Source organism: Pseudooceanicola aquaeponti, from assembly GCF_050897975.1.
Lineage (GTDB): Bacteria > Pseudomonadota > Alphaproteobacteria > Rhodobacterales > Rhodobacteraceae > Pseudooceanicola.
Genome location: NZ_JBPAXY010000002.1, coordinates 613,061 through 658,541, shown reverse-complemented (window position 1 = coordinate 658,541; position 45,481 = coordinate 613,061). Strand labels below are relative to the sequence as shown.

The following is a 45,481-nucleotide window of genomic DNA, read 5'->3' as shown; positions in this document are numbered from 1 at the left end:
CCTAAGAGCGCGATATACAGACGTTCATTCGTCGAATGATCCAAACCGCCCGCATATCTCTTCAGATACTCGCGATGTCAAAGAGCGTAGAGACAAAAACCAGACCAGTGCGCCCTAACTTACGGCGCGCCCGCCCGACAGTACCTCTGAATTTCTTTCAACCCGTCCGCCTCGAACCTCCCTCAGCAGCGCCGCCGCTTCGTTCCGTTCGACCCGTCCGGGCCGCCCCGCTGCGCCTCAGCGCCGCCGGTGAAGGGGTATTTACGGATCAGGGCCGACCCTCGCAAGGGGAAAATCGCGGAAACCGTCATAATTTTTGCAAGAACATGATTTACCGAACAAATACATACACTTGCATGGCCAACTTTTTGCGGTTTTCCGCCCTCTCGACGCACCCTGACCAGTGAAAATCCCGTGCCGGGCAAGTTTTCCACAGACTCGCCGTCGAAATCGAGTAGTCTCGGCCGCTTTTCAGGGGTGATTTGCCCCCGAATTGCGAAAAACGACGCTTTTCAGCGTCGTTTTTGGGCCATCCCGGGGAGTCGCAGCGCCAGGAGCGCCAGAATCGCCGCCATGTAGAGGAGCGGTTCGATCTGGAACCCCTTCACCAGGATGATGAAGTGCAGCCCGCCCAGGATCGCCACCGCATAGGCCAGCTTGTGCAGCTTGCGCCAGCGCTTGCCCAGCCACCGGATCGAGGCGTTGTTCGAGGTCAGCGCCAGGGGCAGCATCAGGGCCAGCCCCGCCATGCCGATGGTGATATAGGGGCGTTTGACGATGTCGGCCCAAACCCGGCCCCAGGTCTGGACGTCATAATAGGCCCAGACCGCCAGATGGCAGAGGATATAGAAGAAGGTCAGCAGCCCAAGGGCGCGACGATACTTCAAGAGCGAGATGCCGGTGATCTGGCGCAGCGGGGTCACCGCCAGGGTCGCAATGATCAGCCACAGGCCCCAGAGGCCCAGCTGATGTTCCATCTCGCGCACCGGATCGACCCCCAGCCGGTCGTTGAGCGCCGCCCAGTACAGCCAGGCGGGCGGCAGCGCCCCCAGGATATAGAGGGGCCAGGTCGGCAGGTGGCGCAGCGCCCGGTTCACCGGATCCGCCAGGCGCCGCTGCACGGGTTTGGGAAGAGCCAGCACCGACATCAATAGTTCTTCGACAGATCCATGCCGGAATAGAGGTGCGCCACCTCTTCCCCGTAGCCGTTGAACAGATCGGTGTCGCGGCGCGAGCGCAGGCCGCCGCCGATCACCCGCTCGCTGGCCTGGGACCAGCGCGGATGGCTGACCTCGGGGTTCACGTTGGAATAGAAGCCGTACTCGCGATAGTTGGCATCCTTCCAGCTGGTGAAGGGCTGCTCTTCCTGCAGGGTGATCCGCACGATCGACTTGATCGACTTGAAGCCATATTTCCACGGCACCACTAGGCGCAGGGGGGCGCCGTTCTGGTTCGGCAGGTCGCGGCCATAGACGCCGGTGGCCAGCAGGGTCAGCGGGTGCATCGCCTCATCCAGGCGCAGGCCCTCGCGATAGGGCCAGTCCAGCACCCGGCGCGACACGCCGCGCATTTCGTCGGGGCGCAGGGCGGTCTCGAAGGCCACGTATTTGGCCCCCGACTGCACGCCCACCTGATCCAGCAGCGCGCGCAGCTCGAAGCCGTTCCAGGGGATCACCATCGACCAGGCCTCGACGCAGCGCAGGCGATAGATCCGCTCTTCGATCTCCTTGCCCTTCAGGATGTCTTCCAGCCCGTAGGTGCCGGGGCGGTCGACCATACCGTTGATCTCGACCGACCAGGGGGCGACGGTCAGGTTATGGGCATAGCGCGCCGGGTCTTCCTTGCCGGTGCCGAACTCGTAGTAGTTGTTGTACTGGGTGATGTCCTCGAAGTCGTTGGGGCGCAGCCCCTCGGGCGCGGCCAGCGCAGGCCCGGCGATCGAGCCCAGGCCCATCCCCGCCATCCCCGCCAGGATCGTCCGCCGGTTCAGGTAGACGGATTCGGGGGTCACGTCGTTTTCGGTCAGGGGGGTGGTCCAGCTGCGTCGCATCGCGGGTCTCCTCATGTCTCTCCCTAAGATACGAGGTAGCAGCCCATCCGGTTTCCTCAAAATGACCCTTGCTCACAGCTGCGGCAATGGCCTGAAACAAAACGCCCGCGCAGGGGGCTGCGCGGGCGGGGGCCTCTGGGGGACCGGAGGTCAGGCGTCGGGGGCCTCCACCGGGGCCTCGGCGGTCTTGCTGGCCTCGGGGATGGCGGCGGCATCCTCGACCGAGGGGCGCAGCTTGCGCAGCACGACCGAGTTGCCGTCGGCCAGCACCAGGCGCACATGGCGGCGGCGCATCTGGCGCGGTTCGCCCACGCCGACCGAATGGGCGATCATCTCGACCTCGCCGACGATGCCGCGGGCGTAATTGGCCACGCCCTTGTACTTCTTCTGCACCACCAGGCCGCGTTGCAGATGCGGGTCATGGGTGGTGATCCCCGTGGGGCAGGTGTTCTTGTTGCACTTCAGCGCCTGGATACAGCCCATCGAGAACATGAAGCCGCGCGCCGAGGTGACGAAATCGGCCCCCGCGCAGATGGCAAAGGCCACATCGGCGGGGTTCACCAGCTTGCCGCTGGCGATGATGCGGATACGGTCGTGCAGGCCGAAGCGGTCGCGCATGTCGACGATGCGCAGCAGCGCCTCGCGCAGGGGCATCCCCACCAGATCCATCAGCGGCATGGGCGCGGCGCCAGTGCCGCCCTCGCCGCCGTCGATGGTGATGAAGTCGGGCGCCGATTCGGGGCCGCGCGCCACGATCATCTCGAACAGCTCTTCATAGGCGTCGGAGGACCCGATGACGGTCTTGAAGCCGACGGGCCGGCCGGTGACCTCGCGGATATGGGCGATCATGTCCAGCAGGTCGCCGAAATCGTCGATCTCCTTGTGGCGGTTCGGGCTGATGGCGGGCTTGCCCATGGGCACGCCGCGAATCTGCGACACCTCTTCGTCCACCTTCGCGGCGGGCAGGATGCCGCCCTTGCCGGGCTTGGCGCCCTGGGCCAGCTTCAGCTCGAACATCTTCACCTGCGGCTTGGCGGCCATCTCGCGCAGCTTCTCGTCGCTGAGGTTGCCGTCATGGTCGCGCACCCCGAACTTCGCCGTGCCGATCTGATAGACCAGGTCGCAGCCCCCTTCGAGGTGATAGGGCGACAGCCCCCCTTCCCCGGTGTTCAGCCAGATCCCCGCCTCTTTCGCGCCCTTCGACAGGGCCTCGATCGCCGGGCGCGACATGGCGCCATAGGACATTCCCGAGATGTTGAAGATCGACGGCGCATTGTAGGGATGGCGGGCATAGGGGCCGATCACCATCGGCTTGGTCACCGCGAACTGGTCGTCCAGCGGCGGAAAGACCGCGTTGACGAAAATCGGCGTGCCGGGAATCGACAGGTTCCGGGTCGAGCCGAAGGCCAGGGTGTTACTCAGCCCCTTGGCCGAGTGGTAGACCCACTCGCGCTGCGCCCGGTTGAAGGGCATTTCCTCGCGGTCCATGGCAAAGAAATACTGGCGGAAGAATTCGCCCAGCTTGGTGAACATGCCCCGGAAGCGGCCGATGACGGGATAGTTCCGACGGATGGCATCCTCGCGCTGGCCCAGGTCCAGCAGGAACATGACCACCACGGCCAGCATCGCCAGGCCGATGGCCATGACGAAGATAAAGACCAGCCATTCGACGATTGGCGCGATGAAATCCATTGGGTCCAGCTCCTCAGCCCGTGCCTCGCTTTGGCCGCAGCTTGGCGAAGCCCGCGCCGCGCCGCAACCTTCCGTGCCTCTTTAGACCCGCCGGATCACGGCATTGCGACGGATCAGCCCTGCGCGGCCTCGCGGGCGCCGAAGATGGCAGAGCCGACACGCACATGGGTGGCACCAAAGGAAATCGCCTTCTCGAAATCGCCCGACATGCCCATCGACAGGCCGGTCAGCCCGTTGCGTTCGGCGATCTTCGCCAGAAGGGCGAAATGCAGGCTGGCCTCTTCCTCGACCGGGGGGATGCACATCAGCCCCTCGACCGGCAGCGACAGGGCGCGGCATTCGGCCACGAAGGCGTCGGCCTCGCCCGGCAGGATGCCCGCCTTCTGCGGCTCTTCGCCGGTGTTCACCTGAAGGAACAGGCGCGGGCAGGCGCCGGTTTCATCGGCGATGCGGGCGATGGCATGGGCGATCTTGGGGCGGTCCACCGAATGGATGTACTGCGCCAGCTCCATGGCCTGGCGCACCTTGTTGGATTGCAGCGGCCCGATGATATGCAGCTCGATCCCCTCGTACTGCTGGCGGAAGTCGGGCCATTTGCCCGCCGCCTCCTGCACCCGGTTTTCGCCGAAGACGCGCTGGCCCTCGTCCAGCACGGCGCGCACCCGCTCGTTCGGCTGCACCTTCGAGACGGCGATCAGGGTCACCTCGGAGGCGTCGCGCCCGGCCTCGTCGCAGGCCTTGGCGATACGGGTGCGGATCTCTGACAGCGACATGGGGGCCTCCTGGCGGGTCGTCGGGTGGGGATTTGGCGGCATAGGAACACCAGCGCGCGGAAAAAGAAAAGGCCCCCGCCGTGGCGAGGACCCGAAAAGCAAGAAGGGCGAGCCGAAGCTCGCCCTTCCCCATCTGATAGACCGTAGGGTCTATTAGAAGGACATGATCACGCCGAGGTCGGCGTTGGTTGCGTCGTTGACCGAAGCCACGCCGCCTTTGAGGACCAGGCCGGAGCCCAGGTCGTAGGCTGCGTCGATGCCGTAGGCAGCGTCGTCTGCGGTCGAGCTGTCAGCCCAGACACCGGTCACGGTCAGGTCGCCGGCGGTGTAGGAAGCGGCCAGGCCGTAGCCTTCTTCGGTCGAGGAGGTCACGACGTCCGGGTTGCCGAAGAAGCCAACGTCGGTGTGGTCGATGTCCATGTTGACATAGAACGCGGTCACCGAGAAGGCGTCGAATTCGTAGCCCAGGTTCAGCCAGGTCGACTGAACGTCGAGGTATTCGGTCACGATGGTGTTGCCGAAGAAGGTGAACGTATCGAAGGTGATGTCGTTGTTTTCTTCGTAGGCGATGCCGAACGAGAAGCCGTTCACGGCGCCGCTGAACGCGATACCCCAGTTGTCGTCGCCGTCATGGGCAGCCATGAAGGAGTAGTCGCCGAAGGTGTAGGAGACGTTCACGTTGGCGCCGGATTTCACACCCAGTGCGCCGCCCATCAGGTCTTCTGCAACGTCGTCAACGCCAACGCCGTCAAAGCCGATGTCGGGCAGGCCGAAGGGGTCGGAAGCGCCGTCCAGGGTACCGATGGTCAGGGTCAGGCCGCCGGAGGAGACGTAAGCTTCGGGGTCGAAGGAACCCGGGTCTTGCGAAGCCGACTCGTCGGTCAGCGATGCGTCCAGGTCGATCGACGCGCCGAACTCGATGCCCGAGTCGGTGGTGCCGGAACCGGCGATGCCGAAGTCCAGTTCGTTGTACAGGAAGGTTTCGCCAGCGGCGCGGCCTTCTTGGTACTTCACACCCATGTTGGCGCCACCGGAAACGGTGATGTCAGCGGAGGCGAAGCCTGCGGAAGCGACCAGGGCGGTCGTCGCAAAGAGAATCTTTTTCATAGTGTTTCCCTCGGTTTCTCAGTCTGCCCCAAAACGGAGAATCCGCATTGGGTATGCCAAGGTCTTTCGCTCTTTTTGCCGTTCCTTGGCAAGAACACCGAAAGGCGCGCCGACAACCACGCCACGGATTGGTGCAACTCTGCCACAGTGCCCCCCGGCCACCGGGCCGATCCCGCCGGTTTTCTGCGCGTGCGGGCCTGTGCCCGGCGCAGGCGCGCCCCGCGCCCGCCGATCTGCGCGGCGGCGGCACCTACATTGCTTATGGCAGGAAATCCCGCGCCTTAAAGGTTCTTGCTCCTGAGGGGCGGCTTCGGTAGATCGGAGAGGACCAATTAGAACGGGGCCGAAGCATGATCTCTTCTCGCGCAATCCGAACCGTGGCCCGCGCCACGGCCGTGACCGGCCTGCTGGCACTGGCCGCCTGTGGCAACAACCCCGACCCGGGTCCGACGCCGCAGCAACAGCTGGACCAGCGCGAAACGATCTGGGACCTGTTCAACCAGCGCGATGACGGCAGCAAGGTGGCGGTGAACCGTTACCTGTGGAACGCCTCGCTGGAGGTGCTGAACTTCCTGCCCGTGGAAACCGTCGATCCCTTTACCGGCGTCATCTCCTTCGGCTACGGCACCCCGCCCGGCGGCGGCCGCGCCTATCGCGCCACCGTCTATATCTCGGATCCGGCGCTGGAAGCGCGTTCGCTGAACGTGGCGATCCAGACCCGCGGCGGCGCCCCGGTGGCTGAAGGCACCCAGCGGGCGGTCGAGGATGCGATCCTGACCCGCGCCCGCCAGCTGCGCGTCGGCGACCGCCGGTTCTAAGACGCCGGCCCCCTCCCCTGCGGAGGCGTCAGTTATATAGAGTGAGATAAAGGGGCGGGCCCATCGGGCGCCGCCCTTCTTCTTTCTGCCCGCCTCCCCCTGCCGCGCCCCCTGGCGCCTATTCCGGCAGCGGCGGCGCGTGCATCTGGCCCAGACGCTCGACCCAGTCGATCTGCCGGGGCAGGCAGATTCGCGTCAGCTCGTAATGCTCCAGGATATGGGCCCGCGCCGCCCGGCCCAGCCTTTCGCGCGCCGCGCCATCCTCCAGCAGGGTGCAGACCTCGGCGGTCAGCGCGGCGGGGTCGAAGAAGTCCACCAGCCGCCCGGTCCTGTCATGCGTGATCACCTCGCGCACCGGGGCGGTATCGCTGGCCACGATCGCCGCCTCGGTCGCCATCGCCTCCAGCAGGGACCAGGACAGGACGAAGGGATAGGTCAGATAGACATGCACCCGCGACAGCCGCAGCATGTCGAGGAATCGCGGATAGGGAATGCGCCCCAGGAAATGCACCCGCGCCCAGTCTTCCTCCGGGATCTGGTCGCGCACCTCGTCGATGAAGATCTGTTTCCAGCTTTGCCCGGCGGGCGGTTTCGCCCCGTAAGAGGTGCCATCGCCCCCGGTGATCAGCACCTGGGCCTTGGGCCGTGCCCGCAGCAACTCGGGCAGCGCACGCATGAAGATATGGTAACCGCGATAGGGTTCGAGGTTGCGATTGACGAAGGTGATCACCTCGTCGTCCCGGGTCAGGACGCGCCCGCCCTCTTCCAGCGCGAAACGCACCTGCGGGTCGGGTTTCACCTGGCCGGTGTCGATCCCGTCGTGAATAACCGAGATCTCGTCGCGGAAGGTGGCCGGGAAGGTGTCGGCCTGGAACCGCGTGGGCGAGATCCCCGCCTGGGCAATGTCGAAATGCAGGTGGTTGTTGAGGTTCTTCATCCGGATGCGCAGCGGCTCGACCCCGTCGTCCTGACCGCGGAACTCGGGGTCGAAGTTCAGATGCGGATAGCCCGCCAGGTGATAAAGCTCGCAATAGATACCCAGGCGCGCCTTGGGCCAGACGTCGCGCAGAAACAGCGACTCGCCCCAGCCGTGATGGGCGATGATGACATCGGGGGTATAGCCCTGATCGCGCAGGCGCCGGGCGGCGCGGAAACAGGCCTCGGCCCGGGTCACCTTGCTGTCCATGTCGAGGATCCACGGATGCAGCTGCTGCCCCCCCTTGCGGTGGATCTGATAGGGCAGCACCCGCACCCCGCGCCAGGTGGCCGGTTCCTTCACCCGCAGGGTCAGCGCGGTCACCGAATGGCCGCGCGCCGCCAGGGCCACCGCCAGATGCTTGAACTGGCCGGGAAAGTTCTGATGGATGAAGAGGATGTTCAAAGGCGCCACTCCGCAGGTGGTGCCAGTGAACCACGCGCCGCCCGCCTTGGAAACCCGTGGCCGCCGCCCCTTTGCGCAAAGGGCTGGACCCTGCGCGCCCCGCGCAATATCAACCGCGCCAACAGCTATCCGCAGACCGATTACCGCCAGACACCCGAGGGCCAGACATGTCGCGCTATTCCGCCGCCGAGATCGAACCGAAATGGCAGAAGGCCTGGGACGACGCCCAGGTGTTCCGCGCCACCCGCGAGGGCGACAAGCCGAAGTACTACGTGCTCGAGATGTTCCCCTACCCCTCGGGGCGGATCCACATCGGCCACGTCCGCAACTACACCATGGGCGATGTGATCGCCCGCTACAAGATGTCCACCGGGCACAACGTGCTGCACCCCATGGGCTTTGACGCCTTCGGGATGCCCGCCGAAAACGCCGCCATGGCCAATGGCGGCCACCCCAAGGACTGGACCTATTCCAACATCGACACGATGGTCGCCCAGATGAAGCCCCTGGGCTTCGGCCTGGACTGGACCCGGATGTTCGCCACCTGCGACCCGGAATACTATGGCCAGCAACAGGCCATGTTCCTGGATTTCCTGGAAAAGGGCCTGGTCTACCGCAAGAATGCCGTGGTCAACTGGGATCCGGTCGACATGACCGTTCTGGCCAACGAACAGGTCGAGGACGGCCGCGGCTGGCGTTCCGGCGCGCTGGTGGAACGGCGCGAGCTGACCCAGTGGTTCTTCAAGATCTCCGATTTCTCGGATGAGCTGCTGACGGCGCTGGACGGTCTCGGCGACTGGCCCGCCAAGGTGAAGACGATGCAGGCCAACTGGATCGGCAAGTCGCGCGGGCTGCAATTCTCCTGGGATCTGACGGCGCCCGCCGAAGGGTTCGAGCAGATCGAGGTCTACACCACCCGCCCCGACACCCTGATGGGGGCCAGCTTTGTCGGCATCTCGCCCGACCACCCGCTGGCCAAGGCGCTGGAAGCCAAGGATCCCAAGGTCGCGGCGTTCTGCGCCGAGGCGCGCAAGGGCGGCACCACCGAAGAGGCCATCGAGACCGGCGAGAAGCTGGGCTTCGACACCGGGCTGACCGTGACCCACCCCCTTGATCCCGAATGGAAACTGCCGGTCTGGATCGCCAACTTCATCCTCATGGACTACGGCACCGGCGCCATCTTCGGCGTGCCCGCCCATGACGAGCGCGACCATGAGTTCGCCAGCAAATACGACCTGCCGATCACCCCGGTGTTCGAGCCTGTCGAGGGCGACTATCCGGCCAAGGGCGCCTATGTGCCGCCCAAGCCCGACAAGGTGCGTTTCATCCGCAAGGTCGCGGGCGAGGACATCATGACCGGCAACGAGGCCATCGACGCCACGGTCGAGTTCTGCGAGGCCAAGGGCATCGGCCAGGGCGTGACCAAGTTCCGCCTGCGGGACTGGGGCCTGTCGCGGCAGCGCTACTGGGGCTGCCCGATTCCGGTCGTCCATTGCCCCGACTGCGGCGTGGTCCCCGAGAAGAAAGAGAACCTGCCGGTCGAACTGCCCTATGACGAGGGCGGCAAGCCGATCGACTTTGCCGTGCCCGGCAACCCACTGGACCGGCACCCGACCTGGCGTGACTGCGCCTGCCCGGCCTGTGGCAAGCCCGCGCAGCGCGAGACGGACACGATGGACACTTTCGTCGATTCGTCCTGGTACTATGCCCGCTTCACCGCGCCCCGCGCCACCACGCCCACCGACCTGGCCGAGGCCGAATACTGGATGAACGTCGACCAGTATATCGGCGGCATCGAACACGCGATCCTGCACCTGCTCTATTCGCGCTTCTTCGCCCGGGCGATGAACATCTGCGGCCACCTGCCCGAGAAGTCGAAAGAGCCGTTCAACGCGCTCTTCACCCAAGGGATGGTGACCCACGCGATCTACCAAAGCCGCAACGCTGAAGGCCGCCCGGTCTACCACTACCCCGAGGACGTCATCGAGTTTAACGACGCCGACGGGCGTAAAGCAGCTGTGTTGAAGCAGGATGCAGCAGCCAGCAACATCGACCCCTCCGACAATTTCGCGCTGTCTCAGCTCCATTCGATTGAGAAGATGAAGGACCGTGGGATCGAGATCATCCCCTCGGCCAAGATGTCGAAGTCGAAGAACAACGTGGTCGACCCGGTGGCGATCATCGAACAGTACGGCGCCGATACCGCGCGCTGGTTCGTGCTGTCCGACAGCCCGCCGGAACGCGACGTGGAATGGACCGCCGCGGGCGCCGAGGCGGCCAGCAAGCACCTGGCCCGCGTCTGGCGCCTGGCGGCAGAGCTGGACGAGGGCGCCGCAGGCACCGAGGCCGATGACACCGCGCTTCTGCGCGAGATGCACAAGGCCATCCGCGACGTGACCCTGGGCGTCGAAAGCTTCGGCTTCAACGCCTCCATCGCGAAACTCTACGGCTTCACCAACACCATCCAGAAGTCCAAGGCCTCGGGCGCGGCGAAGAAACAGGCGGTGCTGACCCTGGCGCAGCTGATGTCGCCGATGACCCCCCACCTGGCCGAGGAAATCTGGGCCCTGCTGGGCGGCGAAGGCCTGATCGCCAAGGCCCCCTGGCCGGTGGCGGACGAGGCCATGCTGGTCGAGGACACCGTCACCCTGCCCATCCAGGTCAACGGCAAGCGCCGGGGCGAGATCACCGTGCCCAAGGACATGGACAAGGCAGAGGTTGAAAAGCTGGCCCTGGCCAGCGATGGTGTCGTCAGGTCGCTGGACGGGGCCCAGCCCAAGAAGGTCATCGTCGTCCCCGGGCGGATCGTGAATGTCGTTGTCTAAAAGCAGCCCTGCGCGGCGCAACGTGCTGAAAGCCCTCGCCGGTCTCGGGCTGGCGGGGTTGGCGGGCTGCGGCTTCTCTCCGGCCTATGCGCCGGGCGGCGCGGCCTCGCGCCTCTATGGCCGGACCCTGCTGCCCGATCCCAACTCGGAAGAAAGCTATCTGCTGATCCGTGAGCTGGAACAGCGCCTGGGCCGGGCCGGATCGGCGGACTACGCGCTGGAACTGTCGCTGCGCATTTCCGAAAGCCGCCTCGCGGTCAATGCCGCCAATGACACCACGCGGTTCCGCGTCTCGGGCGATCTGGATTACAAGCTGCGCGATGCCACCGGCGCGGTGCTGACGTCGGGCCAGGTGACCAACTTCACCGGCTATTCCGCCACCGGCTCGACCGTCGCCACCCAGGCCGCGGGCCGCGCGGCGCGCGCCCGCATCGTCACCATGCTGGCCGATCTGCTGATGACCCGCCTGATCGCCGAGCTGCCCGCCCCCGCCACCGCCGAGACATGAAGCTCGCCGCGCGCGACATCGCCCGCTATGCCGCCAAGCCCGAGGCGGACCGCACCGGTGTGCTGCTCTATGGCCCCGATGCGATGCGCATCGCCCTGCGGCGGCAAGAGATGATCGCCGCCCTCGTCGGCCCCCAGGGCGACGAGGAAATGCGCCTGACCCGGATGCAGGGGGGCGAGCTGCGCCGCGACACCGCCCAGCTGGTGGATGCGATGAAGGCGCAAAGCTTCTTTCCCGGCCCGCGCGTGGTCTTCGTCGAAGGGGTGAACGACACCGCCGCCCCGGCCCTTCTGGCCGCGCTGGAGGAATGGCAGCCGGGCGACGCCCAGCTGATCGTCACCGCAGGCCAGCTGAAGGCCACTTCGAAGATCCGCAAGGCCTTCGAGGGGCACCGCAACGCCTATGCCTGCGGCATCTACGACGACCCGCCCTCGCGCGAGGAAATCGAGGCGACGCTGCAAAAGGCAGGCCTGCGCAACGTCCCCCAGGACGCCCTGCGCGATCTGACCAACCTGGCCCTGGCCCTGGATCCCGGCGATTTCCGCCAGACCGTGGAAAAGATCGCGCTTTACAAATTCGGCGACGACAGCCCCCTGACCGGCGCGGATATCGCCGCCTGCGCCCCCGCCTCGGTCGAGGCCGAGCTGGACGACGTCTTGCACGCCGTGGCCGAAAGCCGCGCGGGCGAGATCGGCCCGGTGATGCGCCAGCTGAAGGCCCAGGGCACCCAGCCCACGGGGCTGTGCATCGCCGCCCTGCGCCACTTCCGCACCCTCTACGCCGTTGCCGCCCATCCGGGCGGGCCGGGCGAGGGCATCGGCAAGCTGCGCCCGCCGGTCTTCGGCCCCCGCCGCGACCGGATCATGCGCCAGGCCGGTTCTTGGGGCGCACCGCGCCTGGAACAGGCCCTGTCGCTGATCGTCGAGACGGATCTGACCCTGCGCTCTGCCGGGGCCACGGCGCCGGACATGGCGCTGGTGGAACGGATGCTGATCCGCCTGGCCATGCTGGGTCGCGCGCGCTAGGCCGCGTCACGTCATACTGGATTTCCGCCCGCCCCTGTGCCTCTTTGGCGGCAGGAGGAGATCACCCATGTATACCCTTATCGGCGGTCCGCAGAACCGCACCTTCCGCGTCGTCTGGATGCTCGAAGAGCTGGGTCTGCCCTACCAGCGCCAATACGCCAAACCCCATGAACCACAGGTGACCGAGCATTCGCCCCTGGGCAAGCTGCCGGTGCTGGTCACCGAGGACGGCACCGCCCTGACCGATTCCGTCGCCATCCTGACCTGGCTCGCGGACAGCACCGGCCGCATGACCGCCCCCGCAGGCAGCCTGGACCGCGCCCGCCAGGACGGGCTGACCCAGCAGATCGTCGATGACATCGAGGGGGTCCTGTGGATGTCCACCCGGCACAGTTTCGTCCTGCCCGAAGAGCAGCGTCTGCCCGCGATCAAGGACAGCCTGCGATGGGAATTTGCCCGCAATTGCGAAGCCTTGGCCGAGCGCATGGTGGGCCCCTTCGTCATGGGCGAAGAGATGACGGTGCCCGACATCCTGGCCGCCCATTGCCTTGACTGGGCCCATGCGGCGCGTTTCGAGGTCACCAACGAGGCCTTGCTGGCCTATCACGCCCGGATGCGCGCCCGCGAGGCCTACCGCCGCGCCGTGGCCTCGGAGAAATCCCTGGCCGCGCCCGCCACCGCCTGACGCCCCCGGCGCAAGGTTAGCGGCGCGCGTACTCCGCCGCCGCCTGCCCCGCCGCCAGGCCGGTGGCCAGGCAGGCGGTCAGCAGATAGCCCCCGGTCGGCGCGTCCCAGCCCAGCATCTCGCCCGCGGCAAAGACCCCCGGCCGGTCGCGCAGCATCAGATGATCATCCAGCGCGTCCAGCCGCAGGCCCCCGGCGCTGGAAATCGCCCGCTCCATCCCCTGCGGCCCCGCCAGCGGCAGCGGCAGCGCCTTCAGCAGCCCGGCCAGGGCGGCGGGGTCCTTCGGCAGGGGCCGTGCCAGTTCCATCACCAGGGCGCGCTTGGCCTCGTCCAGCTTCATCCGCCGCAGCGCCTTGGCCCCGCTCTCGCCCTTGCGCCCCCTGGCCAGCCGGGCGGCCAGGGTCGCGGCGTCCAGATCGGGGAACAAATCCAGCGTCAGCGCCGCCCCCTCGCGCAGGGGCGCCGACAGGGCATAGATCGCGCCGCCCTCGACACCGGCGCGGGAAATCACGAACTCGCCCCGGCTGACCTGCCCGCCCGCGTGCAGGGCCACGGCCTTCACCGGCGCGCCGAACTGCGGCGCCATGTGATCCGACCAGGTAACGCGGAAACCGCAGTTCGAGGGCAGGAAGGGATCGATCGGTCCCAGCCACGCGGACCAGGCGCCATCGGATCCCAGGCGGGGCCAGCTGGCCCCGCCAAGCGCCAGCACCGTGACCCCGGCCCTGATCCGCCGCGCGCCCTCGGGGGTGTCGAACAGCGCCGCCCCCTCCGCATCCCAGCCGCGCCAGGCCCAGCGGGTGCGAAACTGCACCCCCGCCGCATCCAGCCGCCCCAGCCAGGCCCGCAGCAGCGGCGAGGCCTTCATCACCCTCGGAAAGACCCGCCCCGTCGAGCCGGTAAACAGGTCCTGCCCCAGCCCCCGCGCCCAGGCGGCGACCTCATCGGGGCCGAAGTCCCGCAGCATCGGGCGCAGCCGCTCGGCGCCTTCGCCATAGGCCGCGACGAACCGCTCGAACGGCTCGTCCTTGGTCAGGTTCAACCCCGATTTCCCCGCCATCAGCAGCTTGCGCGCCAAGCTGGGCATCCGGTCGACCACGACGACCGACAGCCCGGCCCCCGCCAGCGCCTCTGCCGCCATCAGCCCCGCCGGACCCGCGCCGATCACCAAGGCCTCTACCGTCTCGCTTTCCGCGCGCATCACCCTATCCTTCGGGCATGACGGATGATCCCCTCTGCCCTCTCTGCCTGCGCCCCATTCCGCCCCATGCGAAACAAAGCCTGCATCACCTGATCCCCCGCCTCAAAGGCGGCAAGGGCGGCCCGACCGTGCTGTTGCACCAGATCTGCCACAATGAGATCCACGCCACCCTGACCGAGGCCGAACTGGCCCGCGACTACCACACACCGGAGGCCCTGCGCCGCCACCCCCGACTGGCGAAATTCGCCGCCTGGGTCGCCAAACGCCCGCCCGACTTCCACTCGAAGACGCCGGGCGCCAGGCGCAAACGCAAATAGTCCCATTCGATGGCCAGAAATACTCCGGGGGGAATTGAGCCGGAACGGCTCAAGGGGGGCAGAGCCCCCCAACCCGGCCTAGCCCTCGCACATCCGCTTGATCGCCTCGGCATGGGCAGGCGTGGCGCCCAGGGTATCGGCGGCCAGCGCCTCGGCCTCGGCCACCGGATCGTCGCAGATGCGGTCGATCAGACCCCAGGCCAGGGCCTCGGGGGCCAGGATCTTCTGCCCGCCCATCAGGATCATCTTGGCCCGCGCCGGACCAATGAGCGCGGCCATGCGCCCCGGGTCCGAGGGCTGCGGCAGGAAGCCCAGCTTCATCACCGGATAGAAGAACTTCGCCCCCGGCACCGCCAGGCGGATGTCGCAGGCCAGGGCCATGCCCATGGCGCCCCCCGCCAGGGTGCCGTTCAGCGCCGCCACGGTCAGCCCGGGCTGCGCCGCGATGGCACGCGACAGCCTCTCCCACAGGGGCGAGACGCCCAGGCCCGCGCGCGCCGCCTCCAGATCCGCCCCGGCAGAGAACACCCGGCCCTCGCCGGTCAGGATCGTGGCGCGCGGGCGCACCGTCTCGAAGACCTCGATCAGGCTTTCCAGCATCGCCTCGGTCAGGGCATTGGCCTTGTCGGGCCGCGCCAGGGTGACCTTGTAAAGGCCCCCCTCCAGCTCTTCGGTGCGGATCATGACGTCAGGCCCAGCTTGGCGCGCAGGCCCTCGTCGCGCAGCGACAGCTCTTCGCCCAGATGGGCGTCGGCCTCGGGGCCGCACATCCACAGCAGCGCCTTGGCGGGCCATTCGGGGGGCACGTGATCTTCCCAGTTCAGTTGGCTGACCGCATTGACCCCCGAGGCCTTGATGTCGCGCTGCATCTGGGTGGCCACGGTGCCCGGCGACAGGCCCAGGACGCGGATGCCGTGCTCGGCATTCTCCAGATGCGCGGCCTCGGTCAGCATGGCGGCGCCCGCCTTCGAGGTGCAATAGGCGCTCCAGCCCTCCAGGGCGCGATGCGCGGCGCCGGAGGAAACGGTGATGATGGTCCCGCCGCCTGCGGCGATCATCATCGGCAGCACGGCGCGCATCCCGTTGAAGACGCCGCCGATGTTGATGTCGATGACCTTCATCCAGGCCTCGGGCTCGGCCTCGGCCAGGGTGGTGACGGGTTTCAGCACGCCCGCGTTGTTGATCAGGATGTCGACGCCGCCGAAGGTCTCGGCGACGGCCTTCACCGCCTGCTCGACCTCCCAGTAGCGCGACACGTCGCAGGGAATCGCCACGGCCTTGGGGCCGATCTCGCCCGCCAGGGCCGCGATCTCGTCGTTGCTGCGCGCCAGCAGCGCCACATTGGCGCCCCGGGCGGCGAATTCCCGCGCAGCCGCGGCGCCGATGCCCCGGCTGGCCCCGGTGATGATCGCCGTCTTGCCCGTCAGATCCGTCATGTCCGTTGTCCTTTCCCGGGGCGGCTTCGGCCCCGTCCCTGCTGGTTCTTCGGCCCAGAGCTACCCTTCCGACCGCGCCCCGTCCAGCGGCCCGGCGTCCCGCCCGGCCCGAGGCGGCCCCCCGCCGTCGCCCGGGACCGGCCCTTGCGCGCCCCCGCGCCCCCTGCCAAGACGCCGCAGACAGGCGCGAAACGCTTGACCGGTGACAGGGCGCGCGCCACCCTGTGCGCCATAATCCGGAGGACCTTTTCCATGACCCTTACCCTTTTCACCCCCCGCCTGCCCCGTCCGGCGCGCCCCCTTCTGGCCGCGCTGGTCACCGGCACCTGCCTGACCGCCCCCGCCTTCGCCCTGACCCCGGACGAGTTGTGGGAACAAAACCTCGGCTACCTGCGCGCCAGCGGCTACGAGGTGTCCGCCGACATCAGCCGCGCGGGCGACGACCTGACCGTGGATACGCTGCGCCTGACCATGACGACCGAGGTCGAGGACGACGAAGACGTGACCATGGTCCTGACCCTGCACGATCTGACCTATGCCGCGCGCGGCGACGAGGTTGAGCTGGTGCTGCCCGCCGCCATGGCCATGACCATGGAAGGCGACAGCGACGAAGGCCCGTTCAGCGCCCAGATGACCCTGACCCAGCAGGCCCTGCGCCAGATCTTCGGCGGCACCCCCGAGGACCTGACGGCCACCTACGAGGCGGACCAGATCGGCCTGACCGTGGACCAGGTGACCGGCCCCGACGATGTCACCCTGACCGATCTGCTGGCCCTGACCCTGGACGCGGTGACCGGCAGCGCCCGGATGACCAGCGGCGATCTGTACAACGTCGAGCAATCCATCCTGGCCGAAACCCTCAGCTATCGTTTCGACGTGGTCGCCCCGGTCGAAAGCGGCGAAGAGGGCGAGGCCCACGCCACCGGCGAGCTGACCGGCCTGACGATGCAAAGCACCGCCGCCCTGCCCGCCCGGACCGAGGGCGAGGAGGTCGATCCCGCCAAGCTGTTTGCCAACGGGCTGAGCGTCGACACCCAGATGCTGCACCAGGGCGGCAAGATGGAACTGCAAGGCAGCTCGGACGGCGACAGCTTCAGCATGTCGCACACCAGCACCGGCGGCCAGTTCCAGATGCAGCTGAGCGAGCAGGGAGTGCATTACGACGCCTCCGCCACCGACCTGGCGGTCCAGGTGGTCACCGACCAGCTGCCCTTCCCGGTGGATGTCACCCTGGCCGAGACCGGCTTCGGCCTGACCATGCCGCTGACCGCCGGCGACGAACCCGCGCCGATCGGTCTGCGCATCACCCTGCGCGAGGCCGACCTGCCCGAAGGCCTGTGGGGGATGGTCGACCCGACCGGCGCCCTGCCCCATGACCCGATCACCCTCGACGCCCGCCTGTCCGGCGCTGCCCGCCTGTTCCAGGATCTGACCGATCCCGAGGCGATGCAGGAGATGGGCCCGGGCGAGACCCCGGGCGAGCTGACCGCGCTGACCCTCGACATGCTCGAGCTGAAGGCCGGGGGCGCCGCGGTGCAGGCCGAGGGGCATTTCGACATCGACAACTCTGTCCCCTCGAAGCTGAACCCCGACATGCCCAAGGCCACCGGCTCGCTGGAGGTGACGGCACAGGGCCTGCTGAAACTGGTCGAGACCCTGGGCCAGATGGGCCTGATCCCGCCGCAGCAGGCCATGTCGGTGCCGATGATGGCCGGGATGTTCGCCCGCCAGGTGTCGGGGCCGGATGATCTGGCAACCACGATCGAGATCACCGACGAGCAAAGCCTGCTGGTCAACGGCACCCCGATGATGCCCTGAGGCCCGGCGCCGGGCGCCGCCCTCGGGCCGCGCCCCCTGACCCGACCCTCTGCCGCCCGGGCCGCCACTGGCGCCCGGGCGGTTTGCGTTTCGCCCCCGGCCGGGCCCCCGCGCCTTGATCCGCGCCCCCCCAGGGTCTAGGTCAGTTGGAACCGCAACCCGGCCCAAATTCGGGGACTTCCATGCACGACCTCACCGATCTTTCCCACGCCCTTCTCGACGCCGCCCGCAAGGCCGGGGCCGAGGCCGCCGACGTGATGGCCCGCCAGGGCACCTCCGTGTCGATCGACATGCGCGGCGGCCAGCTTGAACAGGCCGAGCGCGCCGAAGGGTTCGAGATCGGCCTGCGGGTGCTTCTGGGCCAGCGCCAGGCCTGCGTCTCTGGCTCGGATGCACGGCCCGAGGGGCTGGCGATGATGGCCGAACGCGCCGTCGCCATGGCCCGCGAGGCCCCCGAGGATCCCTGGATCGGCCTGGCCACGCCCGACCAGCTGTCGGCGCGCCGCGATGCCGAGGGGCTGGAGATGTACGACCCCAAGGGTGAGCCCGACCCCGAGGCCCTGAAGGACGCCGCCCTGCGCGCCGAGGCCGCGGCGCTGTCGGTGTCGGGCATCAGCCAGGTCTCGACCGCCTCGGCGGCCTATGGCGAAAGCGACATCCGCCTGGTGGCCAGCAACGGCTTCGAGGGCGGCTATCGCCGCTCGTCCCACTCGCTGGCCTGTGTGGCCATCGCGGGCACCGGCGAGGCGATGGAGCGCGACCACGACAGCGACGGGCGCATCTTCGCGGCCGATCTGCGCGACGCCGCCGAAATCGGCCAGCGCGCCGCCGAGCGGGCCCTGGCCCGTCAGGGCGCCCGGGCGCCCAAGACCGGCGCCTATCCGGTGCTTTACGATGAACGGGTCGCCTCCAGCCTGATCGGCCATCTGATCGGCGCGGTGAACGGCCAGGCGGTGGCGCGCGGCTCGTCCTTCCTGCGCGACGCCCTGGGCGAGGGGGTGCTGCCCGAAGCCCTCACCCTGACCGAAGACCCGCTGCGCCCGCGCGGCGGCCAGTCGCGCCCCTTCGATGCCGAAGGCCTGGCCGTGGCGCCCCGCGACATCATCCGAAACGGCGTGCTGACCGGCTTCACCGTCGATCTGGCCACGGCGCGCAAGCTGGGCGTGGCGCCCACGGGCAATGCCGCGCGCGGCCTCTCGGCCCCGCCCGCCCCCACCACCTGGAACCTGGAACTGACCCCCGGCACGCAGACCCGCGACGAGATGCTGGCCGAGATGGGCACCGGCCTGCTGGTCACCTCGCTGATCGGCTCGACCATCAACCCCAATACCGGCGACTACTCGCGCGGCGCGGCGGGCTTCTGGGTGGAAAACGGCGAGATCACCCACCCGGTCCATGAATGCACCATCGCGGGCAACCTGCGCGACATGCTGGCCCGGCTGCGCCCCGCCAATGACGCCCGCCCCTGGGCCTCGCTGCGGGTGCCGTCGCTGCTGGTCGAAGGGATGACCCTTGCCGGACGCTGAGGCCCGCGCCCGCGCTGCCGCCGATCTGGCGCTGTTGATCGACGCCGCCCGCGAGGTGGGCGAGATCGCCCTGCGCTATGCGGCGCGCGGCGCGCAAAGCTGGGAAAAACCCGATGGCCAGGGCCCGGTGACCGAGGCCGACCTGGCGGTCGATGCGGCGCTCCACGCCACGCTTGGCGCGGCCCGGCCCGATTACGGCTGGCTGTCCGAGGAACGCCCCGACGATCCGGTGCGCCTGCAACACGACCGCGTCTTCATCGTCGATCCGATCGACGGCACCCGCGCCTTCATGAAGGGCGACAGCGCCTGGGCCCATTCCCTGGCGGTGGCCGAGGGGGGCCGGGTCACGGCCGCAGTGGTCTTTCTGCCCGCCATGGGCAAGCTCTATGCCGCCGCCCGGGGCGCGGGCGCGACCCTGGACGGCGCGCCGATCCGCGCCAGTGGCGCCACGGCGCTCAGCGGGGCGCATTTCCTGGCGGCCAAGCCCAACTACGCCCCCGAGAACTGGACCGGCCCGGTGCCCGATGTGGTGCGCCACTACCGCCCCTCGCTGGCCTACCGGCTGTCGCTGGTGGCCGAGGGCCGGTTCGACGCGATGATGACCCTGCGCCCGTCCTGGGAATGGGACATCGCGGCGGGCAGCCTGATCGTGGAAGAGGCCGGCGCCACCACCTGCGACCGGCAGGGCGGGCCGCTGCTCTTCAACCGGCCTCAGCCGCTGCTCGACGGGGTGATCGCCACCTCACCCGCCTTGCAAACCGAAATCCTCTCCCGCCTGGCCCCCGACGCCCCCCGCGCCCCCCTGCCGCCACAGCGCGACTAGGGCCAAGGGCGCTCCCCGCTCCTTGCCGGGTGCGGGTCGCTGGGCACCCCGCCTGCCCCGGCGCGCCCAGCCCCTCTCTTTTCATTGCCAAAAATATCTCGGGGGCTGAGCGGCGTCTCGGAAATCGTCCGGGGGACGATTTCAACCGCGAAGGAGCCCACGAAGGCTCAAGGGGGGCAGAGCCCCCTTTTCCCTTCTATTTGTCGCCATCCGGCGACCGGGGGGGGCAGAGCCCCCACCCGTCCCTACCCCGCCAGCACCCGATCCAGCGCCGCCTCCAGCGGGTCCGCATCCTGCAAGGCCAGCCGCACCGGCAGGGTCAGCACCTTCTGACGGTATTCGGCGGGCAGGCGCACCGCGTCCTTCTCGGTGGTGACCAGCTGCGCCCCATGAGCCGCCGCGTCCCGTTCCAGCCGGGCCAGCAGGGCGGGCGTCAGGGGCTGGTGATCCGACAGGCCCTCGCCATGGATTACCCGGGCGCCAAGGCCGCGCAGGGTGGCAAAGAACTTCTCGGGGTGGCCGATGCCCGCGAAGGCAAAGACCGGCATGTCCTGCCAGTCCATCCCCGTGGGCAAGGGCGCCAACTCGCCGCGCAGATGCGCCAGATGCCCGGGCAGCGGGCCGGGATCGAACTGCGCCTGGGCCTCGGCGGGGCCGATGGACAGTAGCAGGTCGGCGCGCGCCAACCCGGCGGCCACCGGCTCGCGCAGCGGCCCGGCGGGCAGGCAGAGCCCGTTGCCAAAGCCCTTCCAGGCATCCACCACCACCAGCGACAGGGCCTTGGCCAGCGACGGATCCTGGAACCCGTCGTCCATGACGATCACATCGGCCCCGGCGGCCACGGCGGCGCGCGCGCCCGCCACCCGGTCGCGGGCGATCCAGCCCGGCGCGAAGGCGGCCAGAAGCAGCGGCTCATCCCCGGTCTCGGCGGCGGCATGGCGGCGCGGATCGACCTGCACCGGCCCTTCCAGCGTCCCGCCATAACCGCGCGACAGGAAATGCGGGGTCCGGCCCCGGGCCGACAGCCGCATCAGCAGGTCAATGGCGGTCGGCGTCTTGCCGGTGCCCCCGGCGTTCAGGTTGCCGACGCAGATCACCGGCACCCCGGGATCCACCGGCACCCGCCCCGCCAGCCGCCGCGCGGTGGCCGCGCCATAGGCCGCGCCCAGGGGCCGCAGCAGCGTGGCGGCCAGGCCCGGGGGCCGGAACCAGAAGGGGGGAGCCTGCATCAGCCCTGCCTTTCGTCCAGTTGCGTGGTCACCCAGGCGCAGACCCGGTCGGTCATCTCGGCGCCCGCCGTGGCCACATCCCAGGCCGCCGCCGCCATGGTCGCCGCCTGATCCGGCGCCAGCATCCGCGACAGGCCCTGCGCCAGGCTGTCCGCATCGCGAATGAGCCGCGCTGCCCCCGCCTGGGCCAGCTTGGTATAGGCAGGCAGATGATGCGCCACGAAGGGCCCATAGAGCACGGCAGAGCCGAGCGCCGCAGGCTCGAACGGATCATGCCCCTTCATCCCCCGGCGCAGCGACCCGGCCATCAGGGTGACCGGCGACAGCCGATACCACAGCCCCATCTCGCCGCGCGTATCGGCCAGCAGCACCTGGGTATCCTCGCGCGGCATGTCGCCCTCGGACCAGCTGAGGTAGCGCCAGCCCTCGGTCCGCAGCACCTCGGTGAACCCCTCGGCCTCTTCGGGGTCGTCGGGCACCAGCACCAGCAGCAACCGGTGCGCCAGGCGCGAGGCGCGGCGGTGCGCCTCCAGCACCGTGGCCAGTTCCTCGCGGTGCACCATGGCGGCCAGCCAGATGGGCCGCCCGGCCAGTTCGGCGGCCAGTTCATCGCGCGCCTCGTCATTGCAGGGCAGGGCCATGCCCGCCTCCTGCAAGGCGCCGGTGATCTCGATCCGGGCCGGATCGACGCCCAGGCGCTGCAACCGGCGGGCGGCATTGGCGGAACTGGCGCAAAGGGTAGAAAACCGCTCCAGCATCCGCCGCGTCTGGCTGGGGCGCAGGCTGAAGCGCGGCTCGTTGAACCCGTCCTCCTCGGCCTCGGCCAGCATCATGGGCAGACCGGCGCGCCGCGCCTGGGCCAGGAGGGGCGGCCGCAGATCCCCGGTCAGCCAGACCAGCAGATCGGGCTGCCAATGGGTGAAGAAGGCCTGAAGCGAGGGGCTGTCTTCCTCGGGCGCGGGCAGGGTGATCAGGGCCGGATCGTCGATCGGCGGCAGCCGGTCCGCCTCGCCCAGGGTCAGCAGGACCGACAGCCCCTCTTCCTGGGAAATCAGCCGCCGGGCCAGTTCCTCGGCGGACTTGCGCCGCGCCGCGCGCGGGCAATGGATCCACAGCAGCACACCTGCGGGCCGCGGCGGCAGATCCGCCCCGGCCGGGGCGCCCCGACGGGTCAGCGCCCGATAGGCAGCCAGTCCGACCGGGGGCACCATCAGGGATTAATGACCCAGTTCCTCGGTCGGCGAGGCTTCCAGCTCTTCGTCGCGCAGCCGGTGAATATGCGCGATGTAATAGCGCATATGGGCGTTATCGACGGTCTTCTGGGCCTCGGCCTTCCAGGCGTCATAGGCTTCGGCATAAGAGGGGTACATGCCGACGATATGCAGGTCGTTGATGTCCTTGAAGACGTTCTTCGACGGATCGACAAGTTCGCCGCCGAAGACGAGGTGAAGGCGCTGCGCCATGGGCCATTCCTTTCCAGATGCGTCGTAACGTGGTTTGCGCTGATTGTCCGGACGGGTCAAGCCCGCCCGGTACACGAATGCATACAGTTTACCGTGAGCGCCTCTGCGCCCGGGCGGCGCGGCTCAGACCAGCCCTTCGGCCTTGAACAGCGCGGCCAGGTCGGCCTCGGGGCGGGCGCCGTAATGCGAGATCACCTCGGCGGCGGCGACACAGCCCATGCGCCCTGCCGTCGCCAGATCGGCGCCGGTGGCCAGGCCGTACAGGAACCCGGCGGCGAAAAGATCGCCCGCACCGGTGGCATCCACCGGGGTCACCTCCTGCACCGGCACGATGGCCTCTTCCTCGCCGCGCACGATGACCACGTCGTGGCCCGAGCGAGTGCAGACGATCAGCCCCGATTCGGCCGCCGCCGTTTCCAGCGCCGCGCCCAGGTCGTCGGTTTCGTAGAGGGATTTCCACTCGTGCTCATTGCCGATGACATAGTCGAGATCCTTCACCAGGCGCCGGAAATCGGCGCGGTGACGGTCGACGCAGAAGGGATCGGACAGGGCGATCCCCGCCATGCCCCCCGCCGCGCGGGTCAGCCGGGCCGCCGTCTCGAAGGCCTCCTTGCCCTTGGGCTTGTCGTAGAGATAGCCCTCCAGGAACAGGATCGCGGCGTTCTGGCAGACTGCGTCGGGCACATCGTCGGGGCCCACGTCAGAGGAAATGCCCAGATAGGTGTTCATCGAGCGCTCGCCATCGGGCGAGACGAAGATCATCGAGCGCGAGCTGGGCAGCTCGGCCCCGACGAAGGGATCATTGGGAAAATCGGTGCCGCCGTCGCGGGTCTTGGCAGCATATTCGCGGCCCACCTCGTCGTCGCGCACCTTGCCGATAAAGGCGGTCTTCAGGCCCATGTTGGCCACGCCTGCCACGGTATTGGCGACCGATCCGCCGGGGATCTGGCGGCGGTTTTCCATCTCGGCATAAAGCAGTTCGGCCCGGTCCTGCTCGATCAGCTGCATGATGCCCTTCTCGATCCCCATGCGGGACAGGAAGGCATCGTCGCTTTGGCTGATCACATCCATCACGGCATTGCCGATGCCGATCACGTCATACTTGGTCATAGAACCTTTTCCTCGAATTCGCAGAGATCCCGGATGAGGCAGTTACCGCATTTGGGTTTACGGGCCGTGCAGATATAGCGGCCATGCAGGATCATCCAGTGATGCGCGTGCAGCTGGAAATCCACCGGGATGTTGTCCTCGATCGCGCGTTCCACGGCGACGACATCCTTGCCGGGCGCGATGCCCGCGCGGTTGCCCAGCCGGAAGATATGGGTGTCGACCGCCTGCGCCGGAAAGCCCCACCACATGTTCAGCACCACATTGGCGGTCTTGCGGCCCACCCCAGGCAGGGATTGCAGCGCGGCGCGGGAATTGGGCACCTCGCCGCCATAGTCGTCCACCAGGATCTTCGCCATCTTGATGACGTTCTTCGCCTTGTTGCGATACAGGCCGATGGTCTTGATATGCTCGATCAGCCCCTCTTCGCCCAGCTCCAGCATCTTTTGCGGCGTATCGGCGATGGGAAACAGATTGCGGGTGGCCTTGTTCACGCCGGCATCGGTGGCCTGGGCCGACAGGGCGACCGCCACCAGCAGCGTATAGGCGTTGGTGTGATCCAGCTCGCCCTTGGGATGGGGCTCGGCCGCCTGAAAGCGGGCAAAGATCTCGCGCAGGATCGGATAGGGCAATTGGCGGGCCATGGGGCGTTTCTGCCCTGAAATCCCGCCTGCAACAAGCCGTTTAACCCCGGCGAAAGGGGTTCGCGCCAATGTCGGGCGCGGAGGCACGACAATGACCGATTCTCAACACCGCCCGGCCGAGGTCGAGACCGGCACGGCGCCGCTGTCGGGGCTGGGGCCCGGCTGCATGGTCCTGACCCTCGACGGCGAGATGCCGATCGAATGGCTGGCCCCGGGCGACAAGGTGATCACCCGCGACCACGGCGCCCAGCCGGTGCTGCATATCGCACGGCTGCGCCAGGCGCCGGGGGGCGGGCCGCTGCCCGCGCCGCTGACCTTCCACCCCGGCGAACGCGGGCCCCAGGGCGAATTGCTGGAGACCCTGCGCGTCGCGCCGGGCCACCGCGCCCTGCTGCGCCGCCCCGAGATCCGCGCCCAGTTCGGCACCCGAGAGGCGCTGGCCCGGTTCTGCGACATCTCGCGCCGCAACCGCGCCCGCCCCGATCCCAACATGGGCGGGCTCAGCTATCACCAGGTGATCCTGGAACGGCACGAGATCATCTCGGCCGGCTCGCTCTGGGTCGAAAGCGCCGGACCAGAGGTCGCGGCCCAACTGGACCTGCCCCCGGCGGTACGCCGCGCCACCCGGCTGCTGGACCCGGACCATGCCACCGCGCGCCCCTGCCTGTCACGCGACGAGGCGCTGCAACTGCGCCAGCTCTGCCCCGCCGACCTCTCCCTGCTCGACCTGCTGGCCGCCTGATCGCCAGAGGCCGGGACGGGGGCGCAGGCCTCGCCCGGCGCCGCACCGGGCGGAAAAGCCCGCCCGCAGCGACGCCCTGCCGCCTTCGCAAGACGCCGCAGAAAATGCCGCCGCCCCACGTCCGACGCGCCCGGACACCCGGCAAAAGCGGCGCCCGCCCTCACAGGCCCCGCAGGAGCCACCCGCCCCGTGCCGGTGCGCCCGGGCGCCCCCATCCCAGCCCGAGCCGCTCCATGCCCCTACGCCCCAGGCTTCGCGACCCACAGCCCCCGCGAAACACGGCGCAGAATGGCCAAACAGGCCGCGCGCCGCCGCACCGCACATCCCCGCCCGCCCCGCCATCCCGCGCCCCCTTGGCCCCTCTCGCGCCCCGCCCCACCTTTCTCATTGCCAAAAATATCCCGGGGGGAATTGTGCCCGTCAGGGCTCAAGGGGGGCAGAGCCCCCACCCCTTTCTTCGCGTCGCCCCTGGCGACCAACGCAGGCGTCGCCCCTGCCCCGCAATCCGCAGCTTCCGGGTCGCCAGCGCCCCGCGCCGCGCCTATCCTTGCCGCCATGACCCAGCCCGCGCCCCTCTCTGCCGCCCCGCAGCCCCCGGCCTCGCCCCCCGAGGACCGCTATCACTACGCCCTGATCCGCCGTGCGATCGAAGAGATCGGCGCCGCCGAGACGCCGCTTTCGCTGGAGGAGCTGGCCACCCGGATGCGGATGAGCCCGGCGCATTTCCAGCGGGTCTTCTCGACCTGGGCCGGGATCTCGCCCAAGCGCTATCAGCAGTTCCTGGCCCTGGCCCGCGCCCGCCCCCTGCTGGCGGCCCGCGCCACGATGGAGGACAGCGCGGCGGCGGCAGGCCTGTCAGGCACCGGGCGGCTGCATGACCTGGTCCTGCGATGGGAGGCGATGCGCCCCGGCGACCTGGCGCGCGGCGCCGCCGGGATCGACATCGCCTGGGATCTGGTCGCCTCGCCCTTCGGCCCGGCCCTGGTGATGGCAACAGAGCGCGGCATCTGCGGCCTGGCCTTCACCACCGAAACCGGCACCCAGGCGGCCCTGGCCGACCTTTGCGCCCGCTGGCCCGCCGCGCGCTACAGCCGCGACCCGGCTCGGATCGCGCCCCTGGCCCAGGCCGCCTTCGAGGGGGGCGCGGCGCGGCTGCATGTCATGGGCGGCCCCTTCCAGATCAAGGTCTGGGAGGCGCTGCTGGCCATCCCCGAGGGGCGCACCACCAGCTATTCCGCCCTGGCGCAAACCATCGGATCGCCCGGCGCCAGCCGCGCCGTGGGCACCGCCGTGGGCCGCAACCCGATCTCCTGGCTGATTCCCTGCCACCGGGTGCTGCGCAAAGACGGGGCCCTGGGGGGCTATCACTGGGGCGCCGGGGTGAAACAGGCCCTGCTGACCCGCGAGGCCCTGCGCCAGCCCGCCGAGGCAGGTTGACCGCCCCCGCCCCGGTGTGCGGCAATTCCGCAACAGGGAAACTATCCTCTTCGACAGCGGAAACCCGCCTGTCCGCACCGGGTTGTGCATTGGGAGCTTCCGCAAGATCCGCTATGGCGGAAGCATAACGATGGCCCCCGTATGGCCCACCGGAGGAAAGAGACAGACATGACCCTGACCAAGAAATCCATTCTCGCCCTGTCGGGCGCTTCGCTGCTGGCCCTGACCGCCTGCGTCAATCCCGATGACGGCCAGCGCAACACCCGCACCGGCGTGGGCCTGGGCGCCCTGGCCGGTGCCACCGTCGGGGCCATCGTCTCGGAGGACGAAGGCAAGGGCGCGGTGATCGGTGCGGCCCTGGGTGGCCTGGCCGGTGGCGCCTATGGCAACTACCTGGACCGCCAGGAAGCGCAGCTGCGCCAGTCCATGGGCAGCCGCGTCGAGATCGTGAACACCGGCGACCGCCTGATCGTCACCATGCCGCAGGACATCCTGTTCGCCACCGACAGCGCCGCGCTGCGTCCCGACCTGACCGGCGACCTGGCCGACCTGGCCCGTTCGCTGAACGACTACCCGCAGACCTCTGTCCAGGTTCTGGGCCACACCGACAACACCGGTGCCGCCGCCTATAACCAGGACCTGTCGCAGCGCCGCGCCGCCAGCGTCGCCTCGACCCTGATCGGCTACGGCGTGTCCTCGGGCCGCATCCAGGCCATCGGCCGTGGCGAGGATCAGCCCCGCGCCTCGAACCTGACCCCCGAGGGTCGCGCGCAGAACCGCCGCGTCGAGATCATCATCCTGCCGAACGCCCGCTAAGTCAGCGGTCCGGCACGACACCGGCAAAGGCCGCGCCCCCGGGTGCGGCCTTTCGCTTGGTCCGGCCCCCGGGGCACGCTACGGCCCGGTCCTAACGCTTTGATGAGAAATCGCCTCTAAGCTGGGCGCATGTATTGCGTCTTGCTGTCCGTCGGCCCGCCGGGCGAGGATTTTCGCCCCCTGGAAGCCTATGAAGCCGCCGTGCTGCCGGTTCTGGCCGCGCATGGGGGCGAGCGGATGTTCTGCCTGCGCCATCTCGACACCGGGGCAGAGACGCATCTTTACGCCTTCCCCGATGAAGACAGCTACGACCGTTACCTGGCCGACCCGCGCCGCGCGGCCGCCCGCGCGGCCTTCGACCGCGCAGGCATCTCGGCCGTCTTTCACCCGGTGGTCATGCTGTAGCCCCGCCAGGGCGCGCGCTTAGCTGCCGCGATAGGTGCTCATCCCGAAGGGCGAGATCAGCAGCGGCACGTGATAATGCGCCGCCGGATCCGAGATGCCGAAACGGATCGGCACCACGTCCAGGAACCGCGGCTCTTCCGGCGCCGCGCCGCTGGCGTCCAGATAGGCGCCGGCGTGAAACTCCAGCTCGTAGGTGCCGCAGGCGAAATGCGCGGCGGGCAGGATCGGGCTGTCGGTGCGCCCGTCGGCATTGGTCACCATCCGCGCCAGCTCGTCCCGTGTGCCCTCTGCCAGGCGGTACAGAACCACCTCCATCCCCGCCGCCGGAACGCCTCTTGCCGTATCAAGAACATGCGTCGTCAGGTAACCCTCGGCCATTCCGGCCCCCTTTTGCCAAATTCCCCTTGAGCGCCCCAGGGCCCGGCGTCAAAGATGCCCGCGCCCCAGATGCAGACGGAGACAACCACATGAACCGCTATCCGCGCAACATGATCGGCTACGGCCCCACCCCGCCCGATGCCCGCTGGCCGGGCGGTGCCAAGGTCGCGGTCTCTTTCGTGCTGAACTACGAGGAAGGGGGCGAGAACAACATCCTGCACGGTGATCCGGCGTCGGAGGCCTTCCTGTCCGAGGTGATCGGCGCCACGCCGTGGGAGGGCAAGCGCCATTGGAACATGGAATCGGTCTATGAATACGGCGCCCGCGCCGGTTTCTGGCGGATCCATCGGCTGTTCACCGAAAAGGGGATCCCGCTGACCGTCTACGGCGTGACCGATGCCTTGGCGCGCAGCCCGGAACAGGTCTGGGCCATGCAAGAGGCCGGATGGGAGATCGCCAGCCACGGCAAGAAATGGATCGAACACAAGGACATGCCCGAGGCCGAGGAACGCGCGGCCATGCTCGACGCCATCGCCCTGCATGAAGAGGTGACCGGCGAGAAGCCCGAGGGTTGGTACACCGGGCGCTGTTCCATGAACACGGTGAAACTGGCCGCCGAACTGGGGATGAAATGGGTCAGCGACACGATTGACGACGACCTGCCCTATTGGGGCGATTTCGACGGCCACCGCACCCTGGTCATCCCCTACACGATGGACACCAACGACATGCGCTTTGCCGGGCCCGCCACCTTTGGCGGCCAGGAAGAGTTCTTTGAGTACCTCAAGGCCGCCTTTGACGAGCTTTACGCCGAGGGCGAGGCCGGGTCGGCCAAGATGGTCTCGATCGGGATGCACTGCCGCCTGCTGGGCCGTCCGGGCCGCATCGCCGCGCTGCGCAAGTTCATCGACTATGCCCAGTCGAAGGGCGATGTCTGGTTCCCGCGCCGCATCGACATTCACGACCACTGGGCCGCCGAACACCCCCATGTGACCCCCGCCCTGGTGCCCAGCCAGATGGGCAAGGAAGAGTTCCTGCGCCTGTTCGGCAGCATCTACGAGCATTCCCCCTGGGTCGCGGAACGCGCCTGGGAGGGCGAGCTGGGCCCGGTCCACGACCGCGCCAAGGGGCTGTGGAGCGCGCTGGTGCGTGTCTTCCGCACCGCCTCGGACGAGGAACGCCTACAGGTGCTGACCGCCCACCCCGACCTGGCGGGCAAGCTGGCCGATGCCAAGCGGCTGACGGCGGAAAGCGAGGATGAACAGTCCGGCGCGGGCCTGCTGGCGCTGACCGATGAAGAGCGCGCCTTCTTCACCGAGCACAACACGCTCTATACGGAAAAGTTTGGCTTCCCCTTTATTATCTCCGCAAAGGAGAATACCAAGGCCACGATCATGGAGGCGATGACGCGCCGTCTCGCCCATGACCGTACCACCGAATTCAACGCCGCCTGTCGCCAGGTCGAACGCATCGCGTATCACCGTCTGGCGGCCCTGCTACCGGATAGCTGATGACGACAATCGACCGTATCGACCCCAATGTGCCGCTGTTCGTGCGGACCGGAATCAACCTGGCCTCCGAAGGGCTGGGCGCCAAGGCCATCTGGGCCAGCGACGAATTCTTCGCCCCGCTCGAGCGGATGCTGAAGGACGCCCCGGCCGAGTTCTTTCCGGATCTCTACGATGACAACGGCAAGTGGATGGACGGCTGGGAAACCCGCCGCCGCCGCGGGGCCGGTCACGACAGCGCGGTCATCAAGCTGGCCGCCGCCGGGCGCATCCTGGGCTTCGACATCGACACCAGCCACTTTACCGGCAACTACGCCCCCGCCGCGCGGATCGAGGCCTGCACCTGCCTCAACGGCGACCCGACCGATGCCACCCGCTGGGTCGAGATCCTGCCGAACAAGCCGCTGTCGGCCTCGGATCACCACTATTTCCGCTGCGAAAGCTATGAAAGCTGGACCCACCTGCGCCTGCATATCTACCCCGACGGCGGCGTCGCCCGCCTGCGGGTCTATGGCGTGCCGGAACTGGATCCCTCGAACGAGGGCACCGAACAGATCGACCTGGCCTCGGCGCTGAACGGCGGCCGGGTGCTGGCCTTCTCGGATGCCCACTATGGCGATTACAACCGTATCCTGGCCCCGGGCCGGGGCCGCGACATGGGCGACGGCTGGGAAACCCGGCGGCGCCGTGAACCCGGCTACGACTGGATGATCATCGCCCTGGGTGCCCGTGGCACCGTCTCGGGGATCGAGGTGGACACCAAGCACTACAAGGGCAACTACCCCGACGCCTGCCGTATCCAGGCCGCCGACATGTCGAACTTCGGCGACGGGCTGACCGATGCGCTGGTCACCTCCTCGATGTTCTGGGAAGAGCTGCTGCCGCGGCTGAAACTGGGCCCCGACGCGATCCACAACTTCACCGACGAGGTGAAGGACATCGGCCCGGTGACCCATATCCGGCTGAACATCCACCCCGATGGCGGCATCTCGCGCCTGCGCATGTGGGGCAAGCCGGTCTGGCAGGGCAAATGAGCGCCCCGGTGACCTCGATCCGCGCCGTGCCGCTGACGGCGGAGGCCTTCGCGCCCTTCGGCGACGTGCTGGAGGTCACCGACAGCTATGACAAGCTGATCAATGCCGGGATGTGCGAGCGTTACCACGACCGCGCCACCCTGGATTTCGGCCCCGAGGGGCGCGCAGGCATCTCGATCTTCCGCGCCCGGGCCCGCGCCCTGCCCTATGCCTGCGACCTGCTGGAGCGGCACCCCGAGGGCAGCCAGGCCTTCGTGCCGATGACCGCCGCGCCCTGGCTGGTGATCGTCGCCCCCGACGCGGGCGGCGTACCCGGCGCGCCCCAGGCCTTTCTGCCCGAACCGGGCCAGGCGGTGAATTTCCACCGCGGCACCTGGCACGGGGTGCTTACGCCTTTGGCAGAACCGGGCCTTTTCGCGGTGATCGACCGCATCGGCGCCACCCCCAACCTGCAAGAACACTTCCTCGACCGGCCCTTTACTGTCACCTTGTGACATACGCCCCCGTCAAGAGGGGCCCGTGATCACAACAGGGGAAGTGACAATGACCAAGAGTTCCTTGGGCACCGCGGAACAGCTTCGCGACCCGAATTACATGCCGCCGCTTGGCGATGCGGTTCCGCTGGGCATCCAGCACGTCCTGGCGATGTTCGCCTCGAACGTGACGCCCTCGATCATCATCGCAGGCGCGGCGGGCTTCGGCTTCGGCTCGGATCAGGGGGCGCTTGGCTTCCCCGACATGACCTACATGATCCAGATGGCGATGCTGTTCGCGGGCATTGCCACGCTGTTCCAGACCATCGGCGCGGGCCCCATCGGGGCGCGGCTGCCGATCGTGCAGGGCACCTCCTTTGCCTTCCTGCCGGTGATGATCCCGGCGGTCGCCGGGCGCGGCGTCGATGGCATGGCGGCGCTGATGACCGGGGTGGTGATCGGCGGCATGTTCCACTTCTGCATCGGCTTCTTCATCGGGCGGCTGCGCTTTGCCCTGCCGCCGCTGGTCACCGGGCTGATCGTGCTGATGATCGGCCTGGCCCTGCTGAAGACCGGGATCCAGTATGCCGCAGGCGGCGTGCCCCTGGTCGGCAAGCCCGAGTTCGGCACCGCCGCCATGTGGATCCCGGCGCTGGTGGTGATCGTGGTTGCCCTGTCGCTGTCCTTCTTCACCAAGGGCCTTCTGTCCGTGGCCTCGGTGCTGATCGGCATCCTGGCGGGCTATGGCGTGGCGGCCCTGATGGGCCAGGTCAGCTTTGGCAACGTGGGCCGGGCGGCGATCTTCGACCTGCCGATGCCGTTTTCCTGGGGCATGTCCTTTGACCCGGCCATCGTCGTTGGCATGTGCTTTATGGCGATCATCTCGGCCATCGAGACGGTGGGCGACACCTCGGGCATCACCAAGGGCGGCGCGGGCCGCGAGGCGACCGACAAGGAGATCCAGGGCGCGACCTTCGCCGATGGCTTCGGCTCGGCCCTGGCCGGGGTTTTCGGCGGGCTGCCTAACACCTCCTTCAGCCAGAACGTCGGCCTGATCGCCATGACCGGCGTGATGAGCCGCCACGTGGTGACCATCGGCGCGGTCTTCCTGATCCTCTGCGGGCTGATCCCCAAGGTGGGCGCAATCATCAACACGGTGCCGATCAACGTGTTGGGCGGCGGCGTCATCGTGATGTTCGGCATGGTCGCGGCCTCGGGCATCAACATGCTGTCCGATGTGGTCTGGAACCGCCGCAACATGATCATCCTGGCGGTGTCCCTGTCGGTGGGCTTTGGCCTGCAACTGGAGCCCTCGGCGCTGCAACACCTGCCGCGCACCTTGCAGATCCTGCTGACCTCGGGCCTGCTGCCCGCCGCCGGCCTGTCGATCCTGCTGAACCTGGTGCTGCCCGAGGAAACCCCGGAAGAGCACGCCGAGGCGGAGGCCGAAGCCGAAGCGCACAAGTCCGACGCCGCCTGAGCGGCGGACCTTCGGAAATGAAAAAGGCGCGCCCCAGGGGGCGCGCCTTTGCCTTCGGCGAGAGTATTTAGAGCCAAAAAATAATCACAGGCGCTCGATCGCAAGGGCAATGCCCTGACCGCCGCCAATGCACATGGTGATCAGCGCCTTGGATCCGCCGATCCGCTCCAGCTCATACAGCGCCTTGACGGTGATGATCGCGCCGGTGGCGCCCACCGGGTGGCCCAGGGCGATGGCGCCGCCATTGGGGTTCACCTTGGCAGTGTCCAGACCCAGGGCGCGGTTCACCGCGATGGCCTGGGCGGCGAAGGCCTCGTTCGATTCGATCACGTCGAAGTCCGCCGCCTTCAGCCCGGTCTTGGCCAGCAGCTTTTCCACCGCCGGGATCGGGCCCACGCCCATCACCTCGGGGCGCACCCCCGCATGGGCATAGCCCAGGATCCGCGCGCGCGGCTTCAGACCGGCGGCCTCGGCGGCCGAGGCGCGGGCCAGCACCAGCGCCCCCGCCCCGTCGTTCAGGCCCGAGGCATTGCCCGCCGTCACCGTGCCGTTCTTCTGGAAGGCGGGGCGCAGACCGGCCAGAACCTCGGCGGTGGTGCCGGGCTTGGCGTGTTCGTCGGTCGCAAACTCGACCTCTTGCCGCTTCACCTTCACCGGCACCGGCACGATCTGCTCGGCGAAATAGCCCGCCTCGATGGCCGCGCCCGCGCGGCGCTGGCTTTCCAGGGCAAAGGCGTCCTGATCCTCGCGGGTGATCGTGGTCTCGGCCGCCACGTTCTCGGCGGTGACGCCCATATGGCCGGTGCCGAAGGGACAGTTCAGCGCCCCCAGCATCATGTCCAGCGTCTTCACGTCGCCCATCTTGGTGCCCCAGCGTTGCCCCTGGATGATATAGGGCGAGCGCGACATGTTCTCGGCCCCGCCCGCGACGGCGAAATCGGCATCGCCCAGCATCAGCGACTGCGCGGCGGACACGATGGCCTGGGCGCCAGAGCCACAGAGGCGGTTCACGTTCATCGCCGGCGTCGTGTCGGGGATGCCTGCCTGCATGGCGGCGACGCGGCTGACGTACATGTCGCGCGGCTCGGTGTTGATCACATGGCCAAAGACGACATGGCCGATCTGGGCGCCCTCGACGCCCGCGCGCTCCAGCGCGGCCTTGGTGACGATGGTGCCCAGCTCGATGGGGCTGACACCGGCCAGGCTGCCGCCGAAGGTGCCGATGGCGGTGCGCGCACCGCTAAGAATGACGATATCGTCCATGAGATCCTCCCGAACGTGATTTCGCGCAGACCCTACCACCGCGCTGCCCCTTGGCGACAGTGACGGTGCGTTATTCCGTGCCGGGCAGCAGCGGCGCGCGCCCCGCCTCGCTCAGCACGAAGGCCCGGGGGCCCTCGAAGGCCACGGCGGACAGGAAGCGCGGCGTGCCGCTGGCCCCGGCGCCGGTGTCGATGTCGATGCGGTTGCCGAAATGGCTGACCTGATCGACGATCGTATGGCCATGAACGATCAGCCAGGGATGCGGGCCGGTCTCGGCATAGAACTCGTCGCGGATCCAGATCAGATCCTGCTCGTCCTGCCGGGCCAGGGGGATCCCGGGGCGGATCCCGGCATGGATAAACAGCAGATCGTCCCGCTCGGCCCACAGCGGCATGGCGTCGATGAACTCGGTATGCGCCTGCGGCACCTTCTCGCGCGCCTCGGCGAACAGATCGGCGGGCGACCGCTCGGGCCCGGTCGCCACACCATAGCTTTCCAGCGTGGCACATCCGCCCAGGGCGAAATGCGTCCAGGGCGCGCCCGACCGGATGCGGTCGTCATGCAGCTCGCCATTGGCCAGGAAGCGGCGGAACATCGTGTCGTGATTGCCCCGGATCACGGTCCAGCGCCGCCCCTCGGCCTGGCCTGCGATCAGCCGGTCGATCACGGCGCGGGCCTCGGGGCCCCGGTCCACCAGATCGCCGGTAAAGATCACCTCGTCCGGCCCGCCCGGCCCGTCCTGGGCGCCATCGGCGGCGATCCGGGCCAGGGCGCCCTCCAACATGCCGATCTGTCCGTGAATGTCGCCAATGGCATAGATGGTCATGGCACCCTCGTTTCTGCGTTGCGGCAAAAGGAGCATCTTTGCCCGCCAATGACCAGCGCCCGGCTGACACATTTTCATGACAGGCCCTGGCCCCGCGCGGTCCGGACCCGGCGCGCAACCCTCCCGACAGGCGCCCCGCCCCCTCTTCTCGTTTGCCAGAAATATCCCGGGGGGAATTGAGCCCGCGAGGGCTCAAGGGGGGCAGAGCCCCCACCCCTGCGACGCCCATAATGAAGAAGGGCCGCACCCTGCGGCGCGGCCCTTCCCAGAAGATCATCCCAGCGGGATCAGACCGCAAATTCCAGCGGGCGGATCTGCTGGAACAGGCCGGTTTCGCGCAGCGCCTTCACCGTCTCGGGCTTCACCTTCTCGTCGAGATAGAGCAGCGCGATCGCCTGGGCGCCCGTGGCCGTCCGGCCCAGGGTGAAGTTGGCGATGTTCTGGCCGTTCTCGCCCAGGGTGGTCCCCAGGGTGCCGATGACGCCCGGCACGTCCTCGTTGGTGGTGTAGAGCATGTGCTCGCCCACCTCGGCGTCGATGTTGATGCCCTTGATCTGGATGAAGCGCGGCTTGCCATCCGAGAAGACCGTGCCCGCGCAGGAGCGTTCGCGCTCGGGCGTCACGATGGTCACCTTCACGTAGCCGTCGAAGGTGCCGCCCTTGGCCTGGCTGGTGGTCGAGATCTGGATGCCACGTTCCTGCGCCACGACCGGGGCCGAGACCAGGTTCACGTCGGGGTTGGCCTTCTTCAGGATCCCGGCGATCACCGAGCAGTTCAGCGCCTTCAGGTTCATCTCCGAGGCGACACCATCATAAAGGATGTTGATCGCCTTGATCGGCTCGTCGGTCAGCTGGCCGATGAAGTTGCCGATATGGCCGGCAAGGTCGACCCAGGGGCCCATCACCTTGGCTTCCTCGGCGGTCATCGAGGGCATGTTCAGCGCGTTTTCCACGGCGCCGTCCAGCAGGTAGTTGGACATCTGCTCCGCCACTTGCAGGGCGACGTTTTCCTGTGCCTCGGTGGTGGCAGCGCCCAGGTGCGGGGTGCAGACCACGTTGGGCAGGTTGAACAGCGGGTTCTCGGTGGCGGGCTCTTCCTTGAACACGTCGAAGGCGGCGCCTGCCACATGGCCGGATTTCAGCAGCTCGGCCAGGGCCTCTTCATCCACCAGGCCGCCACGGGCACAGTTGATGATGCGCACGCCCTTCTTGGTCTTGGCCAGGTTCTCGGCCGACAGGATATTGGCGGTCTGCTCGGTGTAGGGCACGTGCAGGGTGATGAAATCGGCGCGCTCCAGCAGCTCGTCCAGCTCGACCTTCTCGACGCCCATCTTGGTGGCCTTTTCCTCGCCCAGGAAGGGATCGTAGGCGACGACCTTCATCTTCAGGCCCAGGGCACGGTTGCAGACGATGCCGCCGATGTTGCCCGCGCCGATCACGCCCAGGGTCTTGCCGGTCAGCTCGACCCCCATGAACTTCGACTTCTCCCACTTGCCCGCATGGGTCGAGGCGCTGGCCTCGGGGATCTGGCGGGCCACGGCGAACATCATCGCGATGGCATGTTCGGCGGTCGTGATCATGTTGCCGAAGGGGGTGTTCATCACGATGACACCCTTTTTCGACGCGGCTTCCTTGTCGATGTTGTCGGTGCCGATGCCGGCGCGGCCGATCACCTTCAGGTTGGTGGCGTTTTCCAGGATCTTCTCGGTCACCTTGGTGGCCGAACGGATGGCCAGGCCATCATATTGGCCGATCACCTCGGCCAGCTTGTCCTTGTCCTTGCCCAGGTCGGGCTGGAAATCCACGTCGATGCCGCGGTCCTTGAAGATCTGCACGGCGGCGGCGGAGAGTTTGTCGGAAATTAGAACTTTGGGGGCCATGTCAGGCGCTCCTTCGATGCAATGGGGGCGTTGGCAGGCGGGGATCTCCCCGCCCGACCGGTCAGCTCGGCCAGGGGGCGGGGGTTTCCCCGCCGCCTCCGGCACCATTCGTCGGGTTTATGCCTGCTCTGCGATGCAGGCCTCGAAGGCCCACTTCAGCCACAGGGTCAGCGCCTCGAGATCCGAGGCCTCGACCGTGGCGCCGCACCAGATCCGCAGACCGGCGGGGGCGTCGCGATAGGCACCCACGTCATAGGCCGCGTTGTAGTCTTCCAGCTTCTTGGCCACCGCCTTGGCGAAGGCCGCCGGATCCTTGATGCGATCGTCGGTGAACTTCAGGCAGACAGAGGTGTTCGAGCGCGTCGCGTCATCCACGGCCAGGTTGGCGATCCAGTCATGCCGGTCGCAGAAGTCCCACAGGATCTTGGCGTTGGTATCGGCGCGTTTCATCAGCCCTTCCAGGCCGCCAACCTTTTTCGCCCAGTCCAGCGCAACGAGGTAATCTTCGACCGCCAGCATCGAGGGGGTGTTGATCGTCGCCCCTTCGAAGATGCCGTCGATCAGCTTGCCGCCCTTGGTCATGCGGAAGATCTTCGGCAGCGGCCAGGCGGGGGTGTAGGTTTCCAGACGCTCGACGGCGCGCGGGCTCAGCACGATCATGCCGTGGGCCGCTTCGCCGCCCATCACCTTCTGCCAGGAGAAGGTGGTCACATCCAGCTTGTCCCAGGGCAGATCCTGGGCGAAGGCGGCAGAGGTGGCGTCGCAGATGGTCAGACCGGCGCGGTCGGCGGGGATCGCGTCGCCATTGGGCAGGCGCACGCCCGAGGTGGTGCCGTTCCAGGTGAAGACCACATCGGTGTCAAAATCGACGGTGGCGAAATCGACGATCTCGCCATAGCCCGCTTCCTTGACCTCGGCGTCGATCTTCAGCTGCTTGACCACATCGCTCACCCAGCCAGAGCCGAAGCTTTCCCAGGCCACCATGGTGGCCTTGCGGGCGCCCAGCATCGACCACATCGCCATTTCAACGGCGCCGGTGTCGGAGGCGGGAACGATGCCGATCTTGTATTCGGCCGGAATGCCCAGGATCTCGCGCGTGGTCTCGATGGCGGCCTTCAGCTTGGCCTTGCCGACCTTGGCACGGTGCGAGCGGCCGAGCGGAGCGTCGGCGAGCATGTCCAGATTGTAATGGGGGATCTTGGCGCAGGGGCCAGAGGAGAAACGCGGATTTGCCGGCCGCGCGGCCGGATGCTTGTCAGTCATAATGACTTAACCTTCCAGATAAGCGCCCCTCGTTGGGGAGGGGTGTCCCGCCGACGCGTATAGGGGCGATTCGGAAGCCGCGCAATCGCCCAGATGCCGCATCCGGGCCGCGACGCGTCGCTTTCTGGGTAAAATGCGCCGGGCGTGACGCCTATCGGAAACCTGCCCCGCCGCAGGGGGCCGCGCCGAGGGGGGCCGCCCCCTCGGCGCGGGCCAGGTCAGTCCTGATCGGCCAGCTTTTCGCGCAGCTCTGTCTTCAACACCTTGCCATAGTTGTTCTTCGGCAGCTCCGGCAGGAAGACATAGCGTTTCGGCTTCTTGAAGCGGGCGATCTGCGCGGTGCAGGTGGCGTCCAGCTGGGCGGGCTCGGGGGCGGTGTCGCCCGCGGGCACGACGACCGCCACGACGATCTCGCCCCAGTCGGGATCGGGCAGACCGATCACCGAGACCTCGGCCACCTGCGGATGGGTCAGCAGCACCTCTTCGACCTCGCGCGGGTAGATGTTGGACCCGCCCGAGATCACCAGATCCTTGGCCCGGTCATGCAGGTACAGATAGCCCTGCGCATCCATCTGGCCCAGATCGCCGGTCATCAGCCAGCCGTCACGCAGCGAGGCGGCGTTGGCGTCTGGGTTGTCCAGATAGCCCTGCATCACCTGCGGGCCGCGCACCGCGATCTCGCCCACCTCGCCCGGGGGCAGCGGCGCACCGTCGGGGCCCAGGATGCGCAGTTCGGCCACCGCATGGGCGCGCCCGACCGAGGCCAGCCGCCCCTCCCACCCCGGGGCGTCGCGGTTAGCGATGTCGGCGCGGCTCAGGGCGGTGATGGTCATCGGCGCCTCGCCCTGGCCGTAGATCTGCACGAACTTCGGCCCCATGACCGCCAGCGCCTCCTTGATGTCGGCCACGTACATGGGGCCGCCGCCATAGACGATGGTCTTGATCCCCTCGCCGCTGCCGCCGCCCGCCCGGGCGTGATCCACCATACGCTTCACCATGGTCGGCGCGGCGAACATCGAGATGTTGCCCAGGGTCCGCGCCATGGCAAAGATCTCGGCCGGGTCGAAGCCGCCGCTTTCGGGCACCACATGGCGCGCGCCGCGCAGGACGTGGACGAAGTTGTAGAGCCCCGCCCCATGCGACAGCGGCGCGGCGTAAAGCGCGGCATCGCCCGGCGCCACCTCGTCCACATCGGCGAAATAGCTCAGCGACATGGCCAGCAGGTTCCCGCAGCTGAGGATCGCCCCCTTGGGCCGCCCGGTGGTGCCCGAGGTGTAGAAAAGCCAGGCCGGATCCTCGGCCCGCAGGGGCGCGGGCGCCGCCAGCGGCGGGGTGGCGCGCAGGGCGGCCATCTCGGCCTCGCCCGGCGCCAGGCAGGGCACGCCGTCGATATCGCCGGTGGCACGCAGGGCCTGGGGATCCTTGGCAAAGACCAGCCGGGCGCCGGAATGGGTGACGATCCAGGCGGCCTCCTTGGCGTGCAGCTTGCCGTTCACCGGGACCGCCGTCGCCCCCGCGTAAAGGATGCCATAGAAAATCGGCAGGTAGTCAATCGAGTTGGGCAGGAACAGTGCCACCCGGTCGCCGGGGCCGATGCCCCGCGCCACCAGTCCTGCGCCGATCGCCGCCGCATCCCGGGCGAAGGCGCCGTAATCGGCCACCTGCCGGTCGCCCAGGAACAGCGCCGGGGCCTCTGGGGTCAGGGACGCCGTGCGCGCCAGCCATTCCGCCGGGTTCATCGCACCGCCTCCAGGATGGAACAATAGTTGGCCACGCCGGACCCGCCCATGTTGAAGACCAGCCCCAGATCGGCGCGGTCGGCCTGCATCTGATCCGCCGTGCCGGTGACCTGGCGCGCGGCCATCACATGCATCGACACGCCGGTGGCCCCCACCGGGTGGCCCTTGGCCTTCAGCCCGCCCGACAGGTTCACCGGCAGCCGCCCGCCGGGCATCACCGTGCCCTCGGCGACGGCCCGCGCGCCCTGCCCTTTGGGCGTCAGACCCATGGCCTCGTAGATCATCAGCTCGGCGATGGTGAAACAGTCGTGCACCTCGGCGAAACCGATGTCGTCCAGACCCACCCCGGCCTGCTCGAAGGTGCGCTGGAACGCCACGCGGGGGCCGGTCAGCTCTGTCATGTCGCGGCGCGACATGGGCAGCAGGTCATTCACCTGCGCCGCCGCGCGGAAGGTGACGGCGCGGGGGAACTCTCCGGCCAGCTCGGGCGCCACGATGACCAGCGCGGCGGCCCCGTCGGTGATCAGCGAGCAATCGGTCATCCGCAGCGGGGCGGCGATCATCGGGTTCTTCTCGGACACCGTGTTGCAGAACTCTTGCGTCACCGCTTTCTGCATATGCGCCAGGGGGTTAGCCATGGCGTTGGCGTGGTTCTTCACCGCGATTCGCGCCAGCACCTCGGACTGGTCGCCATAGCGCTGGAAATACTGCGCCGCGATGCGGGCGAAGATCTGCGGGAAGGACACCCCCGCCTCTTCCTTCTGATAGGACGCCCCGGCCAGCGCCTTGGTCACCCCGGCGGTGTCCAGATCGGTCATCTTCTCGACCCCGACCACCAGGGCGATCTTGGCCTCGCCCGCGCGGATGGCGTTCAGCGCCGACCAGATCGCGGCCGAGCCCGAGGCGCAGGCGTTCTCGCAGCGCGTCGCGGGGGTGAACCGCATCGCCTCATCCAGCCCCAGCACCAGCGACGACGGAAAGCCGTCGGGCACCATGCCCGAATTGAAATGCCCCAGCCAGACGCCGTCGACATCGCCGGGCGCCACGCCCGCGTGATCCAGTGCCTCGCGCGCGGCGGCCTGGATCAGATCCTCCAGCCCCTGATCCTTCAGCGCGCCGAATTTGGTGTGGCCCCAGCCGGTAATACATGGTTGCATGTGATCCTCCCTTTGGCGCCGGATCCTATCCCCGCCGCCGCGCGCGGGTAGTCCGCAAAGTTACCTAATCCGGAAGCGCAGATGACCGGCCAGATCGCAGACAGCGCCATTTTCGACCACGCCCCCGTGGGCCTGGCCTATACGGAAGAGCGCCAGATCCTGCGGCTGAACAGCCGCTTCGCGGCGATCTTCGGCTATGACGTGGCCGAGCTGGAGGGCGCCTCGCTGGCGCTTCTGTACCCCTCGCCCGACGATTTCACCCAGACCGGCGCCCATTGGACGCGCGAGCTGGGCCAGCATGGGGATTACGCCGACGAGCGGATCATGCGGCGCAAGGATGGGTCGCTGTTCTGGTGCCGGGTGCGGGGTCAGGCGCTGGACCCGGCCGCGCCGCTGGCCCGCGCCGTCTGGAGCTTTGCCGACCTGTCGCGCGAACGCCCCGTGGCCGCCCTGTCGCGCCGCGAACGGCAGGTTGGCGTGCTGCTGGTCGAGGGGCTGACGGCAAAGGAAATCGCCCGGCGGCTGGAGATCTCGCCGCGCACGGTCCATGTCCACAAGAACCGGCTGATGACCCGTTTCGGGGTGCGCAATTCGCTGGAACTGGTGCGCTGCCTGACCTCGACCCCGCTTTAGGCCACCCCCTCAGGGCAGGCGGATTCCCTTCAGGGTGCGGGCGCAGTGATCGGCGCCCAGCTCGCGCGCGATGGCGTCGTAGATCTCGGCCGCATAGGGGGCGAATCGGTCTTCCATGCGGTAGATCGGCCCGGCCACGGTGACCGAGAAGATGCGGTTGCCCAGAACGATGGGCACCGCCACCCCGCCCAGATCGGGGGAATAGCAGGACGAGGATTTGAACCAGCCGCGCTCGGCCGCCTCGGCCATCTGCTGGCGCACCTCTTCGGTGCTGCGCGCCGCATTGGGGCCCCAGTTGCCGTAGGAGGCCTTGCGCAGCAGCACCTCGCGGTCGCGCTCGGGCATCTGCGACAGCAGCGACTGCCCCGAGGCGGTGATATGGATCGGCACCCGGTTGCCGACCTGCGCCGCGTAACGCACCGCGGCCAGGGATTCGACCACCGTCAGAAAGACCGCGTAAAGCCCCGAGGGGGCCGAGATCCAGGCCGTTTCCCCGGTGCGTTTGCCCAGGTCGACGATGATGTTGCGCAGCGCCTCGGGGATCGGTTCGCCATCGGAAAAGGCCTGGCCCAACTGCGTCCAGCGGGACGAGGGATAATAGCCGCCGCGCGCCTTCGGCTCATACAGATACCCGGCATCCACCAGCGTTATCAGTATGTTATGGGCGCTGGACCGGGGCCAGCCGAAATCGCGCACGATGTCCGCCAGGGTCGCGGGTTCCTGCCGTTCGGCAAAGTATTCCAAAAGCGCGATGAGGTTTTCGATCTGTCTGACGGCCATGTCTGTTTCTGCCTTGTCCAGGGGCGCAGCCGCAAGTCCGGCGTTGACAAGACCCGGGCGCTTGGCATTACTTGTCCTCAATATTGATATGTTTGTCCAGATATATGGACAAACATAGGGAGGAGAAAAGACGATGGGACCGCTGGAGGGGATTCGTATCCTCGACCTCAGCTCTGTTCTGATGGGGCCTTACGCGACGCAGATCCTGGGCGATTACGGCGCCGAGGTGATCAAGGTCGAGGCGCCGAGCGGCGACCTGGTGCGCGAGATCGCCCCGGGTCGGCACCCGGGCATGGGGGCGATCTACCTGAACTCGAACCGCTCGAAGGACAGCATCGTGCTGAACCTGAAGACGGAAGAGGGGCGCGCGGCGCTGCTGCGCATGGTGGCCGACAGCGATGTCCTGCTGACCAATGTCCGCCCGCGCAAGATGGACCGACTGGGGCTGACCTGGGAGGTGCTGCAAGCGGCCAACCCGCGGCTGATCTATGCCGCGCTGGTCGGCTTCGACCAGGCGGGGCCCTATGCGGCGCGGCCCGCCTATGACGACCTGATCCAGGGCGGCGCCTGCATTCCCTATGCCTTCCAGCGCGCGGGCCAGGCCCCCGCCTATGTGCCTGCCGCCATCGCCGACCGCATCGTCGGCATGTCGGCGGTGAACGGCGTGCTGGCGGCGATCATCGAACGCAACCGATCCGGCCAGGGCCAGAAGATCGAAGTACCGATGTTCGAGACCATGCTGTCGATGATCCTGGCTGATCACATGCAGGGGCTGACCTTCGAACCACCCCTGGACGCGGGCGGCTACCGTCGCCACCTGTCGCCCGACCGCCGCCCCTATCAGACCAAGGACGGCTATGTCTGTGCCCTGATCTACAACGACGGCCACTGGGAACGCTTCTTCCGCGAGCTGGGCCGCCCTGACATGCCCGCCGCCGACCCCCGCTATGTCAGCTTCGCCGCCCGGATGGAGCATATCGACGAGGTCTACGCCGAGCTGGGCGAGCTGATGAAGACCCGCACCACCGCCGACTGGCTGGCGCTGTTTGACCGCGCCGATGTGCCCGCCATGCCGATGCACAGCTTTTCCTCGGCGCTGGAGGATCCGCATCTGCGCGAGACCGGCTTCTTCGAAGAGATCGACCACCCGACCGAAGGCCGCATCCGCCAGATGGCGGTGCCGACGCGCTTTTCCCGCACCCCGGCCCGGCCCGAGAAACCCGCCCCCAGCCTTGGGGCGGACGGGGAAAAGGTGCTGAGCCGCATGGGCTTCAGCGCCACCGATATTGCCGCGCTTGTCGACGCGGGCGCCGTGAAACTACCGAAGAGGGCCTGAGATGGACTTTACGCTGACCGAGGATCAACAGGCGATCAAGGCCGCGATCGAACGCATCTGCGAGGGGTTCGGGGATGACTACTGGCTGAAGAAGGACCGCGACGGCGGCTTCCCCGATGATTTCTACGAGGCGCTGGCCAGCGAAGGCTGGCTGGGTATCTGCACCGCAGAGGCCCAGGGCGGCGCCGGTCTGGGCGTGGCCGAGGCCGCCATCATGATGCGCACCATCGCCGAAAGCGGCGCGGGCCTGTCGGGCGCCTCGGCGGTGCATATCAACATCTTCGGCCTGAAGCCGGTCGATATCTTCGGCACCGAAGAGCAGAAGGCGCGGATGATCCGCCCCATGGCCGAGGGCCGGGAAAAGGCCTGTTTCGGGGTGACCGAACCCAACACCGGGCTCAACACCACCCAGCTGAAGCTGCGCGCCGAGAAACGCGGCGACCGCTATGTGGTGAACGGGCAGAAGGTGTGGATTTCCACCGCCCAGGTGGCCGACAACATCCTGCTGCTGGCGCGCACCACGCCGCTGGAAGAGGTCAGCAAGCCGACGCAAGGCCTGTCGCTCTTCTACACCCCCTTCGACCGCGAGCGCATCAAGGTCTCGGTGATCGAGAAGATGGGCCGCAAGGCGGTGGATTCCAACGAGCTGTTCTTCGAGGATTTCGAGATCCCCGAGGCCGACCGGATCGGCGAAGAGGGCGAAGGCTTCCGCATGATCCTGCAAGGCATGAACCCCGAACGGATCCTGATCGCCGCCGAGGCCGTGGGCCTGGGCTTTGCCGCCCTGCGCAAGGCCACCGACTATGCCAAGGAACGCAATGTCTTCAACCGGCCCATCGGGCAGAACCAGGCGATCCAGCACCCCCTTGCGATCTGCCAGTCCGAGCTGGAGGCGGCCTGGCTGCTGACCATGAAGGCGGCCTGGGAATATGACAACGGCCTGCCCTGCGGCGCCTCGGCCAACATGGCGAAATACCTGGCCGGCGAAGCCGGGTTCAACGCCTGCCAGCAGGCGGTGATGACCCACGGCGGCTTTGGCTATGCCAAGGAGTACCACGTCGAACGCTATCTGCGCGAAAGCCTGATCCCGCGCATCGCCCCGATCTCGCCCCAGCTCGCCCTGTGCTATATCGCCGAGCGGGTCCTGGGCCTGCCGAAGTCCTACTGAAGGAGAAGAAGATGCCCGGACTCTGGTTCGAAGAATTCCACCAAGGACAGCATTTCCGCCACGAGCTGACGCGCACGGTGACGGAAAGCGACAACATCACCTTCTCGCTGATGTCGATGAACCCGCAGCCCCTGCATATCGACGCGCATTTCTCGAAGTCGACGGAATGGGGTCAGCCGCTGTTCAACTCGATGTTCACCTTCGCCATCATGGTGGGGATGACGGTGCAGGACACCACCTTCGGGACCACGGTCGGCAACCTCGGCTTTTCCGAGGTGACCTTCCCCGCGCCGGTGTTCAACGGCGACACCCTGCGGGCGGAAACCACCGTGCTGTCGGTGCGGCCCTCGAAATCGCGCCCCACCCAGGGCCTGGTCGAGTTCGAGCATATCTGCCTGAAACAGGACGACACCGTGGTCGCCCGCTGCAAGCGTATGGCGCTGATGCGGATGCGGCCGGAGGCGGCGTGATGCGATCCTTCCTCTTCGTGCCCGGCGACAGCCAGCGCAAGTTCGACAAGGCCGTCACTGGCGAGGCCGACGCGCTGATCCTCGACCTGGAAGACAGCGTGGCCCTGCCCGCCAAGGCAGAGGCCCGGCAGACGGTCGGCCAGATGCTGGAGGCCGAGCGGGGCGGCAAGGCCCTCTTCGTGCGCATCAACGCGCTGGACACCGGGCTGACCCTGACCGATCTGGCCGCCGTCATGGCGCATCGTCCCGACGGGATCGTCCTGCC

Annotated in this window: 44 protein-coding genes (1 of these 44 only partly in view); 22 read left to right on the top strand and 22 right to left on the bottom strand. The window is 68.0% G+C overall.

The window, feature by feature from the left end:
• Nucleotides 1–512 precede the first annotated feature (512 nt).
• The 5 genes from msrQ to ACRARE_RS06725 form a co-directional block, all read right to left on the bottom strand.
• Nucleotides 513–1,148, bottom strand: coding sequence for a protein-methionine-sulfoxide reductase heme-binding subunit MsrQ (gene msrQ, locus ACRARE_RS06745; protein WP_432655644.1), 636 nt, complete (start codon nucleotides 1,146–1,148; stop codon nucleotides 513–515).
• Nucleotides 1,148–2,050 carry a protein-methionine-sulfoxide reductase catalytic subunit MsrP gene (gene msrP, locus ACRARE_RS06740; RefSeq protein ID WP_432655643.1) on the bottom strand — a complete coding sequence of 301 codons (903 nt, stop codon included), beginning with the start codon at nucleotides 2,048–2,050 and terminating at the stop codon, nucleotides 1,148–1,150. Before msrP ends, msrQ begins: the two co-directional genes overlap by 1 nt.
• Before the next feature lie 150 nt (nucleotides 2,051–2,200).
• The gene (locus ACRARE_RS06735) at nucleotides 2,201–3,742 is read right to left on the bottom strand and encodes an FMN-binding glutamate synthase family protein (protein WP_432655642.1); all 1,542 of its coding nucleotides are present in this window, start codon (nucleotides 3,740–3,742) and stop codon (nucleotides 2,201–2,203) included.
• 113 nt (nucleotides 3,743–3,855) lie between these two features.
• Complete coding sequence (locus ACRARE_RS06730) at nucleotides 3,856–4,515, bottom strand: YggS family pyridoxal phosphate-dependent enzyme (RefSeq protein WP_432655641.1); 660 nt, start codon at nucleotides 4,513–4,515, stop codon at nucleotides 3,856–3,858.
• Between the two features lie 153 nt (nucleotides 4,516–4,668).
• Complete coding sequence (locus ACRARE_RS06725) at nucleotides 4,669–5,622, bottom strand: porin (protein ID WP_432655640.1); 954 nt, start codon at nucleotides 5,620–5,622, stop codon at nucleotides 4,669–4,671.
• Nucleotides 5,623–5,972: 350 nt separating this feature from the next.
• Between ACRARE_RS06725 and ACRARE_RS06720 the strand changes: the two genes are divergently transcribed.
• Complete coding sequence (locus tag ACRARE_RS06720) at nucleotides 5,973–6,440, top strand: DUF3576 domain-containing protein (protein WP_432655639.1); 468 nt, start codon at nucleotides 5,973–5,975, stop codon at nucleotides 6,438–6,440.
• Between the two features lie 118 nt (nucleotides 6,441–6,558).
• On the opposite strand, the gene ACRARE_RS06715 is transcribed toward ACRARE_RS06720, so the two are convergent.
• Nucleotides 6,559–7,821 (bottom strand): glycosyltransferase, encoded by a 1,263-nt coding sequence (locus ACRARE_RS06715; protein WP_432655638.1) that lies wholly within the window; start codon nucleotides 7,819–7,821, stop codon nucleotides 6,559–6,561.
• A 167-nt stretch (nucleotides 7,822–7,988) separates the two neighbouring features.
• On the opposite strand from ACRARE_RS06715, the gene leuS reads away from it, so the two are divergent.
• The 4 genes from leuS to ACRARE_RS06695 all read left to right on the top strand — a co-directional run bounded on the left by leuS (nucleotide 7,989) and on the right by ACRARE_RS06695 (nucleotide 12,864).
• Nucleotides 7,989–10,646, top strand: a complete 2,658-nt coding sequence (gene leuS, locus ACRARE_RS06710; RefSeq protein WP_432655637.1) for a leucine--tRNA ligase — start codon at nucleotides 7,989–7,991, stop codon at nucleotides 10,644–10,646.
• A complete protein-coding gene (gene lptE / locus ACRARE_RS06705) occupies nucleotides 10,633–11,154 on the top strand; it encodes an LPS assembly lipoprotein LptE (RefSeq protein ID WP_432655636.1) in 522 nt (173 codons plus the stop codon). Before leuS ends, lptE begins: the two co-directional genes overlap by 14 nt.
• Nucleotides 11,151–12,179, top strand: coding sequence for a DNA polymerase III subunit delta (gene holA, locus ACRARE_RS06700; RefSeq protein WP_432655635.1), 1,029 nt, complete (start codon nucleotides 11,151–11,153; stop codon nucleotides 12,177–12,179). Before lptE ends, holA begins: the two co-directional genes overlap by 4 nt.
• 67 nt (nucleotides 12,180–12,246) lie before the next feature.
• On the top strand, nucleotides 12,247–12,864 hold the full coding sequence (locus ACRARE_RS06695) for a glutathione S-transferase family protein (RefSeq protein ID WP_432655634.1): 618 nt from the start codon (nucleotides 12,247–12,249) through the stop codon (nucleotides 12,862–12,864).
• 16 nt (nucleotides 12,865–12,880) lie between these two features.
• Here ACRARE_RS06695 and ACRARE_RS06690 read toward each other — a convergent pair whose 3' ends face one another.
• Nucleotides 12,881–14,065, bottom strand: a complete 1,185-nt coding sequence (locus ACRARE_RS06690; protein WP_432655633.1) for a TIGR03862 family flavoprotein — start codon at nucleotides 14,063–14,065, stop codon at nucleotides 12,881–12,883.
• Nucleotides 14,066–14,082: 17 nt separating this feature from the next.
• Between ACRARE_RS06690 and ACRARE_RS06685 the strand changes: the two genes are divergently transcribed.
• On the top strand, nucleotides 14,083–14,382 hold the full coding sequence (locus ACRARE_RS06685; RefSeq protein ID WP_432655632.1) for an HNH endonuclease: 300 nt from the start codon (nucleotides 14,083–14,085) through the stop codon (nucleotides 14,380–14,382).
• A gap of 78 nt (nucleotides 14,383–14,460) precedes the next feature.
• On the opposite strand, the gene ACRARE_RS06680 is transcribed toward ACRARE_RS06685, so the two are convergent.
• Both ACRARE_RS06680 and ACRARE_RS06675 read right to left on the bottom strand, forming a co-directional pair.
• Entirely contained in the window at nucleotides 14,461–15,066 is a 606-nt protein-coding gene (locus tag ACRARE_RS06680; RefSeq protein ID WP_432655631.1) for an enoyl-CoA hydratase/isomerase family protein, read from the bottom strand.
• Nucleotides 15,063–15,818: an SDR family oxidoreductase gene (locus ACRARE_RS06675; protein ID WP_432655630.1), complete on the bottom strand. Its 756-nt coding sequence runs from the start codon at nucleotides 15,816–15,818 to the stop codon at nucleotides 15,063–15,065. The genes ACRARE_RS06680 and ACRARE_RS06675 overlap by 4 nt, the downstream gene beginning before the upstream one ends.
• 252 nt (nucleotides 15,819–16,070) lie before the next feature.
• Between ACRARE_RS06675 and ACRARE_RS06670 the strand changes: the two genes are divergently transcribed.
• The 3 genes from ACRARE_RS06670 to ACRARE_RS06660 all read left to right on the top strand — a co-directional run bounded on the left by ACRARE_RS06670 (nucleotide 16,071) and on the right by ACRARE_RS06660 (nucleotide 19,985).
• Entirely contained in the window at nucleotides 16,071–17,636 is a 1,566-nt protein-coding gene (locus ACRARE_RS06670; protein ID WP_432655629.1) for a DUF2125 domain-containing protein, read from the top strand.
• Nucleotides 17,637–17,818: 182 nt separating this feature from the next.
• Nucleotides 17,819–19,162: a TldD/PmbA family protein gene (locus ACRARE_RS06665; protein ID WP_432655628.1), complete on the top strand. Its 1,344-nt coding sequence runs from the start codon at nucleotides 17,819–17,821 to the stop codon at nucleotides 19,160–19,162.
• A complete protein-coding gene (locus ACRARE_RS06660) occupies nucleotides 19,149–19,985 on the top strand; it encodes a 3'(2'),5'-bisphosphate nucleotidase CysQ (protein WP_432655627.1) in 837 nt (278 codons plus the stop codon). Before ACRARE_RS06665 ends, ACRARE_RS06660 begins: the two co-directional genes overlap by 14 nt.
• A gap of 245 nt (nucleotides 19,986–20,230) precedes the next feature.
• Here ACRARE_RS06660 and lpxK read toward each other — a convergent pair whose 3' ends face one another.
• The 5 genes from lpxK to nth form a co-directional block, all read right to left on the bottom strand.
• Nucleotides 20,231–21,214: a tetraacyldisaccharide 4'-kinase gene (gene lpxK, locus ACRARE_RS06655; protein WP_432655626.1), complete on the bottom strand. Its 984-nt coding sequence runs from the start codon at nucleotides 21,212–21,214 to the stop codon at nucleotides 20,231–20,233.
• Complete coding sequence (locus ACRARE_RS06650) at nucleotides 21,214–22,425, bottom strand: 3-deoxy-D-manno-octulosonic acid transferase (protein ID WP_432655625.1); 1,212 nt, start codon at nucleotides 22,423–22,425, stop codon at nucleotides 21,214–21,216. The genes lpxK and ACRARE_RS06650 overlap by 1 nt, the downstream gene beginning before the upstream one ends.
• A gap of 6 nt (nucleotides 22,426–22,431) precedes the next feature.
• Nucleotides 22,432–22,677, bottom strand: a complete 246-nt coding sequence (locus ACRARE_RS06645) for a DUF4170 domain-containing protein (RefSeq protein ID WP_432655624.1) — start codon at nucleotides 22,675–22,677, stop codon at nucleotides 22,432–22,434.
• Between the two features lie 123 nt (nucleotides 22,678–22,800).
• The gene (locus ACRARE_RS06640) at nucleotides 22,801–23,787 is read right to left on the bottom strand and encodes an adenosine kinase (RefSeq protein WP_432655623.1); all 987 of its coding nucleotides are present in this window, start codon (nucleotides 23,785–23,787) and stop codon (nucleotides 22,801–22,803) included.
• The gene (gene nth, locus ACRARE_RS06635) at nucleotides 23,784–24,428 is read right to left on the bottom strand and encodes an endonuclease III (RefSeq protein ID WP_432655622.1); all 645 of its coding nucleotides are present in this window, start codon (nucleotides 24,426–24,428) and stop codon (nucleotides 23,784–23,786) included. Before nth ends, ACRARE_RS06640 begins: the two co-directional genes overlap by 4 nt.
• Nucleotides 24,429–24,519: 91 nt before the next feature.
• Between nth and ACRARE_RS06630 the strand changes: the two genes are divergently transcribed.
• The 4 genes from ACRARE_RS06630 to ACRARE_RS06615 all read left to right on the top strand — a co-directional run bounded on the left by ACRARE_RS06630 (nucleotide 24,520) and on the right by ACRARE_RS06615 (nucleotide 27,828).
• Complete coding sequence (locus ACRARE_RS06630) at nucleotides 24,520–25,170, top strand: Hint domain-containing protein (RefSeq protein WP_432655621.1); 651 nt, start codon at nucleotides 24,520–24,522, stop codon at nucleotides 25,168–25,170.
• A 555-nt stretch (nucleotides 25,171–25,725) separates the two neighbouring features.
• The gene (locus ACRARE_RS06625; RefSeq protein ID WP_432655620.1) at nucleotides 25,726–26,607 is read left to right on the top strand and encodes a methylated-DNA--[protein]-cysteine S-methyltransferase; all 882 of its coding nucleotides are present in this window, start codon (nucleotides 25,726–25,728) and stop codon (nucleotides 26,605–26,607) included.
• Nucleotides 26,608–26,775: 168 nt separating this feature from the next.
• Nucleotides 26,776–27,423, top strand: a complete 648-nt coding sequence (locus ACRARE_RS06620) for a YiaD family glycine zipper/OmpA-like lipoprotein (protein ID WP_432655619.1) — start codon at nucleotides 26,776–26,778, stop codon at nucleotides 27,421–27,423.
• Nucleotides 27,424–27,552: 129 nt separating this feature from the next.
• Nucleotides 27,553–27,828: a hypothetical protein gene (locus ACRARE_RS06615; protein WP_432655618.1), complete on the top strand. Its 276-nt coding sequence runs from the start codon at nucleotides 27,553–27,555 to the stop codon at nucleotides 27,826–27,828.
• 18 nt (nucleotides 27,829–27,846) lie between these two features.
• On the opposite strand, the gene uraH is transcribed toward ACRARE_RS06615, so the two are convergent.
• Nucleotides 27,847–28,206: a hydroxyisourate hydrolase gene (gene uraH, locus ACRARE_RS06610; protein WP_432655617.1), complete on the bottom strand. Its 360-nt coding sequence runs from the start codon at nucleotides 28,204–28,206 to the stop codon at nucleotides 27,847–27,849.
• A gap of 89 nt (nucleotides 28,207–28,295) precedes the next feature.
• On the opposite strand from uraH, the gene puuE reads away from it, so the two are divergent.
• From puuE to ACRARE_RS06590, 4 genes are read left to right on the top strand one after another with little or no spacing between them, the layout of a single operon-like run.
• Nucleotides 28,296–29,717, top strand: coding sequence for an allantoinase PuuE (puuE, locus tag ACRARE_RS06605; RefSeq protein WP_432655616.1), 1,422 nt, complete (start codon nucleotides 28,296–28,298; stop codon nucleotides 29,715–29,717).
• Nucleotides 29,717–30,748, top strand: coding sequence for an allantoicase (gene alc / locus ACRARE_RS06600; protein ID WP_432655615.1), 1,032 nt, complete (start codon nucleotides 29,717–29,719; stop codon nucleotides 30,746–30,748). The genes puuE and alc overlap by 1 nt, the downstream gene beginning before the upstream one ends.
• A complete protein-coding gene (locus tag ACRARE_RS06595) occupies nucleotides 30,745–31,242 on the top strand; it encodes an ureidoglycolate lyase (RefSeq protein ID WP_432655614.1) in 498 nt (165 codons plus the stop codon). Before alc ends, ACRARE_RS06595 begins: the two co-directional genes overlap by 4 nt.
• A gap of 49 nt (nucleotides 31,243–31,291) precedes the next feature.
• Nucleotides 31,292–32,701 (top strand): uracil-xanthine permease family protein, encoded by a 1,410-nt coding sequence (locus ACRARE_RS06590; RefSeq protein ID WP_432655613.1) that lies wholly within the window; start codon nucleotides 31,292–31,294, stop codon nucleotides 32,699–32,701.
• Between the two features lie 84 nt (nucleotides 32,702–32,785).
• Here the strand turns inward: ACRARE_RS06590 and ACRARE_RS06585 are convergent, their stop codons facing one another.
• The 6 genes from ACRARE_RS06585 to ACRARE_RS06560 all read right to left on the bottom strand — a co-directional run bounded on the left by ACRARE_RS06585 (nucleotide 32,786) and on the right by ACRARE_RS06560 (nucleotide 40,829).
• Entirely contained in the window at nucleotides 32,786–33,964 is a 1,179-nt protein-coding gene (locus tag ACRARE_RS06585; protein ID WP_432655612.1) for an acetyl-CoA C-acyltransferase family protein, read from the bottom strand.
• A 70-nt stretch (nucleotides 33,965–34,034) separates the two neighbouring features.
• Nucleotides 34,035–34,790 (bottom strand): metallophosphoesterase family protein, encoded by a 756-nt coding sequence (locus tag ACRARE_RS06580; RefSeq protein ID WP_432655611.1) that lies wholly within the window; start codon nucleotides 34,788–34,790, stop codon nucleotides 34,035–34,037.
• Nucleotides 34,791–35,077: 287 nt separating this feature from the next.
• Entirely contained in the window at nucleotides 35,078–36,670 is a 1,593-nt protein-coding gene (serA, locus tag ACRARE_RS06575) for a phosphoglycerate dehydrogenase (RefSeq protein ID WP_432655610.1), read from the bottom strand.
• 117 nt (nucleotides 36,671–36,787) lie between these two features.
• Nucleotides 36,788–37,933 (bottom strand): phosphoserine transaminase, encoded by a 1,146-nt coding sequence (locus ACRARE_RS06570; protein ID WP_432655609.1) that lies wholly within the window; start codon nucleotides 37,931–37,933, stop codon nucleotides 36,788–36,790.
• A 218-nt stretch (nucleotides 37,934–38,151) separates the two neighbouring features.
• Nucleotides 38,152–39,672, bottom strand: coding sequence for an AMP-binding protein (locus tag ACRARE_RS06565; protein WP_432655608.1), 1,521 nt, complete (start codon nucleotides 39,670–39,672; stop codon nucleotides 38,152–38,154).
• Complete coding sequence (locus ACRARE_RS06560; protein ID WP_432655607.1) at nucleotides 39,669–40,829, bottom strand: acetyl-CoA acetyltransferase; 1,161 nt, start codon at nucleotides 40,827–40,829, stop codon at nucleotides 39,669–39,671. Before ACRARE_RS06560 ends, ACRARE_RS06565 begins: the two co-directional genes overlap by 4 nt.
• Before the next feature lie 81 nt (nucleotides 40,830–40,910).
• Here ACRARE_RS06560 and ACRARE_RS06555 point away from each other — a divergent pair, with 81 nt between their 5' ends.
• A complete protein-coding gene (locus ACRARE_RS06555) occupies nucleotides 40,911–41,462 on the top strand; it encodes a helix-turn-helix transcriptional regulator (RefSeq protein WP_432655606.1) in 552 nt (183 codons plus the stop codon).
• 9 nt (nucleotides 41,463–41,471) lie between these two features.
• Here ACRARE_RS06555 and ACRARE_RS06550 read toward each other — a convergent pair whose 3' ends face one another.
• Nucleotides 41,472–42,242, bottom strand: coding sequence for an IclR family transcriptional regulator (locus tag ACRARE_RS06550; RefSeq protein ID WP_432655605.1), 771 nt, complete (start codon nucleotides 42,240–42,242; stop codon nucleotides 41,472–41,474).
• A 133-nt stretch (nucleotides 42,243–42,375) separates the two neighbouring features.
• On the opposite strand from ACRARE_RS06550, the gene ACRARE_RS06545 reads away from it, so the two are divergent.
• The 4 genes in view from ACRARE_RS06545 to ACRARE_RS06530 are tightly spaced (at most 11 nt apart) and all read left to right on the top strand, a layout consistent with a single transcriptional unit that may run on beyond the window.
• On the top strand, nucleotides 42,376–43,578 hold the full coding sequence (locus ACRARE_RS06545; protein WP_432655604.1) for a CaiB/BaiF CoA transferase family protein: 1,203 nt from the start codon (nucleotides 42,376–42,378) through the stop codon (nucleotides 43,576–43,578).
• Between the two features lies 1 nt (nucleotide 43,579).
• Nucleotides 43,580–44,746, top strand: coding sequence for an acyl-CoA dehydrogenase family protein (locus ACRARE_RS06540; RefSeq protein WP_432655603.1), 1,167 nt, complete (start codon nucleotides 43,580–43,582; stop codon nucleotides 44,744–44,746).
• An 11-nt stretch (nucleotides 44,747–44,757) separates the two neighbouring features.
• Entirely contained in the window at nucleotides 44,758–45,216 is a 459-nt protein-coding gene (locus tag ACRARE_RS06535; RefSeq protein WP_432655602.1) for a MaoC family dehydratase, read from the top strand.
• Nucleotides 45,216–45,481, top strand: partial view of an HpcH/HpaI aldolase/citrate lyase family protein gene (locus tag ACRARE_RS06530; RefSeq protein ID WP_432655601.1) — the beginning only. Its footprint extends 592 nt past the window's final position; only the first 266 of its 858 coding nucleotides appear in the window; its start codon is at nucleotides 45,216–45,218; its stop codon lies off the right edge, out of view. Before ACRARE_RS06535 ends, ACRARE_RS06530 begins: the two co-directional genes overlap by 1 nt.

Coding starts and splice junctions, on each gene's coding strand:
- msrP (WP_432655643.1), bottom strand. CDS start 2,050: ATGCGACGCAGCTGGACCACCCCCCTGACCGAAAACGACGTGACCCCC.
- ACRARE_RS06540 (WP_432655603.1), top strand. CDS start 43,580: ATGGACTTTACGCTGACCGAGGATCAACAGGCGATCAAGGCCGCGATC.
- ACRARE_RS06725 (WP_432655640.1), bottom strand. CDS start 5,622: ATGAAAAAGATTCTCTTTGCGACGACCGCCCTGGTCGCTTCCGCAGGC.
- ACRARE_RS06690 (WP_432655633.1), bottom strand. CDS start 14,065: ATGCGCGCGGAAAGCGAGACGGTAGAGGCCTTGGTGATCGGCGCGGGT.
- ACRARE_RS06615 (WP_432655618.1), top strand. CDS start 27,553: ATGTATTGCGTCTTGCTGTCCGTCGGCCCGCCGGGCGAGGATTTTCGC.
- holA (WP_432655635.1), top strand. CDS start 11,151: ATGAAGCTCGCCGCGCGCGACATCGCCCGCTATGCCGCCAAGCCCGAG.
- ACRARE_RS06620 (WP_432655619.1), top strand. CDS start 26,776: ATGACCCTGACCAAGAAATCCATTCTCGCCCTGTCGGGCGCTTCGCTG.
- ACRARE_RS06720 (WP_432655639.1), top strand. CDS start 5,973: ATGATCTCTTCTCGCGCAATCCGAACCGTGGCCCGCGCCACGGCCGTG.
- ACRARE_RS06645 (WP_432655624.1), bottom strand. CDS start 22,677: ATGGCGCAGCGCCTTCACCTCGTCTTCGGCGGCGAACTTGTCGATCCG.
- ACRARE_RS06670 (WP_432655629.1), top strand. CDS start 16,071: ATGACCCTTACCCTTTTCACCCCCCGCCTGCCCCGTCCGGCGCGCCCC.
- ACRARE_RS06570 (WP_432655609.1), bottom strand. CDS start 37,933: ATGACTGACAAGCATCCGGCCGCGCGGCCGGCAAATCCGCGTTTCTCC.
- ACRARE_RS06640 (WP_432655623.1), bottom strand. CDS start 23,787: ATGACCAAGTATGACGTGATCGGCATCGGCAATGCCGTGATGGATGTG.
- ACRARE_RS06650 (WP_432655625.1), bottom strand. CDS start 22,425: ATGGTGCCCCCGGTCGGACTGGCTGCCTATCGGGCGCTGACCCGTCGG.
- alc (WP_432655615.1), top strand. CDS start 29,717: ATGACGACAATCGACCGTATCGACCCCAATGTGCCGCTGTTCGTGCGG.
- ACRARE_RS06685 (WP_432655632.1), top strand. CDS start 14,083: ATGACGGATGATCCCCTCTGCCCTCTCTGCCTGCGCCCCATTCCGCCC.
- ACRARE_RS06595 (WP_432655614.1), top strand. CDS start 30,745: ATGAGCGCCCCGGTGACCTCGATCCGCGCCGTGCCGCTGACGGCGGAG.
- ACRARE_RS06545 (WP_432655604.1), top strand. CDS start 42,376: ATGGGACCGCTGGAGGGGATTCGTATCCTCGACCTCAGCTCTGTTCTG.
- ACRARE_RS06580 (WP_432655611.1), bottom strand. CDS start 34,790: ATGACCATCTATGCCATTGGCGACATTCACGGACAGATCGGCATGTTG.
- msrQ (WP_432655644.1), bottom strand. CDS start 1,148: ATGTCGGTGCTGGCTCTTCCCAAACCCGTGCAGCGGCGCCTGGCGGAT.
- uraH (WP_432655617.1), bottom strand. CDS start 28,206: ATGGCCGAGGGTTACCTGACGACGCATGTTCTTGATACGGCAAGAGGC.
- ACRARE_RS06560 (WP_432655607.1), bottom strand. CDS start 40,829: ATGCAACCATGTATTACCGGCTGGGGCCACACCAAATTCGGCGCGCTG.
- ACRARE_RS06665 (WP_432655628.1), top strand. CDS start 17,819: ATGCACGACCTCACCGATCTTTCCCACGCCCTTCTCGACGCCGCCCGC.
- ACRARE_RS06550 (WP_432655605.1), bottom strand. CDS start 42,242: ATGGCCGTCAGACAGATCGAAAACCTCATCGCGCTTTTGGAATACTTT.
- ACRARE_RS06630 (WP_432655621.1), top strand. CDS start 24,520: ATGACCGATTCTCAACACCGCCCGGCCGAGGTCGAGACCGGCACGGCG.
- ACRARE_RS06555 (WP_432655606.1), top strand. CDS start 40,911: ATGACCGGCCAGATCGCAGACAGCGCCATTTTCGACCACGCCCCCGTG.
- ACRARE_RS06535 (WP_432655602.1), top strand. CDS start 44,758: ATGCCCGGACTCTGGTTCGAAGAATTCCACCAAGGACAGCATTTCCGC.
- ACRARE_RS06735 (WP_432655642.1), bottom strand. CDS start 3,742: ATGGATTTCATCGCGCCAATCGTCGAATGGCTGGTCTTTATCTTCGTC.
- ACRARE_RS06625 (WP_432655620.1), top strand. CDS start 25,726: ATGACCCAGCCCGCGCCCCTCTCTGCCGCCCCGCAGCCCCCGGCCTCG.
- ACRARE_RS06565 (WP_432655608.1), bottom strand. CDS start 39,672: ATGAACCCGGCGGAATGGCTGGCGCGCACGGCGTCCCTGACCCCAGAG.
- nth (WP_432655622.1), bottom strand. CDS start 24,428: ATGGCCCGCCAATTGCCCTATCCGATCCTGCGCGAGATCTTTGCCCGC.
- serA (WP_432655610.1), bottom strand. CDS start 36,670: ATGGCCCCCAAAGTTCTAATTTCCGACAAACTCTCCGCCGCCGCCGTG.
- ACRARE_RS06675 (WP_432655630.1), bottom strand. CDS start 15,818: ATGACGGATCTGACGGGCAAGACGGCGATCATCACCGGGGCCAGCCGG.
- leuS (WP_432655637.1), top strand. CDS start 7,989: ATGTCGCGCTATTCCGCCGCCGAGATCGAACCGAAATGGCAGAAGGCC.
- lptE (WP_432655636.1), top strand. CDS start 10,633: ATGTCGTTGTCTAAAAGCAGCCCTGCGCGGCGCAACGTGCTGAAAGCC.
- ACRARE_RS06585 (WP_432655612.1), bottom strand. CDS start 33,964: ATGGACGATATCGTCATTCTTAGCGGTGCGCGCACCGCCATCGGCACC.
- lpxK (WP_432655626.1), bottom strand. CDS start 21,214: ATGCAGGCTCCCCCCTTCTGGTTCCGGCCCCCGGGCCTGGCCGCCACG.
- ACRARE_RS06590 (WP_432655613.1), top strand. CDS start 31,292: ATGACCAAGAGTTCCTTGGGCACCGCGGAACAGCTTCGCGACCCGAAT.
- ACRARE_RS06730 (WP_432655641.1), bottom strand. CDS start 4,515: ATGTCGCTGTCAGAGATCCGCACCCGTATCGCCAAGGCCTGCGACGAG.
- ACRARE_RS06680 (WP_432655631.1), bottom strand. CDS start 15,066: ATGATCCGCACCGAAGAGCTGGAGGGGGGCCTTTACAAGGTCACCCTG.
- puuE (WP_432655616.1), top strand. CDS start 28,296: ATGAACCGCTATCCGCGCAACATGATCGGCTACGGCCCCACCCCGCCC.
- ACRARE_RS06695 (WP_432655634.1), top strand. CDS start 12,247: ATGTATACCCTTATCGGCGGTCCGCAGAACCGCACCTTCCGCGTCGTC.